Below are 57,671 nucleotides of genomic sequence, written 5' to 3' on the forward strand. Positions count from 1 at the left end.
ACCGCCAGGACATCATCCGGGATCGCCACAGCAGCTCATCTACCATGCCGATCCGTGGAGTTAACCCGAAACCAGCAGTAGTTTCCTTACGGGTCGCTATCTTGTTCCACTTCGATGTGCCAGGTGGGAAGTGGCAGACCGTGATCTCGAGCCCGCTCTCCTGCGCGAAGGCGTGCAGGTGCTTCTTCCAGGTCCAGCGGCGGGGATCGTTGGAACCGCCGGAATCGGCGGTGATCAGCAGCCGGGTGGCGTCCGGGTGGTCGGCTTGTCCGCGGTGCTGCCACCAGCGGCGGATGGACTCCACCGCGAACTCGGCGGTGTCATGGTCGGTTCCGACGTTGACCCAGCCGCTGTTGTGGGCAATGTCGTAGACCTGGTGCCGAGCCTGCACTCCGGCGACCTCAACCCGCACATCGACTTCGAGCGCGCCCCGGTCCGGGTGCAGCGGGAGCTGGCGCCGTGGCACCGCCCGACCCTGGAGATCGACGGGAAGCGGCGAACGTTCCCGCGGATCGCCGGCGTGTCCGCGTTCGGCGCCGGCGGCTCGAACGCCCACGTCGTCATCGCCGAGTTCCGGCCGGAGCGGTCCGACTCCCGCCCGACGCTGCCTGCCCCCGACGGCCGGCCGGCCCTGCTGGTGCTCTCCGCCCAGAGCGAGGCCCAACTCGTCCAGCAGGCAGAGCGGTTGGCCGCGCGGCTGGCGGATCTCACCGAGGCGGACCTCCCCGACGTCGCCTGGACCCTGCAGATCGGGCGGATGGCGTTGGAGGAGCGACTCGCCCTCGCCGTGACCTCACTGGACGACGCCAGGGCCCAGCTGGCGGCGTTCGTCTCCGACCCGCAGCGGCCGAGCAGTTGGCTGCGCGGCACCGCCCACCCCGGCCGGCGGGCGTCGGACGGGACGGCCGAACGGGCGCTGCGTGCTGCCGCGGCCGACTGGGCCGACCGCGGTGAATACGACGGCCTGCTGCGCCTGTGGGCCGGCGGCGCCTCGGTGAACTGGGAGACCCTCCACCCGACGGCCCTGCCCGCGCGGCGGATCTCCCTGCCCGGGTACCCCTTCGCCCCTGACCGCTGCTGGTACGACTTGGACCTCGGCGGCGGGCCGGAGAAGCCGTTGGCCGATGTCGCCGTGTCAGTGGCGAGCCCCGGTGAGCCGGCGGCGGAGGGGTCGCTCCCTCCCGTGGTAGACCTCGGTGTCGTCCGGGAGCAGCAGCCCGCCGACGTGACCGCACTCGTGCCGGTCCCGGAACCCGACAGGCCTGCCGCCGAGCCCGGTGAGGTGTTGCTGTTGCGGCCCGGTTGGGTCGCGCGGGGCGGTGAACCGGCGGGCGCCGCAAGGGTGTTCGCCGAGCGTCACGTCGTGGTGCTCGGCCGGCCGGAGGCCGGGGAGTACGACGGGTTGCGGGCCGCGCTGCCGGCGGGCACCGCCTGTCATCTCGTGGCCGTCGACGACGGGCCGCTGGACGGCCGGTACGACGAGGTCGTCGGACGGGTGTTCGCGCTGCTCCGGGACGTCCTGCGGGGCGGTGTGCGGCGCCCGGTGCTGGTGCAGGTGGTGCTGGTCGGGTCCGCCGGCACGGACACCGAACGGGAGCGGCTGGCCTGCTTCGGCGGGGTGGCCGGTCTGCTGAAGACCGCCCACCAGGAGAACCCGTTCCTGCACGCGCAGTACGTCGAGTGCCTCGACGGCGCGCCGGTCGCGGTCCTCGCCGGCCGGCTCGAGCACGAGGCGGCGCTGGAGACCGAGCCGGAGGTGCGCTACCGCGACGGCCGGCGCCTGGTGGCCCGGCCGACCCGGGAGGACCTGCCCGGCACCGCCGCCTCGCCGTGGCAGGACGGCGGTGTCTACCTGATCACCGGCGGCGCCGGGGGACTCGGGCGGATCGTGGCGCGGGAGATCGGCGCCTCGGTGAGCAACGCCACCGTGGTCCTGACCGGCCGGTCGCCGCTGGACGAGCAGCGGCGGCGCGAGCTGAACGCCCTGCGCGCCGGCGGCCTCACCGTCGACTACCAGCGCGCCGACGTGGCCGACCGGGACGCGGTGGCCCGGTTGTTCGACGACATCGCGGACAACCACGGGCCGTTGACCGGCATCGTGCACAGCGCGGGCCTGGTCGCCGACGACTACCTGATCCGCAAGGACCCCGAGCAGCTCGCCCGGGTGCTGGCACCGAAGGTGCGAGGCCTGGTCAACCTCGACGAACTGAGCCGCGACCTGCCGCTGCGGGCCTTCGTCTGCTTCTCCTCCGTCTCCGGCGCGTTCGGCAACGCCGGCCAGGGCGACTACGCCGCCGCCAACGCCTTCATGGACGCCTACGCCGCCTACCGCGACCGGCTCGTCCGCACCGGCGCGCGCAGCGGGACCACGGTCTCCGTCAACTGGCCGCTCTGGGAGGAGGGCGGCATCGGCGGCACCGCCGTCCGGGAGAACCTGCGCACCCTCGGCCTGCTCCCCCTGGACACCCCCCGCGCCGTGACCGCCCTCCGACACGCCATGGCCCCCGAGGACACCGGCCCCACCCGGAGCAGGCTCACCGTCCTGGTGGGCGGACGCGAGGAGTTGCGGGCCCGGTTCGCCGGTGACCAGCCGCAGGGCGGGTCCGCCACCCACCCGGCCCGGGACGCGTCCACCGCGGCTCCGGTCACCGAAATCGACCCGATCGTGCCGCCGGACGACGTCGCTGGCCAGGCCCTGGTGGAGGAGGCGACCGGTCACCTGCGGCGACTGGTGGCGTCGTCGCTCAAGCTCGCCCCCGAACGGCTGTCTCCGGACGCCGCGTTGGAACGGTACGGCATGGACTCCGTCATCGCGGTCGGCGTGATCGCGGAACTGGAGAAGGCCTTCGGACCGCTGCCCCGGACCCTCCTGCTGGAGGTCGAAACCGTCCGCGAGCTGGCCCGCTACTTCGCCACCGACCACCCGCAGGCGCTGCGCGCGCTGCTGATCTCAGCCTGACCGTGCGGAAACCGAGTCAGGTCCGCACCGCTGCCAGGAACCACCGGAAGGGGAGCACGGCATGCCCATGAACTATCCGACCGAGCGCGCGGTAGCCGTCGTCGGGATGTCTTGCCGGGTGCCGGGCGCCGACGGCCTCGACGCCTTCTGGCAGCTGCTGGTGGACGGCGTGGAGGCGATTACCGAGGTGCCCGCCGGACGATGGGACCTCGACGGGCTGCCGGACCCGGCCGACCCGGCGGCACCCCGCAGGGGCGGCTTCCTCGACGGGGTCGCCGACTTCGACCCCGGGTTCTTCGGCATCTCGCCGCGCGAGGCCGCGGCGATGGACCCGCAGCAGCGGCTGGCGCTCGAACTCGCCTGGGAGGCGCTGGAGCACGCCGGTGTCGTGCCGGACAGCCTGCGCGGAGAGTCGGCGGCGGTCCTGCTCGGGGTCACCGGTGACGACTACGCGGCGTTGGTCCACCAGCACGGCCCCGACGCGGTGTCCCACCACTCGCTGGCGGGGCTGAGCCGGGGGATCATCGCGAACCGGGTCTCCTACCACCTCGGTCTGCGCGGGCCCAGCCTCACCGTGGACGCGGCGCAGGCCTCCTCCCTGGTCGCCGTGCAGATGGCCTGTGAGAGCCTGCTGTCGGGCGCCGCTGCACTGGCGCTGGCCGGCGGCGTGCACCTGAACCTCGTACCGGACAGCACGCTCGCCTTCGCCCGGTCGGGTGCGCTCTCCCCGGACGGCCACTGCTACGCCTTCGACGCACGCGCCAACGGCACGGTGCGGGGCGAAGGCGGCGGCGTGGTGGTCCTGAAGCGGCTGAGCGACGCCATCGCCGACGGTGACCGGGTGCAGTGCGTGCTGCTCGGCGGCGCGGTGAACAACGACGGCGGCGGCCAGGCCCTCACCGTCCCCGACGGCGATGCGCAGCGGGAGCTGCTGCGCCAGGCCTACGACCGGGCCGGAGTGGACCCGGCCCGGGTGCGGTACGTCGAACTGCACGGTAGCGGAACGAGGGCGGGCGACCCGGTCGAGGCGCGGGCCCTCGGCGAGGTCGTCGGCCGGGAGCGGGCCGACGGGCAGCCGCTGCTCGTCGGCTCGGTGAAGACCAACATCGGGCACCTGGACGGCGCGGCCGGCGTGATCGGGCTGATCAAGGTCGCGCTGTCGTTGCGGCACGGCATGATCCCGGCGAGCCTGAACTACTCCGAGCCGAACCCGGCGATCCCGATGGAGCAGCTGAAGCTCCGGGTCAACGCCGCCACCGGGCCCTGGCCAGAGGGCCCGCGGCTGGCCGCCGTCAGCTCCTTCGGGCTGGGCGGCACCAACTGCCACCTGGTGGTCGCTCCGGGCCCCGACCAGGTCGCGGAGGAGACCGCCGCACCCACCGACCCGGTGCCCGTGCCGGTGACCGTGTCGGGCACGACCGAGCAGGCACTCCGGGCCCAGGCACGGCGCCTGATGGAGCGGGTGGAGGCCGACGCCGACCTGCGTCCGGCGGACCTCGGGTACTCGACGGCGACCACCCGGACCGCCCTGGGGCGGCGCGGGGTCGTCGTCGCCGCGGACCGCGGCGACCTCCTGGCCGGACTCGGGGCGCTGGCGGCGGGCCAGGCCGCCCCGAACGTGGTGGAGGGCACGGCCGTCCCCGCGCCCGGAGTGGTGTGGGTCTTTCCAGGCCAGGGACCGCAGTGGGCCGGGATGGGCCTCGAACTGTGGGAATCCTCACCGGTGTTCGCCGCGCGGATGGACGAGTGCGCGCGGCTGCTGAGCGGCCAGGTCGACTGGTCGCTGCGGGAGGTGCTCGCCGACGCGGCGGCGCTCGAACGCATGGACGTGATGCAGCCCGCGCTCTTCGCGGTGCAGGTGTCGCTGGCCGAAGTGTGGCGCTCGGTCGGGCTCGCACCCGCCGCCGTGGTGGGGCACTCCCAGGGCGAGATCACGGCGGCCTGCGCGGCGGGGATCCTCGCCCTGCCGGATGCACTGCGGCTGATGGTCGAACGCAGCAGGGCCATCGTCGCCCGGCTCTCCGGACGCGGGGCGATGGCCCTGCTGGCCATGCCGGTCGAGGAGGTCGACCGGGACCGGGTCGCGATCGGCGCCGTGAACGGGCCGAACGCCGTGGTCGTGTCCGGGCCGGTGGACACCGTGCACGCGATGGTGGCCGAGAGCAAGGCGCGCGGGGTGCGCGCCCGGATGGTGCCGATCGACTACGCCTCGCACTCGCCGCAGGTGGCGGAGATCCGCGACGAGGTGCTGCGCGCCGCCGAGGGCGTGACGGCGACCCCGAACGAGGTCGCGTTCTACTCCACAGTCACCGGCGGCCGGCTGCCCGCCGAGGCGCTGGACGCCGAGTACTGGTACCGGAACGTCCGAGAGACGGTCCGACTGGAGGACGCGGTACGGGCGTTGGCCGCCGACGGCCACCGGGTCTTCCTGGAGGCCAGCCCGCACCCGGTGCTGACCGTGCCGATCCAGGACACGGTGCGCGACACCTGCGAGGCGGTCGTGCACGGCACGCTGCGCCGTGCCGACGGCGGGCTCCGCCGGCTGCTGCTGTCCATGGCCGACGTGCACGCGCAGGGCGTCCCGGTGGACTGGCGGGCGATGTTCGAGGGCACCGGCGCCCGCAGCATCGAGCTGCCCGGCTACGCCTTCCAGCGGCAGCCCTACTGGCTGGGCGCGCGGGGCGCCGCCGTACCCGCGCCCCGGTCGGAACCTGCCGCACCGGATGCGCCCGCCGCACCGGATGCGCCCGCCGCCAGGCCGACCGTCCTGGGTGAGCGGGAGTTGGCGGACCTGGTGCGCGCCCAGGCGGCTGCCGTGCTCGGGCACGCCGCCCCCCACCTGGTCGAGGCCGACCGCTCGTTCAAGGAGATCGGGTTCGACTCGGTCACCTCGGTGGAGCTCAGCGACCGGCTGAGCCGGGCGACCGGTCTACGGCTGCCGAGCACGCTGCTCTTCGACCGTCCCACCCCCACCGACCTGGTACGGCACCTCCATGACGAACTGTCGGGGAACGACGCCGGGGCGAGCCGGGCCGAGCGGGGCGCCGACCGGTACCAGGACGCGATCGCGATCGTGGGGATGGGCTGCCGGCTGCCCGGCGGCGTTTCGTCCCCGGAGGAGCTGTGGCGGCTGGTGGCCGACGGGGTGGACGCGATCTCGGGGTTCCCCGAGGACCGAGGCTGGAACCTCGACCCGGCGAGCACCGGCAACGTCCGAACCGGCGGTTTCCTGCGGGACGCCCCCGAGTTCGACGCCGACTTCTTCCGGATCAGCCCGCGCGAGGCCCGGGCGATGGACCCCCAGCAGCGGCTGCTGCTGGAAGTGTCCTGGGAGGCGCTGGAACGGTCCGGAATCGACCCCGCCACCCTGCGCGGGAGCCGGACAGCCGTCTTCACGGGCGTGATGAACCAGGACTACGTACCCCCGCTGCACCAGACCTCCGAGAGCTTCGGCGGGCACGCCCTGACCGGCGGTGCTCCGAGCGTGGCGTCCGGTCGGGTCGCCTACACGTTCGGGTTCGAGGGGCCCGCGGTGACGGTGGACACGGCGTGTTCGTCCTCGCTGGTGTCGTTGCACTTGGCGGCGCAGTCGCTGCGTTCCGGGGAGTGCGAGCTGGCGCTGGCGGGCGGGGTGGCGGTGATGTCCACTCCCGGGATGTTCGTGGAGTTCTCCCGCCAGGGCGGGCTCTCGCCGGACGGTCGGTGCAAGGCGTTCGCGGATGCGGCGGACGGCACGGGGTGGTCCGAGGGGGTGGGGGTGCTGGTGCTGGAGCGTCTGTCGGACGCGCGGCGCAACGGGCACCGGGTGCTGGCGGTGGTGCGCGGTTCGGCGATCAACCAGGACGGCGCCTCCAACGGGCTGAGCGCCCCGAACGGGCCGTCGCAGGAGCGGGTGATCCGTGACGCGCTGGCGTCGGCGGGTCTGTCGGGTGCGGACGTGGACGCGGTGGAGGCGCACGGCACCGGGACGGCGTTGGGTGATCCGATCGAGGCGCGGGCGCTGTTGGCGACGTACGGTCGGGACCGGGTGGAGCCGCTCTGGCTGGGGTCGTTGAAGTCGAACATCGGTCATGCGCAGGCGGCGGCGGGTGTCGCGGGTGTGATCAAGATGGTGATGGCGATGCGGCAGGGGGTGCTGCCGCGGACGCTCCATGTGGATCGGCCGTCGCGTCATGTGGACTGGTCGGCGGGGGCGGTGGAGTTGCTGACCGAGCAGCGGGCGTGGCCGCGGTCCGACCGGCCGCGCCGGGTCGGCGTCTCCTCCTTCGGGATCAGCGGGACGAATGCGCACGTGATCCTGGAGCAGGCGGGCGAGGAGGAGCCGGTCGAGCCGGTGGCGGCGGTGGGTTCGCCGGTGGTGCCGGTGGTGCTGTCGGGCGCGTCCGAGGAGGCCCTGCGAGCCCAGGCGGCCCGGCTGCTGGAGTGGGCGGAGTCCGACACCGAGCCGCGTCCGGCGGACGTGGGCTGGTCGTCGGCCACCACGCGGTCCGAGTTCGAGCACCGCGCCGTGGTCCTGGCCGCGGACGTGGAGGAACTGCTGGCCGGGCTGGACGTGCTGGCCCAGGGGTCGCAGGACCCGGGGCCGGTTCAGGGGGCGGTCCGGTCAGGTGCCAGGAAGGTGGTCTTCGTCTTCCCCGGCCAGGGCTCGCAGTGGGCCGGCATGGCCGTCGAACTCCTGGACGCCTCACCGGTGTTCGCCGAGCGCATCGCCGAGTGTGCAGAGGCGCTGGCCGAGTTCGTGGACTGGGACCTGCTGGGGGTGCTGCGGCAGCTGCCGGGCGAGCCGACGCTGGAGCGGGTGGACGTGGTGCAGCCCGCCTCCTGGGCCGTGATGGTCTCGCTCGCCGCGGTGTGGCGCTCGTACGGGGTCGAGCCCGCGGCGGTCCTGGGCCATTCGCAGGGCGAGATCGCGGCGGCCTGCGTGGCCGGTGCGCTGTCGCTGCAGGACGGTGCCCGGGTGGTGACCCTGCGCTCGCAGGCGATCGCGAAGGAACTGGCCGGTCTCGGCGGGATGGTGTCGCTGGCACTGCCGGCGGCGGAGGTGGAATCCCGGCTGGAGCCGTGGCAGGGCCGGCTGGAGGTGGCGGCGCTCAACGGCCCGTCCGCCACGGTGGTCGCCGGTGATCCGCAGGCGCTGGAGGAACTCCTCGCTGCATGCGAGGCCGAGGGGGTCCGGGCACGCCGGATCCCGGTGGACTACGCCTCGCACACCTCGCACGTGGAGGGCATCGAGGAGCGGCTGGACTCGGTGCTGGCGGACCTCCGGCCGGTGCCCGCCCGGGTTCCGTTCTTCTCGACCGTGGAGCGGGACTGGCTGGGCGACGGGCTCGTCGATGCGTGCTACTGGTACCGGAACCTGCGGCAGACCGTCCACTTCCACGCCGCGGTGCGGGCGCTGGCCGAGCAGGGCCACGACACGTTCATCGAGGTCAGCTCCCATCCGGTGCTCACCATGGCGCTCCAGGAGATCCTGGACGGCGGTGCGCCGGCGGTATCCGCGACGGTCTCGGAGACGCTTCGGCGTCAGGAGGGTGGCGTGAACCGCCTGTTGACCTCGGTGGCCCAGGTCTGGGCCAGCGGGGTTGCGGTGGACTGGCGCCAGGCCTTCGCCGGCGGCGGCGCGCGCCGGATCGACCTGCCGACGTACGCCTTCCAGCACCGGCGCTACTGGGCGGACGCCGGACCGGACCGGCCCCTGCTGGTGCACGCCGTGGAACTCGCGGACGGCGACGGCACCGTCCTGGCGGAGCGGCTGTCGCTGCACGCACGGCCCTGGCTGGCCGACCACCTGGTGCTCGGCCAGGTCGTGGTGCCGGGGACCGCGCTGCTGGAGATGGCGCTGACCCTCGGCGGCACGGTGGACGAACTCACCCTGCAGACCCCGCTGGTGCTACCCGCACAGGGCGAGGTCGAGGTGCAGCTGAGGGCCGGGCCGGCGGACCGGGCCGGTCGGCGCGAGTTCCGTATCCACGGCCGGGAGCGCGACGGTGGCGACCCGGCGTGGCGGCTCTACGCCACCGGACGGGTGAGCGAGACCGGGCCCGAGGGGCCCGGGGTCGACCTGACCGATTGGCCACCGCCCGGCGCCACGCCGGTGGAGCTGACCGGCTGGTACGACCGGCTCGCCGAACTCGGCCTGGAGTACGGGCCGCAGTTCCAGAACCTGCGCCGGGTCTGGCAGCACGGCGACGACCTGCTCGCCGAGATGGCGCTGCCGGGCGAGGCGGGATCGTTCACCGTGCACCCGGCGCTGCTGGACGCGGCGCTCCATCCGCTGGTGCTGGAAGCCGGTCCCGGCCCGCTGGTGCCGTTCTCCTGGGCCGGTGTGCGGTCCGTGCGCGCGGCCGGGCCCCGGCTGCGGGTCCGGATCAGCCCGGCGGGCGAGCACCGGGCCTCGCTGGCCGTCGCCGACGACAGCGGTGCCGAGGTGCTGTCGGTCGAGTCACTGACCCTGCGCCCGTTGGACGCCCGGCGCTTTGACCCCAAGCTGTTCCGGGTCGAGTGGCGGGAGGCCGCCGCGCACGGCGGGCCGGCCGAGCAGGCTGCCGGGAGCGCCGTGCTCGCGGTCGAGCCCGCGCCGGGCGACGTGCCGGCGGCCGTGCACCGGACCGCGGAGACGGTGCTGCGCGACGTCCAGCGGTGGCTGACCGAGCACCAGGACGACGCGTCCCGGCTGGTGGTCACCACCCGGCGGGCGGTGGCCGTGACGGCGGACGCGGATCTCGACCTTGCCGCCGCCACCGTCTGGGGGCTGCTCCGGTCGGCCCAGACCGAACACCCCGACCGGATCGTGCTGGTGGACTTCGAGGGCACCGGTGAGCCGACAGCCGATCAGCTGGCCCGCGTCCTGGCGACCGGCGAGCCGCAGGTCGCCCTGCGCGCGGACCGGGTGCTGATCCCCCGTCTGGCCCGCGCCGGTGTCCCCGCCCCCGACCCGGGCCGACCCCTGGTCGGCCCCGACGGGACCGTGCTGATCACCGGCGGGACCGGCGGACTGGGCGCCACGGCCGCCCGGCACCTGGTGGCCGAGCACGGTGCCCGCCACCTGCTGCTGGTCAGCCGCAGCGGCCCGGTCGCCGCCGGTGCGCGCGAGCTGGTGGCGGAGCTGACCGCGGCGGGCGCCCAGGTCCAGGTGGTCGCCTGCGACGTCACCGACCGGGCCGGGCTGGCGGAGGTCCTCGCGGTCGTGCCCGAGTCGGCGCCGCTGCGGGCCGTGGTGCACGCGGCCGGGGTGCTGGACGACGGCGCGGTGCAGTCGCTCACGCCGCCGCGACTGCACGCGGTCCTGGCGGCGAAGGTGGACGCGGCCTGGCAACTGCACGAGGCCACCCGCGGACTCGACCTGTCGGCCTTCGTGCTGTTCTCCTCCGTATCGGCCACGGTCGGCCTGGCCGGGCAGGCCAACTACGCGGCAGCGAACGCGTTCCTCGACGCGCTGGCCCACCAGCGGCACCGGGCGGGGCTGCCCGCGGTCGCCCTGGGCTGGGGGCTCTGGGAGCAGAGCACCGGCCTGACCGGCGGGCTCGGCGAAGCCGACCGGCAGCGGATCGCCGCCCTGGGCCTGCGACCGCTCCCCACGGACGAGGGCCTAGCGCTGCTCGACCTCGGACTCGCGGCCGACCAGGCCCACCTGGTACCCACCGGGGTGGACCTGTCCGGAGCGGGCGACGCCGAGCCGCCCGCGATGCTGCGCGGGCTGGTCCGCGCCCCGGCCGCCCCGGGCGCGCCGGGCGGCCGACCCCGGCCGGGCGCCGAGCCGCTGCGCGAGCGGCTGCTCACCATGGCCGACCACGACCGGGAGCGGACGGTACGGCAGTTGGTCCGCACCGAGATCGCGACCGCGCTGGGTCGGTCCGGACCGGATGACGTGCCGCCCGAGCGGGGCTTCACGGAACTGGGCTTCGACTCGCTGACCGCCCTTCAGCTGCGCAACCGGCTGGGCACCCGCACCGGCCTCACCCTGGCCGCCACGGTGACCTTCGACCATCCGAGCCCGGCCGCGCTGGCCCGGCACCTGCTGGAGCGACTCGCCCCGGAGGAGCCCGAGCCCGCGAGCGAGCCCCCGGTCCTGGCGGAGCTGGACCGGTTGGAGGCGAGCGTGACCGCCGTCGGCGACGACCAGCGCCCGGCCGTCACCGCCCGGCTCTGGGCGCTGCTGGCCACCCTGACCGCCGAGCCGGACGCGACCGGGCCGGCACCCGACCAGGAGCTCGCCGAGGCGAGCGCCGACGAACTCTTTGCCTTGATCGACGATGAGCTTGGAAGGCCCTGACGATGAGCGACGAGAAGCTGCTCGACTACCTGAAGCGGGTCACCGGTGAACTGCGTCAGGTCCGCCGCAAGCTGACGGAAGCGGAGTCGGCGACCACGGAGCCGGTTGCGATCGTGGGCATGGCCTGCCGCTACCCCGGCGGTGCCGCCTCGCCCGAGGAGCTGTTCCGGCTGGCGATCGAGGGCGTGGACGCGGTGTCCGAGTTCCCGACCGACCGCGGGTGGGACCTCGAAGGACTGTACGACCCCGACCCGGACCGGTCCGGCACGAGCTACACCCGCCACGGCGGGTTCCTGTACGACGCGGCGGAGTTCGACGCGGGATTCTTCGGGATGTCGCCGCGCGAGGCGGCGGCGACCGATCCGCAGCAGCGGCTGCTGCTCCAGACGTCCTGGGAGGCGCTGGAGCGCGCGGGCATCGCCCCGTCCGCGCTGCGCGGCAGCCGCACCGGAGTCTTCGCCGGCGTGATGTACGGCGACTACGCGTCACGGCTGGGGCAGGACACCGGCGGCTACGAGGGCCAGCTGATGATCGGCAGCCTGCCCAGCGTGGCGTCCGGCCGGGTCGCCTACACGTTCGGGTTCGAGGGGCCCGCGGTGACGGTGGACACGGCGTGTTCGTCCTCGCTGGTGTCGTTGCACCTGGCGGCGCAGTCGCTGCGTTCCGGGGAGTGCGAGCTGGCGCTGGCGGGCGGCGTGGCGGTGATGTCCACGCCGACCACCTTCGTGGAGTTCTCCCGCCAGCGCGCGGTCTCGCCGGACGGTCGGTGCAAGGCGTTCGCGGATGCGGCGGACGGCACGGGGTGGTCCGAGGGGGTGGGGGTGCTGGTGCTGGAGCGTCTGTCGGACGCGCGGCGCAACGGGCACCGGGTGCTGGCGGTGGTGCGCGGTTCGGCGATCAACCAGGACGGCGCCTCCAGCGGACTGACGGCCCCGAACGGGCCGTCGCAGGAGCGGGTGATCCGTGACGCGCTGGCGTCGGCGGGTCTGTCGGGTGCGGACGTGGACGCGGTGGAGGCGCACGGCACCGGGACGGCGTTGGGTGATCCGATCGAGGCGCGGGCGCTGTTGGCGACGTACGGTCGGGACCGGGTGGAGCCGCTCTGGCTGGGGTCGTTGAAGTCGAACATCGGTCATGCGCAGGCGGCGGCGGGTGTCGCGGGTGTGATCAAGATGGTGATGGCGATGCGGCAGGGGGTGCTGCCGCGGACGCTCCATGTGGATCGGCCGTCGCGTCATGTGGACTGGTCGGCGGGGGCGGTGGAGTTGCTGACCGAGCAGCGGGCGTGGCCGCGGTCAGACCGGCCGCGCCGGGCCGGCGTCTCCGCCTTCGGTGCCAGCGGGACGAATGCGCACGTGATCCTGGAGCAGACGGACGAGGAGGAGGCGGCGGCCGAGCCGGTGGCGGCGGTGGGTTCGCCGGTGGTACCGGTGGTGCTGTCGGGTGCGTCCGAGGAGGCCCTGCGGGCCCAGGCGGCCCGGCTGCTCGAGTGGGTGGAGTCCCGGCCAGAGGAGGGCCTGGTGGACCTCGGCTTCGCCTCGGTGACCACCCGGTCGGCGCTGGAGCACCGCGGTGCGGTGGTCGTCGGCGACCGTGCCGAACTGCTGGAGGGGCTGGCCGCTCTGGCCGCGGGCGAGCCCTCGCCGCACCTGGTGGAGCCGGAGGGCGCCGTCGCCGGCGAATCCGGCGTGGTCTGGGTCTTCCCCGGCCAGGGCTCGCAGTGGGTCGGGATGGCCCGTGGCATGCGCGAGTCCTCCCCGGTCTTCGCCGCACGCATGGAGGAGTGCGAGCGGGCGCTGAGCGGCCTGGTCGACTGGTCGCTGCGGGAGGTGCTGGACGACGAGGAAGCGCTGAAGCGGGTGGACGTGGTCCAGCCCGCGCTCTGGGCGGTCATGGTGTCGCTGGCCGAGGTGTGGCGCTCGCTCGGCCTGGTTCCCTCCGCCGTGGTGGGCCACTCCCAGGGCGAGATCGCCGCCGCCTGCGCGGCCGGCGGGCTGTCGCTGGAGGACGGTGCCCGGGTGGTGGCCCTGCGCTCGCAGGCGCTGCTGGAGATCGCCGGCGACGGCGGCATGGTCTCGGTGGCCCTGCCCGTGGACCGGGCCTGCACCCTGTTGGAGACGTGGGACGGGCGGATCTCGGTCGCCGCCCTCAACGGACCCCAGTCGACTGTGGTCGCCGGCGAGAGCGCCGCGCTGGACGAGTTGCTGGCGTACTGCGAGGGTGCGGCGATCGGGGCCCGGCGCATTCCGGTGGACTACGCCTCGCACTCGGCGTCGGTGGAGCGGATCCGCGAGTGGATCCTGCGCGATCTGGCCGGCATCAGCCCGCGTTCCGGCTCGGTGCCCTTCCACTCGACGCTCACCGGCGAGGTTCTGGACACCGTCGGGCTCGACGGCGACTACTGGTACCGGAACCTGCGCAACACCGTCCGCTTCGAATCCGTGATCAATGACCTGCTGGCCGACGGACACCAGGTCTTCGTCGAGTGCAGCGCCCACCCCGTGCTGCGGGTCGGCATCGAGGAGGCCGCGGAGGCCGCCGACCGGCCCGTCGTGGTGGTCGGCTCGCTGCGCCGCAACAAGGACGCCCGGCGTGAATTCCTGACGTACGCAGCCGAGTTGTACGTCCGCGGGGTCCAGGTGGACTGGCCGCAGCTTTTCGCGGGCACCGGCGCCCGCGCGGTGGAGCTGCCCACGTACGCCTTCCGGACGAAGCCCTACTGGCTCCGCAGCCGGCAGCCGCTGCTGGGCGCCGCGGTCGAGCTGGCGGGCGACGGGCAGACGGTCCTGACCGGCCGGCTGTCGCTGCGGACCCATCCGTGGCTGGCCGACCACCGGGTGCGCGGCAGCGTCGTGGTGCCGGGGACCGCGCTGCTGGAGATGGCGCTGCAGGCCGGCGACGGGGTGGACGAACTCACCCTGCAGGCGCCCGTGGTGCTGCCCGAGCAGGGCGAGGTCGAGATCCAGCTGCTGGTGGACCCGGCCGACGACCGCGGGTACCGGGCGCTGCGGCTGCACGCCCGGGCCCCGGAGGCCGACTGGCGGCTGCACGCGACCGGGACGCTCGTCGACCTGGCCGGTCGCCCGGCCGCGGACGCGGCTGCGCCGGATCTGTCGGCGTGGCCGCCGCCGGGCGCCGAGGCAGTGGACCTGGCCTCCTGGTACGAGGACCGGACCGCGTGCGGCCTGGAGTACGGGCCGGGCTTCCAGGGCCTGCGGGCACTGTGGCGACACAGCGGCGAGCTGTTCGCCGAGGTCTCGTTGCCCGTGCCGGTCCGTCCCGCGCTGCTCGACGCGGCCCTGCACGCGCTGGACGTGACGAGCGAGCCGGCGCTGCCGTTCTCGTGGAGCGACGTGCACTGGCTGGATCCGGACGCGGCGGAGCAGGTGACCGGCCTGCGGGCGCGGATCAGCCCGCAGGCGGACGGCTCGGTCGCGGTGCGGATCGCGGACGGCACCGGCCACGCCCTGCTGTCGATCGGCTCGCTGGCGTTGCGTCCGCTCGGCACCGCGCTGCTCGGTGCTCCGGGCGACAGCGCGCTCTTCCAGCTGGACTGGGTGACCGCGCGGTCCGACTCCCCGGCGGCCGGGGCCGCGACCGCCACGGTGCTGCGTTGCCCACCGACCGAGGGCGAACTGCCCGCCGCCGTCGAGACGGTGACCGCCGCCGTGCTCGCGGACCTGCAGGACCGGCTCGCCGATGCGGAGACGGGTGACCGGCGCCTGGTGGTGGCCACCCGCCAGGCCGTGGTGACCGGCGCCCGGAACGAGGCGCCGGTGGATCCCGCCGCCGCCGCGGTCTGGGGCCTGGTGCGGTCGGCGCAGACCGAGAATCCGGACCGGATCGTCCTGGTCGACACCGACGACCCGGACGACCTCCCGCGGCTGCTGCCACGGGTGCTGGCCTGTGGTGAGCCGCAGGTCGTGGTGCGCGGCGGTGAACTGCGGGTGCCGCGGCTGGTGCACGCGGGCCTGCCCGCGGTGCCCGTGGCGCCCGTGTTCCCCACCGACGGCACGGTGCTCGTCACCGGCGCGTCGGGCACCCTGGGCGCGCTCGTGGCCCGCCACCTGGTGACCGAGCACGGTGTCCGCGACCTGCTGCTGCTCGGCCGCCGCGGAGCCCCGGCGCTCGCCGAGGAGCTGACCGCGCTCGGCGCGACGGCGACCTCGGTGGCCTGCGACGTCAGCGACCGCGCCGCGCTGGTCGAGGTGCTCGCGGCGATCCCGCAGGACCGCCCGCTGCGGGCGGTCCTGCATGCCGCCGGCGCGCTGGACGACGGGGTGATCGGCTCCCTGACCCCGCAGCGGCTGCGGACCGTGCTGGCGGCGAAGGCCGACGGCGCTTGGCACCTGCACGAGCTGACCCGCGACCTCGACCTGTCGGCCTTCGTGCTCTTCTCCTCGGTGGCCGCCACCCTGGGCACCGCCGGGCAGGGCAACTACGCCGCCGCCAACGCCTTCCTGGATGCCCTGGCGCAGTACCGCCACGGCCTCGGCCTTCCGGCGGTGGCACTCGGCTGGGGCCTGTGGGCCGAGCGCAGCGCCCTGACCGGCCGGCTCGACCAGGCCGACCTGGCCCGGCTGAGCGGTGCCGGGGTGGGCCCGCTGACCACCGAGGAGGGCTTGGCCCTGCTGGATGCCGCCGTCGCCACGGACCGGGCCCACCTGCTGCCCGTCCGGCTGGACCTCGCCGCGGTGGACCGCACGGCGGGTGCGCTGCCGCCGCTGTTCGACCGGCTGGCTCCGGCCCGGCGCCACCGGCCGCGAGCGGTCCCCGGCGGTCCGGCGGCCGTCGGCCCCGCCGCCGGCGGCGTCGGTGCCGAGCTGCGCGGGCTGTCGGCGGCCGAGCGTGAGCGGGTGCTCCGCGAGCTGGTGCTGCGGGAGGTCGTGGCGGCCCTCAAGCACGACTCGGTCGGCGACATCGACCCCGACGCCGACTTCCAGCGCTTGGGCTTCACCTCGCTGACGGCGCTCGAACTGCGGAACAAGCTCAGTGCGCGCACCAAGGTGCGGCTGCCCGCGACCCTGATCTTCGAACACCGCACCCCCGACGCGGTGGCGCGCTTCCTCGGCAGCCGGCTCTCCAGCGACGAACCGGTGCCGGCCGCGGCCGGCACCGGGAGCGCGGCCGAGGAGGGCGCGGACGACCGGATCGCCGTGATCGGCGTAGCGGGGCGCTACCCGCTGGCCCCCACGGTCGCCGAACTGTGGCAGAACCTGGCCGAGGGCCGGCACTGCATCCGGGAGGTGCCGGCCGAGCGCTGGGACGCGGACGCGCACTACGACCCGACCGGGATCCGCGGCTCGTACAGCAAGTGGGCCGGGTTCATCGACGACGTCGACAAGTTCGACCCGCTCTTCTTCCACATCTCGCCCGCCGAAGCCGAGGCGATGGACCCCCAGGAGCGCCTGTTCCTGGAGACCGCGGCGGCGACCTTGGACGACGCCGGATACCCGGCGGCCGTGCTCGCCGCCCAGGGCCCGGTCGGCGTGTTCGTCGGCGTGATGGGCAACGACTACGAGTGGATGGGCGGTGCGGCGAACGCGCTCGGCGTCCCGACCGAGGCCCACTCGCGGCACTGGTCGGTGGCCAACCGGGTGTCCTACTCCTTCGACTTCGCCGGGCCGAGCCTGGCGGTGGACACCGCGTGCTCGGCCTCGCTGACAGCGATCCACCTGGCCTGCCAGAGCATCAGGGCAGGGGAGTGCGCCGCCGCGATCGCGGGCGGGGTGAACCTGATCCTGCACCCCAAGCACCTGCGCGGGCTGGCCCAGGCCGGCATGCTGTCGCACGACGACCGGCTCAAGGCCTTCGGCGCCGACGCGGACGGCTTCGTCGACGGCGAGGGCGTCGGCGCCGTCCTGCTCAAGCCGCTGGCGGCGGCGGTCGCCGACGGCGACCGGATCCTCGGCGTGATCCGCGGCTCGGCAATCAACTCCGGTGGCAACACCGGCGGTTACACCGTGCCGAGCCCGATCGCGCAGAGCGGGGTGATCCGCGGGGCACTGGACCGCGCCGACGTCGCGGCGGAGACCATCGGCTACGTGGAGGCGCACGGCACCGGCACCCTGCTCGGGGACCCGATCGAGATCGCGGGGCTGGCCAGGGCCTTCGGCGAGCCGGGCGATCCGGCGCAGCGCGGCCGGCGGCCGCGCGTCGCGGTCGGCTCGGTCAAGACCAACATCGGCCATCTCGAATCGGCGGCCGGGATCGCGGGCCTGACCAAGGTGCTGCTGCAGCTACGGCACGGGGTGCTGGTCCCGTCGCTGCACTCGGCGCAGCGCAACCCGGAGATCGACTTCACCGGCACGCCCTTCGAGATCCAGCAGACGCTGCAGCCCTGGGCGAGGCTGTCGGGGTCCGAGGACGAACTGCCGCGGCGCGCGCTGGTCAGCTCGTTCGGCGCGGGCGGCGCCAACGCCTGCGTGGTGGTGGAGGAGTACCTGCCAGTCGGCGCTCCGGAGTCGGCAGAGCCCGTCGGGGAGCAACTGCTGGTGCTCTCCGCCAGGACCGAGGACCGGCTGGGCGCCTACGCGGCGGACCTCGCGGCCTTCCTGCGCCGGAGCGTCCCGCGGAGCACCGGGCCGACGGCGGACGCGCTGGCGGACGCCCGGGAGCGGTGCCTGCGGCTCGTCGCCGAGGTGGCCGGTGTGGCACCGCAGTCCCTGGAACTCGCGACCGACCTCGTCGACTGCGGCTTCGGCATCGCCGAACGCTCCCACTTCCACGCCCGGCTGGCCGGGGAACTGGGGGCGGAGCTGCCGCCGGCCGCGCTGGCCGCCGACACCATCGGTGCGGTGGCCGAGGCGGTGGCCTGCATTCGGCCGCGGGGCGCGGACCAGCCCGACCGGTCCTCGCTGCGCCTTGCCGATGTCGCCCACACGCTGCAGTCGGGGCGCACCGCGCACGAGTTCCGGCTCGCCCTGTCCGCGGCCTCGGTGTCCGAGGCCGCCCGACTGCTGGAGGCGCACGCGGTGGGCGGCGCCGACGACCGGGTCGGCACCGGCCACCACTCCCGGGCCGCGGTGCGGTCCGCCGGGGACACCGCCGCCCTGGAGCGGGCGCTGTCCCGACGCGACCTGGCGGAGGTGGCCCGGCACTGGCTGGCCGGGGCCGAGATCGACTGGTCCCGGATCACCTCGCCGGCCGCCCGCAGGATCGAGCTGCCGGGCTACCCCTTCGCCCGGAAGAGCCTGTGGATCGCCGAGCCGTCGGCCGCCGCCCGGGCAGCCGCGGTCACGACACCCCGGCCGCAGGACGGGCCGGGCGTCGACCCCGCCGTCGCCCGGGTGCTCGCCGGGTACCGGGCACTGGACGAGGCCTCGGTGACCGGACTGCTCGGCGTGTACCGGCGGATGGGCGTCTTCCGACGTCCGGGCGAGCAGCACCGCAGTGAGGAACTGCGCGGAACCCTGCGCATCCGGGACAAGTTCCAGCGGCTCCACGAGGCGATCCTCGACCTGCTGGCCGGAGCCGGGCACCTGACCCGCGACGGCGACCTGGTCACCGTCGGCGTGACCGCGGATCCGGCGGCGGACCGGTGGGAGGACGAGTTCGACCGGGCCGCGGCCGCCTATCCGGAGGTCGAGCCCACGGTCACCCTCAACCGGGAGTTCCTGCGGCTGTACCCGCAGTTGCTGCGCGGTGAGGTCATCGGCACCGAGGTCATGTTCCCCGACTCATCGATGCGGCTGGTGCGCGACCTCTACCGCGGGAACGCGCTCACCGACCACTTCAACCTGCTGGTGGCGGACACCGTCCGCCGCCACCTGGACACCCGGCTGCCCCGGCTGGCGCCGCACGAGACGATCCGGGTGGTGGAGGTGGGCGCCGGTACCGGCGCCACCACCGAGCGGGTCCTGCCGGTCGTGGCCGACCGGTCGGGCCGGGTCGGCTTCACCTTCACGGACGTGTCGCCGCGCTTCCTGGACCACGGCCGCGACAGGTTCGCCGAGCAGTATCCGTTCGTCGGCTTCCAACTGCTCAACCTGGAACGCGACCTGCCCGAGCAGGGCTTCGCGCCGGGCTCGGCGGACGTGGTGCTCGGCACCAACGTGGTGCACGCCACCAAGGACCTGCGGCGCACGCTGCGCGAGCTCAGGACGCTGCTCAAGCCGGGCGGACTGCTGGTGCTCAACGAGCTGACCGCCATCCGGCCGTACTTGACGCTGGGCGGCGGGGTGATGGAGGGCTGGTGGGCCTTCCAGGACGGTGAGGTGCGGATCCCGCGGTCGCCGCTGGCCACGCCGGCGAGCTGGACCGCGATGCTCCAGGAGGAGGGGTACGCGGAGGTCAGGACACTGGCCGGCGGGCCGACCGAGCTCGGGCAGCACGTGCTGGTCGCGGCGAACGGCGCCGTGGTGCGCGCCGCGGCGCCACCGGCGCACGTCGCCTCCGCTGCCGCTCCCGTCGTCGCCGCTGCTTCCGCCTCCGCTGCCCGGGTGGTGACCGCCGCCGTCCGGCCGGGATCGACCGACGCGGTGGGTGAGCGGTTGCGGGAGCTGGTGGAGCGGGTCCTGAAGCTGGACGAGCGGATCGATCCCGATCGGCCGTTGGCGGACTACGGGTTCGATTCGTTGAGCGGGATGAAGATCGTGTCGGTGGTGGGCGATGCCTTCGGTGTCGCCGTGCCGCTCGACGAGTTCTTCGCGCGCCCGACGCTGCGTGAACTGACGGCCCATCTGTCCGCCCGCTGGCTGGCCGAGGCCGTCGAGTCCGAGGCCGCGGCGGTCGAGGCCGTCACGCCGGCGCCCGTCGTGCCCGAGCTGCCCGCTCCCGAACGACTCGCCCCGGTCGCCGAGGCGCCCGTCACCGAGGCACCCGTCGCCGCGGCCCCCGCCGTCGTCGGTGCCGTCGTGTCCGGCGCGGTCCCGGTGCCCCCGGAGGCTGCCCTGGTCCTGCGCCCGCGCCAGGCCCTGGAGCAGAGCACCCGTCCGATGTCCCGGGGGCAGCACGCGCTGTGGGTGATCGAGCAGATCGCGCCCGGGAACCACGCCTACAACCTGCCGCTCGCCTTCTGGCTGGACCGGGACGTCGACGTGCTCATCCTGCGGGTCGTCCTGCAAGACCTGATCGACCGGCACGAGGAACTGCGCGCGACCGTCTCGACCGGCGAGCAGGGGCCGTTCATCCGGATCGCGGCCGAACCCGAACTCCCCTTCAAGCAGGTCTTCCTGACCTCCGTCGCGGAGAGCGACCTGCGCGACCGGATCCACGCGGAGCTCACGGAGCCGTTCGACCTCGCCGGCGGCCCGCTGCTGCGTGCGACGCTGTACACCCTCGGCGACGGCCGCCAGGCCCTGCACCTGAACGTGCACCACCTGGTGCTCGACGGCCTCTCCATCCCCCTGCTGCTGGCCGACGTGGACCGCGGCTACCGGGCTCTCCGGGAGGGCCGCCCGCTGCCCACTGACCGGCCCGCCCGCACCTTCGGCGACTTCGCGGCCTGGCAGCGGGACCTGCTCGCCGGGCCCCGGGCGGAACGGCTGCGCGAGTACTGGGTCTCACTCCTGCGCGACCGTCAGACCGTCACACCGCTGCCCCTGGACCGCCCGCGCCCGCCCGTGCCCACCTTCCGGGGCGCGAGCGTCGGCGGGCGCCTGCCGGCCGCGGTGACGGACCGGGCCCGGGCCCTGGCCGCCGCGGCGCGGACTTCGCTGTCGAGCGTCCTGCTGGCCGGCTACTTCGCGCTGCTGCACCGCTACAGCGACCAGGCGGAGATCGCCGTCGGAACGCCCACGGCGGGTCGCCCGGCCGAGGGCTACGACGACGTGCTCGGCTACTTCATGAACATGGTCGTGCTGGCCGAGCGGGTGGACGGCCAGGAGTCGTTCCGCGACCTCCTGGGGCGGATCCACCGGATGGTACTGGGAGCACTGGAGCACTCCGACTACCCGCTGATCGACCTCGCCGAGGAGCTGCGGCGGGAGACCCCCGGCACGGCCGGCGCGCTGTTCAACGTCGCCTTCTACTTCCACAACTGGGCGCGCGACCTGCGGGACGACGGCGTGGTCAAGGGCCGGGTCGAAGGCGTCCACCAGGAGGGCGAGTTCGACCTGACCCTCGACCTGGTCGACGAGCCCGACGGCTGCCGGTACACGCTGAAGTACAACCCCGACCTGTTCGACGCCGCCACCGTGGAACGCCTCGGGAAGCACTTCGTCACCCTGGTGGCCTCCGCCGTCGGCGCCCCCGACACCCCGGTCGGCGACCTGGGGCTGCTGACCGACGGCGAGCGCGCGCTGCTCACCCCGGCCGACCGCACCGACTACCCGAGCGACACCCTGGTCTGGGAGCTGGTGCGCGCCCAGGCCGAGGCCCGCCCCGCGGCGGTGGCGGTCAGGTACCAGGACACCGAACTGACCTACGGTCGACTGAAGGAGCGGGTGGAGGGCCTCGCCGCCCGGCTGACCGCCGCCGGCGTCGGCCGGGGCCGGACGGTGGGCGTCCTGCTGCCGCGCGGCGCCGACCTGCCGGTGGCACTGCTAGCCGTCCAGGCGGCCGGCGGCAGCTACGTCCCGCTCGACCCGACCTACCCGCCGCAGCGGCTCGCCTACATGGCCGAGGACGCCGGGCTGCACCTGATGCTCACGCACTCCGCCGTCGAGGCCGCCTGGAGCGGTGCGGTGGCCCGGCTGCTCGTGGACCGGGACGTGCAGCCGCCCGCGGCGCCCTCGCCCGGCCCGGCCGGGCCGTCGGACACCGCGTACGTGATCTACACCTCCGGGTCCACCGGGCAGCCCAAGGGAGTCCGGGTCCCGCACCGCGCCCTGACCAACTTCCTCTGGTCGATGGCTCGTCAGCCCGGGTTCGGACCCAGGGACACGCTCCTCGCGCTGACCACGGTCTGCTTCGACATCTCCGGTCTGGAGCTCTACCTGCCGCTGATCAGCGGCGGCACCGTGGAACTCCTGCCGACCGAGGTCGCCCAGGACGGGCTGCGGCTGCGGGAGACGGTGGAGCGCAGTGCGGCCACGGTGATGCAGGCCACCCCGGCGACCTGGAGCATGTTGCTCGCCGCCGGCTGGCAGGGGAACCCCGGGCTCACCGTGCTCTGCGGCGGTGAGGCCCTGGCCGACGACACCGCCCAGGCCCTCCTCGCGGGCAACCGCGAGGTCTGGAACCTCTACGGCCCCACCGAGACCACCATCTGGTCGGCGGCGGGTCGGCTGCGCCGCGGCGAGCGGGTGACCATCGGAAACCCGATCGCCAACACCGTGCTGCACGTCCTCGACAGCGGACGCCGGCCGGTCCCGACCGGCGTGGCCGGCGAGCTGTACATCGGCGGCCACGGTGTGGCCGACGGATACCTGGGCCGTCCCGAGCTGACGGCCGAGCGGTTCCTGACCGACCCGTTCGCCACCGATCCCGACGCGCGGATGTACCGGACGGGTGACCTGGTCCGCCGGCTGCCCGACGGCCGCATCGCCTACCTGGGCCGGATCGACTCCCAGGTGAAGGTGCGCGGCTTCCGGGTGGAGCTGGAGGAGATCGAGTCCACTCTGCGACGGCTGGACGGCGTCCGCGAGGCCGTCGTGGTGGCCCGCGGCCAGGGCGGCGGGGACCGCTCGCTGCTGGCCTGCTACCTGCTCGCCGAGGATGCCGCGGAGCCCACTCGGGAACAGCTGGCGGCCTGGCTGCCGGACCACATGATCCCGGACGTGCTGCTCCGGGTGACCGCCTTCCCGCACACGCTCAACGAGAAGGTCGACCGGACCACGCTGGCCGCCGTGCCGCTGGCCGAACTCCGCGCCCGCTTCGGTGCGTCCGGGGCGGCAGAGCTGGACGCACCGTCGGCGACCGCCGGTCGCGACGAGGCCCTGATCGCCGAACTGGCCAGGATGGTGGGCCGGTTGGCCGGGGTGGATCCCGAGGACATCGGTGCGCACACCCCGCTCGGTGAGGTGGGCATGAACTCGGTGAGCTTCACCGCGCTCAGCACCGAACTGCGCAAGTCCTACGACATCACCGTGTACCCGACGCTGTTCTACCGCCGGAGCACCCTGGCCGCGCTGGCCCGGCACCTGTGGGAGCACCACTCGGCCGAACTGGCTGCCCGGTTCGGCACCGCCGCTGTGGCGCCCGCCGCTGTGGCGCCCGCCGCCGAGACCCCGGGCGAGCCGGAGAGCGGTGGCGGTGTCGCCGTCATCGGCATGGCCGGCCGGCTGCCGGGCTCGGCCGACCTCAAGGAGTTCTGGAGCCATCTGGCCGCCGGGGACGACCTGGTGGGCGAAGTCCCCGCCGAGCGCTGGGACTGGCGGGACCGGCCGAGCTCCCGCTGGGGCGGCTTCATCCCCGACCTGGACCGCTTCGACGCCGCCTTCTTCGGGATCTCGCCGCGCGAGGCCGAACTGATGGACCCCCAGCAGCGGCTGCTGCTGGAGGTGGTGTGGTCGGCCATCGAGGACGCCGGCTACCGTCCGTCCGATCTGGCCGGCAAGCGCGTCGGGGTGTTCGTCGGAGTCGCCAACAGTGAGTACCTGGAGGTCCAGCGGACCGCCGGGCACGCCATCGGGGCCCACAGCGCCACCGGCGCGGCGCTCTCGATCATCCCGAACCGGGTCTCCTACCTGCTCGACCTGCGCGGCCCCAGCATGGCGGTGGACACGGCCTGCTCCGGCTCGCTCGTCGCCGTCCACCAGGCGTGCGCCGCACTGCGCGACGGCACCTGCGACCTGGCGATCGCCGGCGGGGTCAACCTGATCCTCTCGCCGAGCGTGCACGAGCTGCTCAGCCAGGGCGCGATGCTCAGCCCCGACGGGCGCTGCAAGGCTTTCGACAGCCGCGCCGACGGATACGTCCGGGGCGAGGGCGTCGGCGTGGTGCTGCTCAAGCCGGACGACCGGGCACGTCACGACGGCGACGCCGTGCACGCGGTGATCAGGGCGGCCGCGGTCAACCACGGCGGCCGGACCACCTCGCTCACCGCGCCCAGCCCCGACGCCCAGGCCGACCTGCTGGTCGAGGCCTATCGGGCCGCCGACGTGCCGCCGGAGAGCGTCGGCTACATCGAGGCGCACGGCACCGGCACGGCCCTGGGCGACCCGATCGAGACCATCGGCCTGAGCACCGCCTTCCGCCGACTGCGCGCCGATCGCGGCACGCAGGCCGCGCCCGGCTGCGCCATAGGGTCCGTCAAGACGAACATCGGCCACCTGGAGGCCGCCGCTGGCATCGCCGGGCTGCTCAAGACCGTGCTCGCGATGCGGCACGCCACCATCCCGGCCAGCCTGCACGTCCAGGACCTGAACCCCTATCTGGAACTCGACGGCGGCCCGTTCGAGGTCGCCACCACGACCCGGCCCTGGCCACGGGCACGCGATGCCGCCGGGAACGACCTGCCACGCCGGGCCGGAGTCAGCTCCTTCGGCTTCGGCGGAGCCAACGCACACGTCGTACTGGAGGAACCGACCATGCCGGACACCCGGGAGGAGGCCACGACGGAGCAGCTGTTCGTGCTCTCCGCACGTACCCCCGAGGCACTGCGGCAGGCCGCCGGACGGCTCGCCGACCACCTGGCGGAGCACGACATGCCGCCGGGCGACCTCGCGTACACCCTGCAGGTCGGGCGCGAGCCGATGAGCCACCGGCTCGCCGTGCGGGCGGACAGCACCGCCCGGCTGCGGACCGAGCTCGCCGAGCACCTCGCCGGCCGCCCGTCGGCCGTGCGCACCGGGCAGGCCGGGAAGGGCGGCACCGCGCAAGCGGCCGACGCGACCGGTGACCTGGCCGGGATCGAGCGGCAGTGGCTGGTCGGCGCCGAGGCCGACTGGGCGGCGCTGCACCGGGGCGCGCAGCGGCGCCGGGTGCACCTGCCCAGCTACCCGTTCGCCCGGACCAGGCACTGGGTCACGCCGGCTCCGGAAGAGCCCGCCCGGTTGCACCCGACCCTGCTGGACGCCGAGGTCTCCACCGCCGGGGCGCTGGCCTTCGCCAAGACCCTCACCGGGGCCGAGTTCTTCCTGCGGGACCACGTCGTCGGCGGCGAGCTGGTGCTGGCCGGGGTCGCCTACCTGGAGATGGCCCGGCTCGCCGGTGAACTGGCCTTCGGGGAACGCGTCCACGGCGTCGAGGGGCTGACCTGGGCGGCCCCGGTCCGGCTCCCCGTGACCGGGGGCGAGCACCGCCTGACGGTCGGGATCAGCGGCGACCGCACCGGGGCGTCCTTCGAGGCGCGGACCGCGGACGGCGGCGGGTCGCCGCACGTCCACGGCACCCTGCTGCTCGGCGCGGCGGACGGACGCCCCGCGCCGGTCGACCTGGCCGGCGTGCGCGCCCGCTGCCCGCAGGTGCACAGCGGCGCCGACTGCTACCGGGTCTTCTCCCGGCTCGGCTTCGACTACGGTCCGAGCTTCCAGGCGATCGAGGAACTCGTCGTCGGGGAGCACGAGGTACTGGCGGCCCTCCGGCTGCCCGCGGAGCGGGTCGCCGACGCGAGCGACTACGCCTTCCACCCGTCGCTGCTCGACGCGGCCCTGCAGACCGCGGCCCGGCTCGCTCCGGGCGCGCAGGACCCGAGCGACCCGGTGCCGTACCTGCCGTTCGCGCTCGGCTCGGTCCGGCGGTACGCCGAACTGCCGGAGCTGATGTACGCCTACGCCACCCCCTCGACGCGTCCGGCGGCTCCCGGCACGCTCTGCTTCGACGTGGCACTGCTGGACCGGAGCGGCGACGTCGTCGTCGCGATCGACGGCTTCACGCTCCGGGCAGTGCCCGCCCGGGCCGAGTCCGTCCAGGACGCGGTGTCCGCCTTCGAACCGACCTGGGAGCCGGCCGCCGCCGCCCCGCGCGCGCTGGACGGAACCGTGCTGATCCTGGACGCCGGTTCCCAGGGGGCCGCGGTGAGCGCCTCCCTGACGGCCGCGGGTGCGGCCACCCGGCGAATCGAGTTCGGTGCCGGGTTCGACCCGGCGGCCGCGGTCCGCGTCGACGGGCCGGGAGCGGTCCGCCACGTGGTGCACCTGGCCGGCGAGGACGGCGAGCCCGGCAGCGCGGTCGAGCACGGCTTCCACACGGCCGTGGCCTTCCTGCAGACCTGGCAGCGGGAGCGGCGCGGCGCCCTGCGCTACCTGTACGTGCACCGGGATCCGGCCGACTCGCCGGCCCACCCGGCGATGGCCGCCTTCGCCCGTTCGGTGCGCAGGGAGCACCCGGCGGTCGACTTCTCCGCGCTGGCCGTCGCGGGCGGCTCGCTCGCCGACGCGGTGGTCGCCGAGCTCGGTGTCCAGGGCGAGCCCGAGGCGCGGACCGACGACGGGGTGAGGAGCCGCCGGGCGTGGCGCCGGGTGAGCCTGCCGCCCGCCGGCGAGCCGGTGTTCAGCGGCCCGGGAGCCCACCTGATCACCGGTGGCACCGGCGCGCTGGGCCTGCTGTTCGCGGAGCACATCACCGCCGTCCGGCGCGCCGCCGGGGTCACCGGTGGCGGGATCGTGCTGACCTCCAGGACCGCTCCAAGCCCTGCGGCCCGGGCCCGGATCGAGGCCATCGGGGCCCGTGTGGTGCAGGCCGACGTGGCCGACCCGGACGCGGTGCGCGCGCTGCTCACCGAGGCCCGCCGGGTGCACGGCGGGGTGAGCGGGGTGCTGCACGCCGCGGGAGTGCTCAGGGACGGCCTGCTGCTCCGGAAGGACCGCACGGACGCGGCGGCGGTGCTCGCCGCCAAGGTGCACGGGACGGTGCTGCTGGACGACGCGACCCGGGACGACCCGCTGGACTACTTCGTGCTGCTGTCCTCCGCGGCGGCGGCCTTCGGGAACGTCGGCCAGACCGACTACGCCTTCGCCAACGCCTTCCTCGACCACTTCGCGGACCGGCGGGAGCAGCAGCGCCGCAAGGGGGCACGGCAGGGCCGCACCCTCGCCGCCGCCTGGCCGGTCTGGGCCGACGGCGCCATGCGCACGGACGCCGCCGGCACCGAGTACATGACCCGCGAGCTCGGCATCCGCCCGCTGCGGACCCGATCGGCGCTGGACGCGCTCGATCGCGCGCTGGCCGGTTCCGCGCCGCGGTTGCTGCTCGCCCCGGGCGACCCGGTCCGGATCCTCGCCGCGCTCAACGCGGCGGCGCCCGAACCGGAGCTCCCGGCCGCCGCCCGGCAGGCCGCCGTACCCCGGGTCCGACCGGACGCGCGTGCCCGGGCCGAGCAGCTGGTGCTCGGGCTGATGGCGGAGGAGCTGAAGCTCCCCGAGGAGGAGATCGCCCTCACGGAGTCGTTCGACAACTACGGCCTGGACTCGCTGATCACGCTGAGCGCGACCCGGCGGCTAGAGGAGCGCTTCGGCCCGCTGTCGAAGACGCTGTTGTTCGAGTACGTGACGGTCAGCGAGCTGGCGGAGCATCTGCTGGCCGAGTACCCGGACGCGTTCACCGAGTCCGAGTCCGAGTCCGAGGTCGGATCCGACGCGGGATCCGTGGTCGGCGCCCCGGCCCGCGCCGAGGACGAGCCCGTTGCCGCAGCAGTCGTCACCCCGGCCGCCGTCGAACCGGCGCGGCCCGCCGGTGGCAGCGGCGACATCGCGATCATCGGAGTCGCGGGCCGTTACCCGCAGGCCGACGACGTGGACGAGTTCTGGCGCAACCTGCGGGCCGGCCGGGACAGCATCGAGGAGGTGCCGGCCGACCGGTGGAACCACGACAGGTTCTACGACCCGGATAAGTCGGCGACCGGACGGACGTACGGCAAGTGGGGCGGTTTCGTCCGCGGCGCCGACCGCTTCGACCCGCTGTTCTTCCGGATGTCGCAGATCGAGGCCGAGCACACGGACCCCCAGGAACGGGTGTTCCTGGAGACCACCTGGCACCTCCTGGAGGACGCCGGGTACACCCGTGAGCAACTGCGCGGCTCCCGCACCGGAGTGTTCGTCGGCATGATGTACGGCCAGTACCAGCTGTACGGAGTCCAGGAGGCGCTGCGCGGCGAGGGCCTGCCCCCGCACTCGTCCTTCGCCTCGGTGGCCAACCGGGTGTCGTACTTCTTCGACTTCTCCGGGCCCAGCGTGGGCGTGGACACCATGTGCTCCTCCGCGCTGGTCACCATCCACCAGGCCTGCCTGGCCATCCGCAACGGCGACTGCGACGTGGCGGTTGCCGGCGGGGTCAACATCACCAGCCACCCGGCGAAGTACCTGCAACTGGCGTGGCGCGGGTTCCTCGCCGAGGACGGGCGGTGCCGCAGCTTCGGCGAGGGCGGCACCGGCTACGTGCCGGCCGAGGGGTCCGGCGCGGTCCTGCTCAAGCGCCTCGACGCCGCACTCGCCGACGGCGACCGGATCCTGGCGGTGGTCAAGGCCTCGGCGGTCAACCACGGCGGTACGGGGCGGGGGTTCAACGTGCCCAATCCCAGGGCGCAGGGCGACCTGGTGCGGGCCGCGCTCGACCGTGCCGGGATGCGCCCGGGCGACCTCGACTACATCGAGGCGCACGGCACCGGCACCGCACTCGGCGACCCGGTCGAGATCACCGGCATGCTGCGTGCCTTCCAGGACGACCTGCCGCAGCGGCTTCCGATCGGCTCGGTCAAGTCCAACATCGGACACGCCGAGTCGGCGGCCGGGATCGCGGCGGTCACCAAGGTGCTACTGCAGATGCGCCACGGTGAGCTGGCCCCCTCACTGCACGCGGACCGGCTGAACCCGAACATCGACTTCACGGCGACCCCGTTCCGCGTCCAGAGGGAGCTGGCGCCCTGGCCGCGCCGCCTGGGTGCGGACGGCACGCCGCAGCCCAGGACCGCGGGAGTCAGCTCCTTCGGCGCGGGCGGCACCAACGCCCACGTCATCCTCCAGGAGTACGTCGCCGAGCCGCGGCAGACGGCCGTCCCGGTCGGTCCGCAGCTGGCGGTGCTCTCCGCCCGGGACGGCGGCCGGCTCGCCACGCAGGCCCGCCGCCTCGCGGCGCACCTGCGCGCGGAAGGGGCGGGGGCGGCGCCGGAACAGGTCGCCTGGACCCTGCAGCGGGGGCGCGAGGCCATGGCGCACCGCTTCGCGGTGCTCTTCCACGACCTCACCGAGCTGGCCGCCCGGCTGGACGAGTTCGCCACCGGAGGCGCGCCGGCCGGCAGCTGGTCCGGGGTGGTCGACCCGCGCAAGCCGCTCCCGGGCGACCGGCTGCCGGCCGACCCGGCGGCGTACGCCGCCGCCTGGACCACGGGCCGGCAGGTCGACTGGTCGGCCCTGCACGACGGGGAACTGCCCGGCCGGGTGGCGCTGCCCGGCTACCCGTTCGACGGTGAGCGGGTCTGGCTGGCCGCCGCCGACGCCGAGCTGGCCGCCCTGGACGCGGACTGCGGTTCACGCGGGCTGCTGCTGACCAGGCAGTGGGCCCCCGCCGAGCCCGCCGGGCGCGCTGACCTGCCGGGCCGCACCGCCGTGCTGACGGTGCCCGGCACTGAGGCCCTGGCCGCGCGGCTCGCCGCCGTGCTGCCGGCCGTCGAGGTTCTCGACACCGCCCGACTCACCGCCGACCTCGCCGACCCCGGCACCCGCTGGGACCGGTTCGACGCCGTGGTCGACCTGGCCGGCTGCGCCGACCCGGCGACGCCCCCCGCGCACGACCTGCTGCCCGACTGGCTGAGCTGGCTGCAGCACCTGGTCGACCGGGGCCGGCGCGGGCTCTGCGCCCTGCTGGTCTCCCGCGGCGCGGCCTCCGACGCCGAGGGCTCGGCCGGTCTCCGCGGCGCGGCCCGGGTGGGCCTGTACCGGATGCTCCAGAGCGAGTACCGCCACCTGCGCTCGCGCCACGTGGGCATCGAGTGGAACACCTCGGACGAGCAGCTGTGCCGCTGGGTGGCTGACGAGCTCGGCAGCACCGACGAGCCGGCCGAGATCGCCTACCGCGACGGCGTCCGGCACCGGGCCGAGCTGCGGGAACTGCCGAACGGCCGGTCCGCCGCACCACGGTTCCCGGCCGACCACGTGCTCTGGGTGACCGGTGGCACCCGCGGCATCGGCCTGCTGACGGCGCGTCACTTCGTTGCCCGGCACGGCGTGCGCAAGGTCGTCCTCACCGGTCGCGAGGAGCTGCCGCCCCGGGAGGAGTGGACCGCGCACATTGCCGCGGACACCCCGCTCGGCCGCAAGCTGCGCCCGCTCGCCGAGTTGGCGGACCAGGGGATCGAACTGGAGGTCCTCGCCGTGGCGTTGGAGGAGAAGGAGGCGCTGGCCAAGACCCTGGCCGAGGTCAGGCGCAGGCTGGGCCCGGTCGGCGCGGTAGTCCACAGCGCCGGGTTCACCGACTTCGAGAATCCCGCGTTCGTGCGGAAGCCGCAGGCCGGCATGGACCGGGTGATCGGCCCGAAGGTCCTGGGCCTCGACGCTCTCGTGGAGTGCTTCCGGGACGAGCCGTTGAGCATGTTCGTGCTGTACTCGTCGGTGGCCGCGGCGATTCCGGCGCTCGCGGTCGGGCAGAGCGACTACGCGCTGGCCAACGCCTACCTGGACGCCGTGGCCGAGGCCCGGCCGCACGGGTTGCCGCTGGTCAGCGTGGAGTGGCCGAGCTGGAAGGACACCGGGATGGGGGAGGCGCGCACCGCCGCCTACCAGGCTTCCGGGCTGGCCGCGCTGACCGATGAGCAGGGCTTGGAGCTGCTGGAGCGGGCGCTGGCGAGCGGTGCCCGGGTCGTCCTGCCCGCGCTGCCCCGACCGGACGCCGACTGGCGGCCCGAGCGGTTGACGGACCGCCGACTGGATTCCGCCCCGCCGGCGCCCGCCGCGCCGACGCCTGCTGTACCGACGCCTGCTGTACCGACGCCCGCCGTGCCGGCACCCGCCGTTGCGGGCCCGGTCGTGGCGGCCGGGTCCGGCGCCCTCGGCAGCGCCGTCGACGCGGCGGCCTCGTGGCTGCTCGACCGGGTGGCGGAGGAACTCCATTTCGACCGCGCCAAGTTGACCGGCGACGTGCCGATCCACGACTACGGCATCGACTCGATCCTGGTCAGCCAACTGGTCCAGGACACGGGAAGGTTGCTCGACGTGTCGGTCGACCCGTCGGCGCTGCTGGAGCACCCGACCGCGGACGAGTTCGCGCGGTACCTCGCCGATGAGCACCAGGAGGAACTACTCAGGGCCTTCGGCCCCGCCACGCCCGGCGGCGCCGCGTCGGACACCCGGCCGACCCCGGCCGAGGCCACGCCGGTCCCCGTCGCACTGCCGGTGCCGCAGTCGGGCGGCACCACCGGCGACATCGCGGTGGTCGGCCTGTCCTGCAGGTTCCCCGGCGCCGGGTCCGCGAGCGAGTACTGGGAGCTGCTGCGGCATGGCCGTTCAGCGCTGCGGCCGATCCCCGAGCAGCGCTTCGGGCGACCGATCGGCTACCACGCCGGACTGCTGGACGAGGTGCTCCGCTTCGACGCCGAGTCGTTCCTGCTGTCCGAGGCGGACGTCGCGGCCATGGACCCGCAGGCGCTATTGCTGCTCGAGGAGGTCAACCGGGCAGTGCACCACGCCGGCTACCGGCCGGCCGAGCTCAAGGGCCGTCGGATCGGGGTGTACGTCGGCGGCCGGACGGCCCACGTGCCGGACCGGGCGCGGGTGGCCGGGGCGAAGAACCCGGTGGTGGCCACCGGCCAGAACTACCTGTCCGCCAACATCTCGCAGTTCTTCGACTTCCGGGGCCCGAGCCTGGTGGTCGACACCGCTTGCTCCTCCGCCCTGGTGGCGATGGAGATGGCCGTCCAGGCGCTGCGCGCGGGTGCCGTCGAGTCGGCCGTGGTCGCCGGGGTGAGCCTGCTCGGTACCGACCGGCCCTACGAGGTCTTCGGCCTGCGCGGCCTGCTCAACCCGGGTGCCGACTTCCACCTGTTCGACCAGCGGGCAGCCGGGCTGATCCTGGGCGAGGGCGTGGGTGCGGTCCTGCTGAAGCCGCTGGCCAGGGCCGAGGCCGACGGGGACCGGGTGCTCGCCGTGCTCAAGGCCGTCGCGACCAACAACGACGGCCGGACCGCCGGCCCGGCCACGCCCAATCCCCAGGCGCACCGGGAGGTCATGACCGAGGCCTTGGTGGCCAGTGGCCACCGCGCGCAGGAGGTCGGCTGGTTGGAGGCCAACGGCTCCGGATCGACCATCACCGACCTGCTGGAACTGCGGGCGGTGGAGGCGGTCTACCGAACCGGCTCCGCCCAGCCGCTCGCGCTGGGCTCGATCAAGCCGAACATCGGCCACCCGCTGGCCGCGGAGGGGATGGCCGCGTTCATCAAGGTGGTCCTGATGCTGGACCACCGGGAGCAGGTGCCGTTCCGCTCCGGGCAGGTTCCGCTGGAGCACTTCGACCTCGCCGCCTCGCCGCTGTACTTCCCGAGGGAGCCGCAGCCGTGGCCCGAGGACGCCGGGCTCGCCGCGATCAACTGTTTCGCCGACGGCGGCACCAACGCCCATCTGCTGCTTGCTCCCGCACCGGTCGGCCACGGTCCGGTCAGGGAGCCGCTGCCCGAACCCGAGCTGAACCGGAGGGTCGTCATCCGAGGAACCGTTGAACCCGCGGCTGCGGCCGGGGGCCTGTTCTGGGACACCTACCGATGACCGGGCCGGTGTCGTCCCCGGGCCCGGCCGCGGCCGGATCCCTGCCCGTCGTGTTCATGTTCTCCGGGCAGGGCTCGCAGTACTACGGGATGGGCAAGGAGCTGTACGAGGCCAACGAGGTGTTCCGCACAGCCCTGCGGCGCTACGACGCGGCGGTCGCCGAGGAACTCGGCGAGTCGGTGCTGGCGCGCATCTTCGACCCGGGCAAGCGGCGCAGCCACCCCCTGGTCGACACCCGGATCACCCATCCGGGGATCGTCATGATCGAGCTGGCCCTGGCGGAGGCCCTGCGGGCGGAGGGCGTCGAGCCCGACTACGTCCTCGGGTCCAGCCTCGGCGAGTACGCGGCGGCCGTCGTCGCGGGCAGCCTCGATCCGTTCGACTGCCTGCGGCTGCTGGCGCGGCAGGCCGACGCGCTGCGCGCCGGTCCACCGGGCGGGATGCTGGCCGTGCTGGCCGGGCCGGAGACGCTGGAGCTGGTCCCCGAGTTGCGCGAGTGCGAGCTCGCGGCCCGCAACTATCCGGGCAACTTCGTGGTCGCGGGCACCGAGGAGGCCCTGGCCCGGGCCGAGGCGGCCCTGCTCGCCGCCGACGTGGTGCACCTGCGCCTGCCGGTCGAGTACGGCTTCCACTCCCACCTGGTCGACCAGGTGCTGGAGGAGTGCCGCAGCGGGTTCGACCACGTGACGCTGGGGCCGCCGCGGATCCCCTGGGTGTCCTGCGTGGACGGCCGGCCGGTGACCCGGGTGACGGCCGAGCACTTCTACCGGGTCGCCCGTCAGCCGATCGACTTCGAGCGGGCCATGGCCGACCTGGGGGACCGCGGTGAATTCTGCTACCTCGACCTCGGTCCCTCGGGCAGCCTGCACAACTTCGTCCGCAACATCCTCCCGCGGGAGGGCGAGTGGGAGTCGATGCCGCTGCTCAGCCCGTTCGAACAGGATGTCAGGCTGTTCGAGAACGCCCGGCAACGTGCCGCCCGCGAGCGGCCGAGAAAGGTACCCGGTATGAAGGTCTACGGATTCCCCGGGCAGGGTTCGCAACGGCGCGGGATGGGCCGGGAGCTGTTCGAGCGGTTCCCGGAGCAGACCGCGACGGCGGACCGGGTGCTCGGCTACTCGATCGAGGAGTTGTGCGTCCGCGATCCGCAGCGCCGACTCGGCCGGACCGAGTTCACCCAGCCCGCCCTCTACGTGGTCGGCGCGCTGAGCTACCTGGACCGGGCCGCCCAGGACCCGGTGCCGCCGGACTACCTCGTCGGGCACAGCCTCGGCGAGTACGCGGCGCTGTTCGCGGCCGGCGTCTTCGACTTCGAGACCGGGCTGCGGCTGGTGCAGCAGCGCGGTCGGCTGATGGCTGGGGCCGGTGGTGGTGCGATGGCCGCGATCATCGGAACCGACGAGAAGACCGTCACGCGGGTGCTCGCAGGTCCCGACTTCGCCGGCCTGGACCTGGCCAACTACAACGCCATGGACCAGTTCGTCGTCTCCGGCCCGCCCGAGCAGATCGACGCGGCCTGTGCCGCATTCGAGGCCATCGGCGCGCGGGCGGTCCGGCTCCACGTCAGCGCGCCGCTGCACTCGCGCTACATGCGCGGCACGGCCCAGGAGTTCGCCGCCTACCTCGACGGATTCACGCTGCACCCGCCGCGGATCCCGGTGATCGCCAATGTCGACGCCGAGCCGTATCCGCCCGGGCTGGTCAAGGAACGGCTGGTGGCGCAGATCGCCGCACCGGTCCGCTGGACCGAGACCGTGCGCAAGCTGATGGCGCACGGCGACTTCGAGTTCGTCGAGCTCGGCCCCGGCCAGGTGCTCGGCAAGCTGGTGCAGCGCATCAAGGCGGGCTCCGGGCCGCTCGCGGCGAGCCCGGCCACCGCGCCAGTTGCCGTGCCGACCGCCGTGCCGTCGCCGTCGGCCGCACCGGCGGTTGCCGGGGCCGGTGCTCGGCTGATCAGTGCCGACTCGCTCGGCGCCGCGACCTTCCGTGAACGGTACGGCCTGCGCCGGTCCTACTTGGTCGGCTCGATGTACGGCGGGGTCAGCAGCGAGGCACTGCTGCGCTCCGCGGCGAAGGCCGGCCTGCTCGGATTCCTCGGGGTCGGCGGGCTCCGCCTGGACGAGGTGGACCGTCAACTGCGCGTCCTCTGCAACGACCTGGGGCTCGGCGGTGCCTTCGGCGTCAACCTGCTCCATCGGCACGGTGCCCCCGAGGAGGAGGCGGCCCTGGTCGACCTGCTGCTCAGGCACGGCGTCGCGCTGGTGGAGGCCTCCGGCTTCTCCCTGATCACCGAGAACCTGGTCCGGTTCCGACTCAAGGGCGGCCGGATCCTGGCGAAGGTCTCCAGGACCGACACCGCCGCCGAGTTCCTGGCGCCGCCGCCGCAGCGCCTGGTCGCGCGGTTGCTCGCGGCCGGCGCGGTGACGCCGCAGGAGGCCGCCGCGGCGGAGTCCCGCCCGATGGCGGACGACCTGTGCGTCGAGGGGAACGGCGGCTGGCTGCACGGCACGGCCGAGCCGCTGACGGTGCTTCCGCAGGTGCTCAGGCTGCGCGACGCGGCCGCCCTGCCCGGCCGGCCGCCGGTGCACGTCGGCTGCGCCGGCGGGATCGGCAGCCCGGAGGCGGCTGCCGCGGCCTTCGTGCTCGGCGCCGACTTCGTGCTCACCGGATCGGTCAACCAGTGCTCGGTGGAGGCGGCCACCAGCGACCGGGTGAAGGACCTCCTGCAGGAGGCGCGCGAGTACGACGTCGACCTCGCCCCGTGGGGTGAGCAGTTCGAACTCGGGTCACGGGCAAGCTATCTGAAGCTCGGCCAGTTCTTCCCGGCCCGCGCCGCCCGGCTGTACGATCTTTGGCAACGGCACACCTCGTTCGCCGAGATCGACCAGAGCACCCGGACCCGGGTGCTCGAGCGGTACCTCGGTGGCGAGCAGCCCCCGCCCGTGGCAGCAGGCCCGGACCCAAAGGCGGACATGGCCGCGCTGTTCCGCGAGTACTTCGCACGCGGACTCCGACTGGCCGTGACCGGAGACGGCGCGTCCACGGTGGACTACCTCGTCCACTGCGGGCCGGCCATGGGCGCGTTCAACCACGCGGTCGCCGGGACCGAGCTGCAGCCCTGGCGCAACCGCACGGTCGAGAGCATCTCCGACACCCTCATGGACGGCGCAGCCGCTCTCCTCGCCACTCGGCTGCGGACCTTCCAGCAGAACCCGAACCAGCACGGCAAGTGACCACAGGAACCACGGAACAGGACGACGCAGGACGATGACCGAAGAACCGCAGAACCCGCCAGTGATATTCAACCCGTTCACGCCGGACTTCATGGCGGACCCCTACCCGCACTACGCGGAGGTGCGCAGGCACGCGCCGGTTCACGAGCACCCGGGCGGCTTCTGGATGCTCTCCCGGTACGAGGACGTGCTCGCGCTGGTCCGGTCCGGGCTCTCCGTCGAGCAGCGTCACGTCGCGCCCGGACCGTTCCGCGACGCCTACACGAACGCCGGTGTCACGGACGACCCGAGGCTGAAGGGGCTCGCCCTGCTCGACCGGGACCCGCCGGACCACACCCGGCTGCGCAAGCTGGTCAGCGCGGCGTTCACCATGCGCGCGATCAACGCCATGGAGCCGCAGATCCGCTCCCTCGTCGACGACGCCCTCGACGGGATCGCCGAGGCCGGCGGCGGCGACCTGGTCGAGGCGCTCGCGTTCCCCCTGCCGTTCACGGTGATCGCGCGGATGCTCGGCATGCCTCCCACGGACAACAAGCGGCTGAAGGAGCTCACCAGCATGCTGATGCGCTCCGTCGAACCGACCACCGACCCCGAGGTGATGCGGGCCGTGGAGGCGGCCGACGCGGAGATCTTCGAGATGGTCGGCGAGGCCGTCTCCTGGAAGCGCGGCAATCTCGGCGACGACCTGCTCAGCGCGCTCATCACGGCCGAGGAAGACGGCGAGAGCCTCAGCCACGACGAGCTGATCGCCCAGGTCGCCATGCTCTACATCGCAGGTCACGAGACGACCGTCAACCTCCTCTCCGGCGGCGCCCTCGCCCTGCTGCGCAACCCGGACCAGCTGGAACTGCTGCGCGCCAAGCCCGAACTGGAGCAGAACGCGATCGAGGAGTTCCTGCGGTACGACTCGCCCGTGCACAACAGCAGGCGGATCACCCTTGAGCCCTACCAAGTCGGCGGGTACGAGATCCCCCCGGGCTCCTTCATCCTCGCCAGCCTGGCCGCGGCCAACCGCGACGAGGACTTCTTCGGGCCCGACGCGGCAGAACTGCGCATCGACCGCGAGAACGCCCGCCGCCACCTGTCCTTCGGCAGCGGCATGCACATGTGCATCGGTGCGGCGCTGGCCCGCATCGAAGGCTGGGTGGCCATCGGCGAACTGGTCCGCCGCTTCCCCGGCCTGAGCCTGGACGGCGAGGTCGAGTGGAACGGCCTGCTCAGCCTGCGCGGAGCAGCCCGCCTGCCGGTCCGCGTGTGACCTGCGGCCGCACCCGCTCCTGAACTGCCGGCGCGGGCCGCTCCGACGACCCCGCCCCCGAGCGCGGACCCCACGAAGTGCCGGTCGAGCTGGATCTCGATCGGCACTTCGTGTCCGCACCTCGCCAGTGCGGAGACAACCTCTGTACAGCCATGGGCTGGCCGGTCCGGGGTGGCGCACTTCTACCACGGCAACCGCCCCGTCGGTCTGGACGGGCGCCCGCTGCTCGGCGTCCCCGCCCGTCCCGGGCTCCGGCCGGCGACCGGCACCCAGCGCGACGGTCTGCACGCCTCCCCGCTCATCGCCGAGGAACTCACCGCCGCATCCTGCACGGCCCCGGTGCAGCGGACAGTTGACCGCTGTTCAGGAGCCGGGGGCGCGAGCGGTCCCCAAGCCGGCGCCTGGGATTGCGGACGGGCAGGCGCAGCAGTTCGTGGAGGGCGACGCCGTGTTCGGCCCACACGCGGAGGCGGTCGCGGCCGACCCAGTGCATGTGGTGCTTGTCGCCCCAGACCTTGGCGTCGCGGGTGAAGGAGCCGTTGGTGACCACCATCGCGATGTCGGCGCCGTGGACGGGGCCGGCGGTGCCTTTGACCTGGTACATCACCTGGGAGCCGACCTTCCTGCCGACCTTGGTGTGCTTCGCCGGCACCACGATCCGGCCCAGCCACGGGTGTTGACCGATCACGTCGGCGGCCTGGTCGCCCTGTCGGCCCACTTGCCGCGCCGTCCAGCCGTCACGGGCCAACAGGTCCCGCAGCGCGGACTCGAACTCCCGGTCATCCAGTCCGTCGATGCCGCCCAGGCTCGGCCGCAGGCCGGCCAGCCGCGCCACGCGCGCCCGGCCGGTGGTGAGGCGCTGCGCCCGCCACACTGCCACGCCGACGAGACCCGCGGCGGCAAGAGCCACGAGGACGGGCCAGTGCCGTACGGCGGCTCGGGCGGCGACGGTTGCGTCCTGAACGAGGAGGACGGCGACGGCCAGGGCGGTGACGACTGCCGCGGTGAGCTCGCCGGCCGGTTTCGCCGTGAGCTGTACGAGTGCTTGACGTTGCGGGCGGATGCCCTGTTCGAGCTCACGGACGCGGTGTTGTGCACCACCGGGCCGGTGACGTCCCCGTTGGACAGCTGGAGGTCCAGGTCGCAGCGCAGCCGCTCGCGCAGGGCCGTGAGGTCGGCCAGCGGAGCCTCGCGCAGCCACGGCTCGGGCACTGCGAGGCTGAGGTCGGCGAAGCTGGCGCGGACGGCGTCGGTGTTGACGGTGCTGGTTTCGACCAGGGTGCCGTCGAATCGAAGATGGCCGCCTCCGGCCCCAGGGCGCTGGAGTGTTGACAATGTTATCGGAACCGGCGATCGACTCACTTTGTAAAACGCTCCAGCGGGTAAGTCCGCTGGAGCTTGAGGTCGGTGTCGCGTCGGCCTGCAGATGAGAGGGAATTCTGGCACGGCTGGATTTATGGGCCTCCGGCTGCCTCTCAGCGCTGCTAATAACTATCGCTGATTGTCAGCCAGTTAGCCGAGATCGAACACGGCGGTGACGGGTGCGTGGTCGGACCAGCGGTCGGCGTGGGTGGCCGCCCGCTCGACGTAGGCTTCTACGGCCTTGTCGGCGAGATTCCTGGTGGACACGATGAGGTCAATCCTCCAGCGGATAGACGCCTTTTTGAAAAAGGTCCACCCGTTCGAGTGTGAAGTGTCCGAGGGTGTCTGCTGGCCTGGGCGGTAGGGGGCCTCCTGTGAGCATCATGACGGCTTCGGCGCCGGTTCGGGCGGTGGTGGGTTCGCGTGTCTCGGACACGCACGGGGATACGGGCAAGGTGTCGCACCTGGTGCAGGCGGAGTCGGCGACGCTGCGCTTGCCGAAAATGTCATCCGCCCTGTTCAGGCTGCATGTTGGTATTCGTGGAGGAGGCCGCCGAGTCGGTCGGTTCGGCGTATGTCGAGGCGGGCGATCTGCTCCGGGTTGTCGATCGGCCGGGGAAGGGCGCAGAGGGGTCGGTCGTTCGCGATGCCCTGGTGCGGCCTGTGAGAGTTGTAGAACTTCTCGAACTCCCGTAGGGCGTGGAGTAGGTGCCGTTCGTTCCAGATCAGGGTCCGGTCCAGCAGCTCTCGGCGGCAGGTCTGTACCCAGCGCTCCATGAGGGAGTTCATGCGGGGGATCCGGACGCCGCTGAGGACGACCTGGATCCCCGCGTCGGCGAGGACGGCGTTGAACAGTTCGGGGAACTTTCCGTCCCGGTCCCGGATTCATGTAGCGCGGCCGGGAGCTGGCGTCTTCGAGGTCCATGACGAGGTTCTTTGCGGCCTGCGTCACCCAGGATGCGGTCGGATGTGCGGTGGCGCCGAGGACCCGGATTCGTCGGTTGGCGTGCTCGATGACCGCGAGCACGTACAGGCGGGCTCCGGACAGGGTGACCGTTTCGAAGAAGTCGCAGGCGAGGAGTGCGTCCGCTTGGGAGCGCAGGAAGTCGGCCCAGGTGTTGGAGGTCCGCTCGGGTGCCGGTGGTATACCGGCCTCCTTCAGGATTTCCCACACCGTGGACGCGGCCACTTTCACCCCGAGGACGAGCAGCTCGCCGTGCAGGCGCCGGTATCCCCACTCCGGATTCTCTGCGGCCAGGCGCAGGACCAGGGCGCGGATGGAGCGCACGGTGCGCGGTCGGCCTGGGCGCTTCGGCCGGGACCGGGCAGCGTGACGGCGGGCGACCAGGTCACGGTGCCAGCGCAGTACGGTGTCGGGCCGCACCAGCAACCGCATCCGACGCAGCACCTGCGTCGGCAGTCCCTGCAGCAGCGCGGCCAGGACTGCCCGCTCGCTTGCTACGAAGCGGACCCGCTGGCCGCTCAGCTGCCGCTCCAGAACGCTGATCTGATGGCGCAGAGCCAGGATCTCCACGTCCTTCTCACGGTCGCTCATCGGCAGCAGCCGCAGCAACGCGAACGCGTTCGTCACACCCAGGTACGCCAGTCGTAGCAGCACGGTCGATCATCATGTCGCGGAGCTCGTCGGCTCTGCCAGAGCGCCTATCCGACTGACGAGGTCGGCGCTTGTGTACCCTGCCTCCCACCAGGCCGGATGAGGTTCTCGGTAAGGGCAGGGCTGCTGGGACTCGTCCTTGATCCACAGTCCGGGCACGCCGATGGCCTCGCCCAGCCGAGGCGCCGGGCGGCAGGGCGTCCGCACGGTGATCCCGGAGTCGAGGAAGCCGCGGGAGACGAGCGGCAGGAAGTCGAAGTACGCCTGCTCCGGGTCCGCGTGGTCGTGGCGGGTGGCGGTTGCCAGGGCGGCGTACCGGGGTTCGAGCGCGCCCGAACACGAGGGACATCGGTAGACGGGAGCGGGCGCGAACTCGGCTCGGCAGAGCACGCAGACCAGCGTGAACTTGCCGGCAGCGCCGGTCGGCTGCGCGGTGGGCGAGGCCATGGCGAGGGTCCTTTCACTGCGGTGCGGGGCTGGCGGTTCGGGGCGGAACGGCAGGAACGCCCCCCGTGGACACGGGAGGCGTTCCTGGTGGCGTGCGGTGGCGGGGGAGTCAGCCCTCCCCGTTCCATGATCGCCACAGTGCCGCGTAGGACCCGCCGGCGGCGACCAGGTCGTCGTGGGTGCCCAGCTCGACGATGCGGCCCGACTCCATGACGGCGACGCGGTCCGCGTCGTGGGCGGTCTGCAGCCGGTGGGCGATGGAGATGACCGTCCGGTCCGAGCGCACGGCGGCCATGGCCCGCTCGGCCTGCCGCGCCGTGGTCGGGTCCAGCAGGGAGGTCGCCTCGTCGAGGATCAGCGTGTGGGGGTTGGCAAGGTGGACCCGGGCGAGGGTGAGCTGCTGGGCCTGGGCCGCGTCGAGTTCGAGGCCGCCGACCCCGAGTGCGCAGTCCAGCCGGCCCGGGAGGTCGCGCACCCAGTCGGCCTCGACCAGGGCGAGCGCGGCGAGGATCTCGTCGTCGTCGGACCGGCGGCCGGTCCGAGGCCAGGGCCCGCGCCACAGTGCCCCGGGAGATCCCCAGATGCCGGGCCACAGCCCGCGCCGACAACCCCTCCGCGCGATGCAGCCGCCGGATCTCAGCCCAGTCCTCCACCCCGATCACCTCTTCCCTCCTGACTCCAGAACCTGTGAAGTCAGGATGATCAAGAGATCACGCAGTGACCCGCTTTTGATCCGCCGTCCGTGGCCCTCGTTTCACCCGTTGCCGACAGTGCTCCCCGCCGACGCGGGGGTGATCCGGTGATCAACTTCGCGAGGGCGGGCCAGGAGAAGTGCTCCCCGCCGACGCGGGGGTGATCCGCATCACGCTGGGGCCACTCTGCTGTTGTAGAGGTGCTCCCCGCCGACGCGGGGGTGATCCGCCTGGGTCCCACGACCGCTCTCGCTCTCGGCGGGTGCTCCCCGCCGACGCCGGGGTGATCCGACGGTCTTCTTGACGATGATGAAGGTCCCGGTGTGCGCCCCGCCGCCGCAGGGTGATCCGCCCGGCACGGCGAGGACGGCGACGCCGGCCCGGTCTGGGTGCGGCCGGGCGGTGCGCTTCACGCGATCGGAAAGTCAGGAGCTCTGGGCGGCGAGCGGTTGCTCTCCCCGCCCAGGGCTCCTACGGCGCACGGGCGGCCTCGCCAGCCCGGTGGGCGGTCAGAAGTCGTGGTTGTACACCACGGTGACGGGGGCGTGGTCGGACCAGCGCTCGGCATGGGTGGCGGCTCGCTCGACGTAGGCCTCGACCGCCCTGGCGGCGATGCCGGGCGTTGTACAATGCAGGTCGATCCGCCAGCCGGAGTCGTTGTCGAAGGCGCGGCCGCGGTAGGACCACCAGGAGTAGGGGCCGGTGCGGTCGGGGTGGAGAGCGCGGACGACGTCGACGTAGCCGGCCTCGTCGTAGACGCGGGAGAGCCAGGCGCGTTCCTCGGGGAGGAAGCCGGCGGACTTCTGGTTGGCCTTCCAGTTCTTGAGGTCCTCGGGGCGGTGGGCGATGTTCCAGTCGCCGCAGACCACGACCTCGCGGCCGTCGGCGGCGGCGCGGGCGCGCAGGGCGGTGAGGTGGTCGAGGAATTCCGCCATGAAGCGTTCCTTCTCGTCCTGGCGCTCGGTGCCGACTTCGCCGGAGGGAAGGTAGAGGCTGGCGATGGTCAGGCCAGGCAGGTCGATTTCGACGTACCTGCCCGAATTGTCGAATTCCTCCGACCCGAATCCGATGACGGTGCGCTGCGGCTCCTGGCGGGAGAGGACGGCGACGCCGGCCCGGCCCTTGGTGACGGAGGGGGCCCAGACCGCGTGCCAGCCGTCCAGGTCGCGCAGTTCGACGGGCAGCTGCCCGGGCTCGGAGCGCACCTCCTGGAGGCAGATCACGTCCGCCTCGGTTCCGGCCAGCCATTCGACGAAGCCCTTCTTGGCCGCCGCCCGGATTCCGTTCACATTCACACTCGTCACCACGATCACCCGGGCAGCCTACCGACTGGCCTCGCCCGCGCCGAAGCGTGACGCGCTGCCGCAGGCGGTGTCGGGCCGCCGGAAAACAGCTGTCGTGAACGCGGCATGAACCTCCGCGACGGCCGCATCGAGCTGCGCCATTGGTCTTGACCATCTCCGGACGCAACACCTAGGGTCGCTTACTGCAAGGACCTTTAATAAAGAAGGACGGATAAAGGCCCGCTCTCCCACCTGCCGCAACAGCGGGCAGCGGGCCGGGGATCCGCCCTCCTCGTCAGGGCGGACAGAAGCAGGGTGGAGGACACGGTGGGAACGACAGGACAGCTTTCGTCGGTGCCGGAACCGAAGTACTGGCACCTGCGCACGGTGCTGCTGCGGGCCATCGACTCGGAGTTCTCCACCGGCCAGATCCTGCCGAACGAGCGCGAGCTCGCCGCCCGCTTCGGGGTGGCCCGGGCCACGCTTCGACAGGCGCTCGACCAGCTGGAGCTGGAGGGCCGCCTGGTCCGCCGCCGGGGGATCGGCACCCTGATCGCCGCCCCGCGGGTCGGCGTCCCGGTGAACCGGCAGGAGGAGGGCTGGCCCGGCGCCGGCCGTAGCCAGGCCTGGCGCACGGTCGACTGCGCCACCGCCCCCGCCTCCGCGCAGCTGGCCAAGAACCTGGGCATCGCCGAGGGCGCCACCGTGCACACCGTCCGTCGGGTCCGACTGGTCGAGGGCCGTGCGATGGCCTGCGAGTCGCTGCACGTCCCGGCCTCCGCGCTGCCGCACCTGCCGGGCTTCCGGGCCGAGAGCGACCGCGCCCGTTCGGTGCTGCGCCAGCTGGAGCGACTGGAGGTGGACGGCGAGTCCCGCGCCGTCGAGCTCGGTGTCGCCGAGGCCGAGGAGGCCCTGCTGCTGGAGCGCCCCCCGGGCACCCCGGTGCTGGTCATGACCACCCAGTACGCCTCGGCGGGCCGGCTGGTGGCGCTCGCCGTCGCCACCTACCGGGCGGACACCTGCAAGCTGACCTTCGGCGAGGCCGGCCTGGTCGAGGTCACCCCGGTCGGCGCGGCGGCCGAGGTCCGCACCGCCTCCTGAACCATTTCCCGACACCCTCGGGCAACGGCCCGGGCGCCCAAGTGGCGTCCGGGCCGTTGCCGTTGCCGTTGCCGTTGCCGTTGAGGGGGTAGGGGGTCCGGGCCCGGAGCCGGTCAGAGACGGGGCGGGTCGACGGCGAAGAGCTGGTCCTCGACGTGGTCCAGGGCGACCCGCAGGGCACCCATCGCGACGACCTCCGAACCCAGCGCCGCCAGCGCCACCTCGGGGGCGCGCAGGGTGAACTGGGCCAGCCGCTCGCGCAGCGGCTCCAGCACGCCGTCCAGTCCGGCGGCCCAGCCGCCGATCACCACCAGCTGCGGGTCGATGGCCAGCACCAGCGCCGCGACGCCCTGCACCAGGCGGGTCAGGAAGCGGTCCATGGCGACCTTGGCCACCTCGTCGCCCTCCCGGGCCAGCCGCAGCACCCGGGCGACCGCCGCCTCGTCCAGCGGGTTGAGCGGCTTGCCGGTGGTGGAGAGCAGCCTCTCCGGGGTGACCTCCTGGCCGAGCAGGTGCAGCGCGCCGATCTCGCCGGCCGCGCCGCCGTAGCCGCGGTGCAGCTTGCCGTTGATCAGCGAGCCGGCGCCGGGGCTCAGGCCCGCCATCACGAAGACCACGTCGTCGGCGCCGAGTGCCGCGCCCTGCCAGTGCTCGGCGATGGCGGCGAGGTTGGCGTCGTTCTCGATCAGGACCGGGCAGCGGAACGAGCGCCGCAGCCGGGCGCCGAGGTCCAGGCCGGTCCAGCCGGGCATCGCGGTGCCGAGCTGGACGGTGCCCTCGCGGTCCACGATGCCAGGGGTGCCGATGCCGACGGCCCACAGGTTGTCCCGGGAGATCCCGGCCTTGCGCAGCACCTCGGCGACGGCGGTGCGGACGGCGGAGAGCCGGTCCTCGGCGTCCAGGGTCTCGTCCACCGGCTTGAAGTGACTGCCCACCACCTCGCCGGTGAGGTCGGCGAGGATGACCCGGATGTCGTGCACACCGATCTCGATGCCGAGGATGTGCCCGGCCTCGGCGCGGAAGCGGAACCAGCGGGCCGGGCGGCCGCGGCGGCCGGTGCCCGACTGGCCGTCCTCGCGGGGCTGTTCGACCTCGGCCACCAGTCCGGTCTCGACCAGACCCTCGATCACGCCCTCGACGGTCGGCCGGGAGAGCCCGGTCTCGCCGACGAGCTGAGTGAGGGTCACGGAGTGGCCGGCCCGCAGCGCCCGAAGGGTGACCGCGGCGTTGATCCGCCGCAGCAGCGAGGAGTCTCCTCCGGTGAGCCGATCCGCCAATGCGATGCCCTTCGCCGTTCGCGCGACTGCCCTGGCGCGCGGTGTCGAGTGCGCGGAGCCCACCGAATGGCCCGCGGGGAGGTGCCCCCGGAACGCGGCACGGGCGGCGCGAGGGCCGCCCGCGCGAGGGCCCGGAGGACATGCCGGAGCCTACCCGGGGACCGCCCTGCGGGGCGAGGATTCCCGCAGCTCATCCGGGCTTCGGTATCGAAATGGTACGGATCGGGTGGTGGCGTGTGATCCGGGCTTCACGAGTCGCTCACGGGTCGCCCGCATCCGGGTGCCGGACCGTCACCGCCCGCTCCCGGACGGCCCGCGACCCGGGCGCGGCCCCCTGCCCACCAGCTGACCGCACGGCCCGGCCGGGCGCAGCGCCCGGAAGGAGCGCACCGCCCGGAGTCCCCGTACCGACCAGCGCGAGCGCACCGACAGCAGCGAGCCGACGCTCAGCCAGGAGCACGCCGACAGCGCGCTGAAGACCGAGCCGGCCGAGCCGATCGACAGCACGCTGCCGACCGACCCGACGGAGAGCACCGAGCCGACCGAGCCGATCGACAGCAGCGAGCCGATGGAACCGACGGAGGCGATCGAGCCCAGTGAGGCCCGGGAGCGGATCGAGCGCACGGAAGCGACCATGGGCCTGATGGTAGCCGCGGCTCGGCAGCCGTGGCTCGGCGTCAGTCCACTCGGGCGGCGAACAGCCGCTGTCCCAGCAGCCCCATCGGGTGCCCGTCCTCCGGCAGCGTGAGCACGGTCGGGCAGCCGGCCGCGGTGAGCGCGGTCCGCCAGCGTTCGGCCGGGTGGGCGGTCAGGCCGCGCGCGTCGCCGGTGATCAGCACGTCGAGTTGTTCGACGGTGGGCGCGAGCAGCAGCAGCCGTCCGCCGGGGGAGAGCAGGTCGACCAGGGCCGGGACCTCCTCCTCGGGCCGTCCGGTCGCGGTGGCGACCACGACGTCGTAGCGGCCGCCGTCGGGGGCGAGGTGGTGCTCGGCGTTCTGCCGGGGGCGGGCGGCCAGGGCGCGGGTGATCGCGGTCTCGGCGCCGTCGCGGTCGAGTTCGAGCACCCGCAGCGGCTCCGTCCCGTCGTGGGCCTCGGCGGTGCCGCGCACCAGGGCGCCGACGGCGGCGCCGAGGTAGCCGCGGGAGGCGGCCCAGCGGACCGGGGCGGCGGCCGGACGGGGCGCCTCCTCGCCGGTGATCAGCCGGGGCAGCCGCAGCGCGCCGCGCCGTGCCCGGTCGAGGGCGGCGGCCGGGCCGAGCCCGTCGGCCCAGGCCTCGACGGCGGGGCGCCAGGCGTCGCGGACCTCGGCGGCGGTGAGTTCGGGCGCGCCGTGGAAGGTCGGGCCCTGGGCGCCGCCGTCCTGGCAGGCGATCAGGCCGTGCCGGGCGAGGGCGTCCAGCCAGCGGCCGACCCGGGGGCGCTGGGCGGGGGTGACCAGGGCGGTGGCGAGGAGCTCGGGCTCGGAGCAGCCGTGCGCGGGGTCGGTGAGGACGCCGGCCTGCTGGAGGGCGTGCAGCAGCGAGGTGAGGACGGCCCGGTCGAGGTGGGCGCCGAACTCGGTGACCTGCTCGGCGGTGACGCCGATGCTGTGCTTCCAGGCGGCGGCGGTGGCGGCCTGCGCGTCGGCGCGCAGCCGGCGGTCGGCGGCCTCGGCCTGGCTGTGCGGGGCGCGGACGTGGGCGAGGACGGCGCCGAGCGCGTCGACGGCGGCGTACACGTCGTCCTGGCGGGGCTCGGGTCCGACGTGCAGGACCAGCCGCAGCGCGCTGAGGTCGTGCTTGGTGAGGCCGGGCTGCCGGCTGAGCCGCCAGAGCAGGGCGGAGGGCAGGCTGAGGTGGGTGGTGCCGTTGGCGGCGAGGGCGGCGAGCTGCTCGTCGGCCCGCTGTTCGGGGTCGGCGCAGTGCACGGTGCCGCCGGCCAGCAGGGTGGCCAGGGCGAGTTCGACGGCGAGGTCGGTGGCGGGGTGCAGCACGGTGTGCCGGATCGGCGGCGGGCCGAGGACGCCCGCCCAGTGCCGGAGCCGCTGTTCGGCGGTGCGGGCGGCGGAGGGCGGCAGCGCGGCGTGCTCGGCGACGCGTTCGGCGAGGGCCCGGGGCAGGCCGCCCGGCGGGGAGACGCCGAGCAGCAGGCCGATGCCGCTGATCGCGCGCCCGTCGGCGACGACGGCGGGCCGGTCGCCGAGCTCGCGCAGCGCGCTGACCAGCGCAGGAGTCGAGGCCAAGGTGATCACTCCGGGGTGCAGGGGAGAAGCCGCACTACTGAACCATGCGTCCGGGCCGGAAGCGGCCGCCTACGGGTCAAAATTCCGTAATGATTTTCATATTGGCCAGCCAAGCGGGTGGAGCGATCCCGGTACGAAGGTGCCGGAACTTCACATTCCGGGACCCTTGCGCGATCCCTTGACAGGTGGTTCGGGTGCTGGATTACTTGGCCTGGGCTTGCCCTGACCGAACGATCGGTTGGGCCTCCCGGATCGGCCGACCTGCGAAGGAGCGACGATGACCGCCAGCGCACCCGACCCGCGTCGACGTCTGGGGGAGCCGATTCCACCCGCACTCCTGGACGCCGGGGAGCGGATGAGCGTCGACGAACTGCGCGCCAACCAGCTCGACCGGCTCCGGGCCACCCTGCGGCACGCGTACGACAACGTCGAGCTCTACCGCCGCAAGTTCGACGCGGCCGGCGTGCGCCCTGAGGACTGCCGCACCCTGGACGACCTCGCCCGCTTCCCCTTCACCACCAAGGCCGACCTGCGCGAGGGCTACCCCTTCGGCATGTTCGCCGTCCCGATGGAGCGGGTCCGCCGGATCCACGCCTCCAGCGGCACCACCGGGCGCCCGACCGTGGTCGGCTACACCGAGAACGACCTGTCCATGTGGGCCGACGTGGTCGCCCGCTCGATCCGAGCGGCCGGCGGCCGGCCCGGCGACAAGGTGCACATCGCCTACGGCTACGGGCTGTTCACCGGGGGGCTGGGTGCGCACTACGGCGCCGAGCGGGCCGGCTGCACCGTCATCCCGGCCTCCGGCGGCATGACCGCCCGCCAGGTCCAGCTGATCCAGGACTTCCGGCCCGAGATCATCATGGTCACCCCGTCCTACCTGCTGACCCTGCTGGACGAGTTCGAGAAGCAGGGCGTCGACCCGCGAGCCAGCTCGCTGAAGGTCGGCATCTTCGGCGCCGAGCCCTGGACCGAGGAGATGCGGCGCGAGATCGAGGACCGGCTCGACCTGCACGCCGTCGACATCTACGGCCTCTCCGAGGTGGTCGGCCCCGGCATCGCCCAGGAGTGCGTGGAGACCAAGGACGGACTGCACATCTGGGAGGACCACTTCTACCCGGAGGTCGTCGACCCCTTCACCGACCAGGTGCTGCCGGAGGGCGAGGGCGGCGAGCTGGTCTTCACCTCGCTCACCAAGGAGGCCCTGCCGGTCATCCGCTACCGCACCCGCGACCTCAGCCGGCTGCTGCCCGGCACCGCGCGGCCGTCCTTCCGGCGGATGGAGAAGGTCACCGGGCGCAGCGACGACATGATCATCCTGCGCGGGGTGAACGTCTTCCCGACCCAGATCGAGGAGATCCTGCTGCGCACCCCGGGCGTCGCCCCGCACTTCCAGCTGCGGCTGACCCGGCAGGGGCGGCTGGACCACATGACGGTGCGGGTGGAGGCCCGCCCGGAGGCGCCGGCCGAGCAGCGGGAGGCGGCGCGGGCGGCCATCGTCCGCGCGGTGAAGGACGGCGTGGGCGTGACGGTCGCGGCCGAGGTGGTGGAGCCGTACACGCTGGAGCGCTCGGTCGGGAAGATCAAGCGGGTGGTCGACGAGCGCGGTTGAGCCGGTGGGACGCCGACGAGCGCCGCGGTAGCCGACAGGAGGTCGGAGGCGCACGGCTGTCCGGGGGGTGATGCCGTGCGCCTCCGACGTCTACAGAAATGTAGACGGCCATCCCGTGGGACGTCCAGCCGCGACCCCGTTCGGCGTATCCGGATCGTGATGCGGCCCGGAGCTTCCCGGACTGTGATGCGGCCCGGAGCTTCCCGGACCCTGAGGAGAGGGGCCAACCTGAAGGCCGCCGGTCGGGCATCGGTCCGCCGCCGTGGCCCTATGCTGCGGGCATGCCGACTGAGCTGCGAACTCTTCAGGTGGACGCCGACCTCGCCTTCATCCGGCGGGAGACCGCGCTGTCGCCCGTCCCCTTCGTGCCCGAGATCCGCCTCCACATGGCGCAGGAGGCGATCGCCCTGTGGGAGACCACCGAGCGCGAGCGCGGCGAGGTCGGACTGCCGCCGCCGTTCTGGGCGTTCGCCTGGGCCGGCGGGGTGGCGGTCGCGCGCTACGTCCTGGACCACCCCGAACTGGTCGACGGGCGCGCGGTGCTGGACATCGCGGCCGGGTCCGGACTGGTCGGGGTGGCGGCCGCGCTGCGCGGCGCCACGTCCGTTCGGGCGGCCGAGATCGACGCCTACGCGGTGGCCGCGATCGGCCTGAACGCCGAGGCCAACGGCGTGCGGGTGGACGGCGCGCTGGTGGACCTGGTGGACGGGGACGGCGCGCCGGCCGAGGTGGTGCTGGCCGGGGACGTGTTCTACGAACGGGCCATGGCCGCGCGGTTCCTGCCGTTCCTGGAACGGGCCGCGGCGCGCGGGGCCACCGTGATCGTCGGGGACCCGGGGCGGGCCTACCTGCCGCGGGAGCGGTTCACGGCGGTGGCGGCCTACCAGGTGCCGGTGGTGGCGGACCTGGAGGACACGGCGGTGAAGACCACCACGGTGTGGCGCCTGGGCTGACCGTCCAGGAGCCGGAATTCCCGGCAGCGCGACGAATCAGACTGCTAGACAGGCCGTCATGACCGAACAGACCGCTCTGCCCGCACGGATAGCGCTGCGCACCGCCACCCCCGACGAGATCCCCGCCCTGCTCGCCCTCTGGGCGAGGGCCGCCAAGGGCGCCAGCATCACCGACGACGAGGCGGGCGTGGCGGCGCTGCTCGCCCGGGACCCGGACTGCCTGATCGTCGCCACCCCGGCCGACGACCCGAAGACCCCGCTCGGCACCGTGATCGCCGGCTGGGACGGCTGGCGCTGCCACCTCTACCGCCTCGCCGTCGACCCCGAGCACCGCCGCCGGGGCATCGGCGCCGCGCTGCTGGCCGCCGCCGAGGAGCGCTTCGCCGCGCTCGGCGGCCGCCGGGCCGACGCCATGGTGCTGGACGACAACGCCCTCGGCCACCGCACCTGGCAGGCCGCGGGCTACCGGCCCGAACCGCAGTGGAGCCGCTGGGTCAAGCCGTTGCCCGCCTGAGCGTTCCCATTCGGACGGCCGCCGCGCGCTGGCGGCCGTCCTCGGGGCGTGGTCCGCTGAGGACGACGCGTGTGCGTACGACTACGTTCCGTCACGTGATCGAACCCGCCCACCCGACAGGGGACCACCATGACCATGACCGAGAACGACCTCAAGCTCGCGGCGCCCGATGCGGCCGCCGACGTCCTCGCCGGCCTGACCGACTTCGAGCAGGCCCTCGCCTTCTACCACCAGCACCTGGCGCCGGACACCGCGATCAACCTGTCCGTCGCGGAGAACGTCCTGCTGTACCAGCAGTCGATGGACGCGGACGTCTTCAAGAAGATACGGCTGATCCCCGAGCGGAACATCCAGTACATGGCCCCGGCCGGCATCCCGCAGCTGCGCCGGCAGGTCGCGGACCTGCTCGGCCAGGCGTTCGGCCGCGCCGTCGCGGAGAACGACGTCTTCGGCTGCGCCGGGGTCTCCTCCGCGCTGGAGTGCATCGCCTTCGGGCTGATGCGCAAGGGCACGGGCACGCCGGCGCTCAAGCCGAAGGACGAGGTGCTGATCCCGGCGCCGTACTGGCAGGGCTTCAACTGGTCCTTCGAGGAGCGGCCCAAGCTGAAGTGCGTCCCGGTGAACCTGCCAACCGAGGGCAAGGACCGGTACCGGCTCACCCTGGACCGGCTCGTCGAGACCTACGAGGCGCGGCAGAAGGCCGGCCACCGTCCGCGGCTGCTCGTCCTCACCAACCCGCACAACCCGCTGGGCGTCAACTACGACAAGAAGCTGCTCGAAGAGATCTACGCCTGGGTGATGGCCTACACCGACATGCACATCATCTCGGACGAGATCTACTGCCACTCCCAACTCGACACCGCCAAGACGCCGTTCACCAGCGCGGTGACCCTGCGGGCGTACTCGGGCTTCGCCGACCGGATCCACGTGGTGTGGGGCTTCGCCAAGGACTTCGGGCTGTCCGGCTTCCGCACCGGCTTCGTCGTCTCCAAGAACCCGGCGGTGCACCGGATCATGCTGGGCAGCAACGATCCGGCCGAGCGCACCCGCCAGTTTCCGTGGTTCACCCCGTTCGACTCGCTGAAGACCTACGTCATCGGGGAGTTGCTCAGCGCCCACCACAACGGCGAGCGGTACACGACGTACGCGATGAAGAAGTACCCCGGGCTGCTCAGCGACAGCTTCCGCGCCGTCAAGGACGCACTGGACAAGGCGGGGATCAAGTACGTCCACCGGGACGGGGACAACTCCGCGATGTTCTTCTGGCTCGACCTGACCGAGTACCTCGGCAGGCGCGCGGACCATGACCACATCGAACTGCCGGTCATCGGGCCGGACGGGCTCGACCCGGACGAGGAGTGGCTGTTCCGCTACCTCGCCGCCAGGCCCACTGAGGTGAGCCTGCTGCCCGGCGGCGTGATGTACAACCCGGTCCCGGGCTTCTACCGGCTCTGCTTCACCGCCCGCCCGGCCGAGGAGGTCGTGGGCGCCGTTCAGCGGATGGTCAAGGCGCTGGGCAAGCTGAAGTAGCCCCGTGGGTGCGGCACCCGGGACGGTGCGTCCCGGGTGCCGCACGCGTGCCGTACTGCTGTCGGCGTCAGCCGCGCAGCCCGGCCAGCCAGGCCTCGACCTCGTCCGAGCGGCGGGGGAGGGCGGCGGAGAGGTTCTCGTTGCCGTCCTCGGTGACCAGGATGTCGTCCTCGATCCGCACCCCGATGCCCCGGTACTCCTCCGGCACCGTCAGGTCGTTGGGCTGGAAGTAGATGCCCGGCTCGACGGTGAGCACCATGCCCGGCAGCAGCTGCCCGTCGACGTGCTCCTCGGTGCGCGAGTGGGCGCAGTCGTGGACGTCGATGCCCAGCATGTGGCCGGTGCCGGCCAGGGTGAAGCGGCGGTGCAGGCCCAGCTCGTACACCTTGTCGGCGGTCAGGTCGCCGAACAGGCCCCAGGAGGTGAGGTGTTCGGCGAGCTCGCGCTGCGCGGCGTGGTGGAAGTCGCGGAAGTCCGCGCCGGGCCGGACCGCGGCGATGCCGGCCTCCTGGGCGGAGAACACCGCGTCGTAGACCTTGCGCTGGAGGTCCGTGAAGCGGCCGGAGACCGGCAGGGTGCGGGTCACGTCGGCGGTGTAGAGGTTGTTGGTCTCCACGCCCGCGTCGAGCAGCAACAGGTCGCCGGGGCGGGCCTGGCCGGTGTTGCGCACCCAGTGCAGGGTGGTGGCGTGCGGACCGGCCGCGGCGATGGTGCTGTAGCCGACGTCGTTGCCCTCGATCCGGGCCCGGAGGAAGAAGGTGCCCTCGATCAGCCGCTCCGGCGTCTCGGTGTCGGTGCCGAGGACGCGCACCACGTCCTCGAAGCCGCGCGCGGTCGCGTCGCAGGCGAAGCGCAGCTCGGCGATCTCGAACTCGTCCTTGACCAGGCGCAGTCCGGAGAGGAAGACCTCGAACTCGGCGTCCTGCTCGGCATCCGTCCGGTCGCGGAGCGCCGCCTCCACCCCCGCGTCGTGCCCGCGCAGCACCCGCACCGGGCCGGCGGCCGCCGCCAGGTCGGCGCGCACGGTGCGCACGTCCCGGCAGGGCAGGCCGAGCAGCTGCTCGCTCTCGATCAGGCTGTCGCGGCGGCCGTCCCACAGCTCGCCGTGGCCGTCCAGCCAGAACTCGCCGTTGTCGGTCCGGGAGCGGCCGCGCAGGTAGACCACGGCCCGGTGGCCGCTCGCCCCGGTGGGCTCCAGCACCAGCACGCCGTCCTGGGACTGGTCGCCGGTCAGGTAGACGTAGTCGGAGGACGGGCGGAACGGGTAGTCGGTGTCATTGGCCCGCACCTTGGGGTTGCCGGACGGGACGACCAGCAGCTCGCCGGGGAAGGCGGCGGACAGCGCGGCCCGGCGGCGCCCGGTGTGCGGGGCCTGCGGGATCGGCTCCAGACCGTGGCGCTCGGTGTCGGCCCAGCCCTGCTTCATGTTCTCGGCGAGTTCCTCGGTCACCCCGCGGGTGAGACCGTTCTTCCGGTACTTGATGGGCTCGGTGGGCTCGGTCACTGCGGACTCTCCAGATGAGGGCGGGGGTGCGGTGCGCTTGGCTACGCTGACCTGCCTGGTACGTAACAAGCGTTTTGTACGGTATATCGAACAGGGTCCGAAGAGAAGAGGTCGAGCGTGAACAACTCCGAGGGGTCGGTACGGGGCCTCCTCGCCGCCAACCTGAAGCGGGTCCGGGCACAGCGGGGGCTGTCGCTGTCCGAGCTGTCCCGGCGCGCGGGCATCGGCAAGGCGACCCTCTCCCAGCTGGAGTCCGGCGCCGGGAACCCGACCCTGGAGACCGTGCTCGGGCTCTCCCGGGTGCTCGGCGTGCCGATCTCCGACCTGGTCGAGCGACAGCCCTCCGGCGAGGTGACCGTGGTGCGGGCCGCCGACGCCGAGGTGCTGAGCGGACGCGGCGTCGATCTGCGCCCGCTGCGCCGAATCGAGGCCGGGGACACGGTGTTCGAGGTCTATGACCAGCAGGTGCGCACCGACGGCACCCAGATCTCCGGCGGTCACACCGGCACTGAGCACACCATCGTCCAGGCCGGCCTGCTGCGCGTCCGGGCGGGCCGCTGCGAGGTCGAGCTCGGCCCGGGCGACTACGTCGGCTTCGACGCCTCGCTGCCGCACTCCTACACCGCCCTGGACGGCGGATCGGTGCGCTCGGTGCTCCTGCTGGAGCACCGGGCCGAGCAGCGGCTGCATCTGGCCGAGGAGGCCGAACAGCCGGCGCCGGGCCACGGACAGTGACCGGCTGGGCCACGGGCACTGACCGGCCCCGGTTCGGCGCCCGAGCTCCTTCGTTCGGTTTACGGAACGAATTGTCCCGGGGCCCCCACTCCCCTCGTGGTGGGGGCCCCGGAGCGCCGACCCCGGGAAGGATGCCAACCGCGGCGGGCGGGCGGCCATGCATTAGCCTCTGGGCCTAAAGGTCAAGAAAGCGCCAGGTCAGGGCGTTGCGGGGAATCGGGGAGAGTTCGTGCTCGCACTCAGGTTCGGTGTCGCGGACCTCGCCAACACCCGCTTCGCCGTCTCACCGCTCGACCACCTGCTGACCGGCACCGCCCGGCAAGGTGTGCACGAGTGCCTCGGACTGCGGCGCGACCGCTGGTGGCGGGAGATCCGGCGGCACGTCCCGCACCGTGCCGCCCCCTTCCTCGACCTGGTCAACGCCAGCACCGCCGGCGTCCCCAACTTCATGGGCGCGGACCTCGAGGCCGCCCGCCGCCAGCTCACCGACGAACTCGACGCCGTCCTCGCCGTCACCCAGCAGACCTTCGAGCAGGACCTCGCCATGTACGGCAGCGAGGCCGAACTGCCCGCCACACTCGCCCGGTTGCGCGACGACGGCACCCGCGGCCTGCGCCGGATCACCGACGGCGCCTGGGCCCTGTTCCGCACCTGCCTGGCCGCCGACTGGCCGGAGATCCGCCGCCAGCTGGAGGCCGACATCGCCGAGCGCGCCCGCACCACGGCCCGCGCCGGCATCGGCGCGATGCTCGACTCGCTGCACCCGAACGCGCGCTGGCGCGACGAAGGAGTGCTGGAGTGCTCCCTCGGCGACTGGTCGGGCGACTTCACGCTGGGCGGGCGCGGGCTGGAGCTGCGCCCCAACTACTTCGTGCAGAACGGCATCGGCCTGCTGGTGGCCGAAGGCCGCCAGAGCCTGCTGGTCCACCCGCTCGGTTCCCGGGGCGCCGCCACGGCGAAGCCGACGCCCCCGACCGCCGACGGCCTCACCGCCGTCCTGGGCCCCGCCCGCGCCCGCGCCCTGCGCGCCATCGAGGGCGGCCCCTGCTCCACCACCGAACTCGCCCGGCTGCTCGGCATCACCCCGCCCTCCGCCTCCGCGCACGCCGCCGCCCTGCGCGCCGCCGGGCTGATCACCACCCAGCGGGAGGGCAAGCGGGTCCGGCACGCGCTCAGCGAGGTCGGGCGCGACCTGCTGCTCGACAACCCGGAGGTCGCGCGGGCGGGCTAGCCGCGCCGGCGGTCCAGGGCCCGTCGTCCGAGCGGCCCGCCAGGAGTGGCAGAGGTCGATGGGGTGCGGAAGAGTCGTCGGCGCGACGAGGGCGCCTGCCCTCGCGCGTTCTGCGCAACCATCCTCCGCACATCCTCTGCAAGGAGAGTCCCCATGAGCACTCCGCAGCCCGGCAAGAGCGGCATCGACGTCCGACTGGACGAGCAAGGCCGCATCGTCGTCCTGTCACCAGAGCTGGCCCAGTTCGCGCCCTCGGACGGCAACATTCCCATCGACCCCCCGACGCACGGCGGCTGGGTCACCAACAACTGCCCCAACCTCGTCAAGGGCTGCGGCAGCCCCCTCGCGGTCTAGCCGGACGGCCTCGTCCAAGGAGGACCGACACCCATGACGCAGACCCCCACCGCGCCCGGCACGCGGCGGAGCACCTCCCCGGCGTTCCAGGAGCAGCTCGCGGCGTCCCTGACGAACGAGATCCTGCACCTGATCGTCCTCCCCACCGAGCAGTGCAACTTCCGCTGCACCTACTGCTACGAGGACTTCAGCGTCGGGCGGATGGGCGAGGCCACGGTCACTGCCCTCAAGCGGCTGATCGACCGGCGCGCGGCCGGTCTGCGGCGCCTGGACCTCTCCTGGTTCGGCGGGGAGCCGATGCTGGCACGCGGCATCGTCGAGGAAGTCTCGGCCCACGCCGCGGAGTCGGCCGCAGGGCCGACGGGCTTCGACTACCGCGCCAACATGACCACCAACGGCTATCTGCTCGACGCCGAGGCCGTCCGTGACCTCGCGGCCCTCGGTGTCGGGCAGTACCAGATCTCCCTGGACGGCCCGGCTGCCGCGCACGACACCACCAGGCTCCGCGCGGACGGCCACGGCTCGTTCGACCGGATCTGGCGCAACCTGCTGGCGATCAGGGACGGCGGCCTGCCGGTCGACGTGCTGCTGAGGGTCCACCTGACCCCCGCCAACCTGCCGCTGATGCCCGACTTCCTGGCGCGGTTGCGCGACACCTTCCTTCGGGACGAGCGCTTCACGCTGCACCTCAAGCCGGTGGAGCGGCTGGGCGGGGCGAACGACGGCACGATGGAGATCCTCTCGTCGCAAGCCCGTCGCGACACCCTCGACCGGCTCACGGCCATCGCGTACCAGGGCCTTCCGGCGCCGCGCGCCGACGGCTTTGAGGTCTGCTACGCCGCGCGCCCCAACTCCCTGGTGATCCGGGCCGACGGCACCGTCGCCAAGTGCACGGTGGCACTGTCCGACCCCGCCAACACCGTCGGCCGACTGCTGCCGGACGGCACCCTGCGGATCGACGACGGCTCGCTGGCGCCGTGGGTGCGGGGCTGGGCGGCCGGAGACGAGGACGCGGTGCACTGCCCGTACCGGGGCATGCCGCGCCGCCGGACGCCGACCCTGCTGCAGATCGGGGCCACCCGCCCGGCGTAGCGGGCAGCGTCCGTACGGCATGATGACCGCCATGACGGACACCCTCACCTGGCTCGCCGAGGTTCACCGCGCCTGCCTGGAGGTGCTCGGCCGCCGCTTCGGGCCGGCCCTGCCGCGCACTGCGGTGTTCGTCCGCGCGCTGCCGGCCTGGTACCAGCGGACCAATCACGGTGTCGTCCGCGCGCTCTCCGAGGGTTCGTCGCGACGATCCTGGCCCTCGCCGAGCGTGCGGGTGTCGTCGGGCACGAGGAACTGACAGACCCGCAGTTGGCTGCGAACGCACGGGATGTCTCCCGGTCCATGGCACGATGACCGCCGCGCAGGAAGTCGGGCCCGCCGACTTCCTGCGCGGGAGCCACGACTCGGGGTCGCGGAACGGGGGAGTGGACGAGATGGACGAGCCGGGCACGGGGTTCGGCTGCGCGGCCTGCTACGGCGAGGACGCGCAAAAGGTGTGGGGGCGTCAGCGCGAGGGCTTCGCGCACGAGACGGCGGTCGTCCAGGACTCGCACTTCACGGTCTCGGTCCGGCGCTGCCTGGCCTGCGGGCAGCGCTCTGCCTGGATCCGGACCGAGTTCACCGACTGGGCGGGCGGCGATGACGCCTCCTACGTCACCATCCTTCCGCTCACCGACGCCGAGGCCGCCGCCGTGACGGACGGCGCCCCGGTCCACGTGATCCTGGACAACCTCTCCGCCCACAACGGCAAGAAGATCCTCCGCTGGGCGAAGAACAACAACGTCCACCTGTGCTTCACCCCGACCAACGCGTCCTGGGCGAACCCGATAGAGGCGCACTTCGGACCGCTGCGGCAGTTCACCCTCGCCAACTCGAATCATCCGAACCACACGGTCCAGACCCGCGAACTGCACCGCTGCCTGCGCTGGCGCAACACCAACGCCCGCCACCCCGA

The 57,671-nt window shown here is 73.5% G+C and carries 22 protein-coding genes, 6 pseudogenes and 1 CRISPR repeat array (1 of these 29 running past the window's edge); of the genes and pseudogenes, 16 read left to right on the plus strand and 12 right to left on the minus strand.

Translation table 11 applies throughout. From position 1 onward, the window contains the following. Positions 1-88: 88 nt before the first annotated feature. Positions 89-394 (minus strand): annotated as a pseudogene (locus tag ACGF12_RS14690) (ISAzo13 family transposase); the annotation flags it as partial. Between ACGF12_RS14690 and ACGF12_RS14695 the strand changes: the two are divergent. From ACGF12_RS14695 to ACGF12_RS14715, 5 genes are all read left to right on the plus strand, one after another. After that, positions 323-2,959 (plus strand): SDR family NAD(P)-dependent oxidoreductase, encoded by a 2,637-nt coding sequence (locus ACGF12_RS14695; protein WP_393028754.1) that lies wholly within the window; start codon positions 323-325, stop codon positions 2,957-2,959. The pseudogene ACGF12_RS14690 and the gene ACGF12_RS14695 overlap by 72 nt on opposite strands. Before the next feature lie 61 nt (positions 2,960-3,020). Further along, positions 3,021-11,231, plus strand: a complete 8,211-nt coding sequence (locus ACGF12_RS14700; RefSeq protein ID WP_393028756.1) for a type I polyketide synthase — start codon at positions 3,021-3,023, stop codon at positions 11,229-11,231. Continuing rightward, positions 11,228-32,743 carry an amino acid adenylation domain-containing protein gene (locus ACGF12_RS14705; RefSeq protein WP_393028881.1) on the plus strand — a complete coding sequence of 7,172 codons (21,516 nt, stop codon included), beginning with the start codon at positions 11,228-11,230 and terminating at the stop codon, positions 32,741-32,743. The genes ACGF12_RS14700 and ACGF12_RS14705 overlap by 4 nt, the downstream gene beginning before the upstream one ends. Beyond that, positions 32,740-35,976, plus strand: a complete 3,237-nt coding sequence (gene fabD, locus ACGF12_RS14710; RefSeq protein ID WP_393028758.1) for an ACP S-malonyltransferase — start codon at positions 32,740-32,742, stop codon at positions 35,974-35,976. The genes ACGF12_RS14705 and fabD overlap by 4 nt, the downstream gene beginning before the upstream one ends. Before the next feature lie 34 nt (positions 35,977-36,010). Continuing rightward, positions 36,011-37,234 (plus strand): cytochrome P450, encoded by a 1,224-nt coding sequence (locus ACGF12_RS14715; protein ID WP_393028760.1) that lies wholly within the window; start codon positions 36,011-36,013, stop codon positions 37,232-37,234. A 313-nt stretch (positions 37,235-37,547) separates the two neighbouring features. Here ACGF12_RS14715 and ACGF12_RS14720 read toward each other — a convergent pair whose 3' ends face one another. From ACGF12_RS14720 to ACGF12_RS14750, 7 genes and pseudogenes are all read right to left on the minus strand, one after another. After that, positions 37,548-38,144: a restriction endonuclease gene (locus ACGF12_RS14720; protein ID WP_393028762.1), complete on the minus strand. Its 597-nt coding sequence runs from the start codon at positions 38,142-38,144 to the stop codon at positions 37,548-37,550. Positions 38,145-38,746: 602 nt separating this feature from the next. Beyond that, positions 38,747-38,881: pseudogene (locus ACGF12_RS14725) on the minus strand (exodeoxyribonuclease III); the annotation flags it as partial. A gap of 234 nt (positions 38,882-39,115) precedes the next feature. Further along, positions 39,116-40,214: pseudogene (locus ACGF12_RS14730) on the minus strand (integrase core domain-containing protein). Positions 40,215-40,223: 9 nt separating this feature from the next. Then, entirely contained in the window at positions 40,224-40,658 is a 435-nt protein-coding gene (locus tag ACGF12_RS14735) for a hypothetical protein (protein WP_393028766.1), read from the minus strand. 109 nt (positions 40,659-40,767) lie between these two features. Then, positions 40,768-41,184, minus strand: a pseudogene (locus ACGF12_RS14740) (ABC transporter ATP-binding protein); the annotation flags it as partial. After that, positions 41,174-41,320: pseudogene (locus ACGF12_RS14745) on the minus strand (helix-turn-helix domain-containing protein); the annotation flags it as partial. The pseudogenes ACGF12_RS14740 and ACGF12_RS14745, both read right to left, overlap by 11 nt. Positions 41,321-41,428: 108 nt before the next feature. Beyond that, a CRISPR array of direct repeats spans positions 41,429-41,702; the repeat unit is 29 nt; unit sequence GTGCTCCCCGCCGACGCGGGGGTGATCCG. Positions 41,703-41,859: 157 nt separating this feature from the next. Further along, entirely contained in the window at positions 41,860-42,663 is an 804-nt protein-coding gene (locus ACGF12_RS14750; RefSeq protein WP_393028768.1) for an exodeoxyribonuclease III, read from the minus strand. A gap of 297 nt (positions 42,664-42,960) precedes the next feature. Between ACGF12_RS14750 and ACGF12_RS14755 the strand changes: the two genes are divergently transcribed. Then, on the plus strand, positions 42,961-43,734 hold the full coding sequence (locus ACGF12_RS14755) for a GntR family transcriptional regulator (RefSeq protein ID WP_393028770.1): 774 nt from the start codon (positions 42,961-42,963) through the stop codon (positions 43,732-43,734). Between the two features lie 113 nt (positions 43,735-43,847). On the opposite strand, the gene ACGF12_RS14760 is transcribed toward ACGF12_RS14755, so the two are convergent. From ACGF12_RS14760 to ACGF12_RS14770, 3 genes are all read right to left on the minus strand, one after another. Next, a complete protein-coding gene (locus ACGF12_RS14760; RefSeq protein ID WP_393028772.1) occupies positions 43,848-45,011 on the minus strand; it encodes an ROK family protein in 1,164 nt (387 codons plus the stop codon). Positions 45,012-45,302: 291 nt separating this feature from the next. Next, complete coding sequence (locus tag ACGF12_RS14765; RefSeq protein WP_393028774.1) at positions 45,303-45,647, minus strand: hypothetical protein; 345 nt, start codon at positions 45,645-45,647, stop codon at positions 45,303-45,305. A gap of 41 nt (positions 45,648-45,688) precedes the next feature. After that, positions 45,689-47,233: a hypothetical protein gene (locus ACGF12_RS14770; protein ID WP_393028776.1), complete on the minus strand. Its 1,545-nt coding sequence runs from the start codon at positions 47,231-47,233 to the stop codon at positions 45,689-45,691. 277 nt (positions 47,234-47,510) lie between these two features. Here ACGF12_RS14770 and paaK point away from each other — a divergent pair, with 277 nt between their 5' ends. The 4 genes from paaK (at position 47,511) to ACGF12_RS14790 (ending at position 51,842) form a co-directional block, all read left to right on the plus strand. Next, positions 47,511-48,845, plus strand: coding sequence for a phenylacetate--CoA ligase PaaK (gene paaK / locus ACGF12_RS14775; RefSeq protein WP_393028778.1), 1,335 nt, complete (start codon positions 47,511-47,513; stop codon positions 48,843-48,845). 281 nt (positions 48,846-49,126) lie between these two features. Continuing rightward, positions 49,127-49,798 (plus strand): class I SAM-dependent methyltransferase, encoded by a 672-nt coding sequence (locus ACGF12_RS14780; RefSeq protein WP_393028780.1) that lies wholly within the window; start codon positions 49,127-49,129, stop codon positions 49,796-49,798. Between the two features lie 58 nt (positions 49,799-49,856). Beyond that, complete coding sequence (locus ACGF12_RS14785; RefSeq protein WP_393028782.1) at positions 49,857-50,312, plus strand: GNAT family N-acetyltransferase; 456 nt, start codon at positions 49,857-49,859, stop codon at positions 50,310-50,312. A gap of 129 nt (positions 50,313-50,441) precedes the next feature. Beyond that, positions 50,442-51,842, plus strand: coding sequence for a pyridoxal phosphate-dependent aminotransferase (locus ACGF12_RS14790; RefSeq protein WP_393028784.1), 1,401 nt, complete (start codon positions 50,442-50,444; stop codon positions 51,840-51,842). A 67-nt stretch (positions 51,843-51,909) separates the two neighbouring features. Here the strand turns inward: ACGF12_RS14790 and ACGF12_RS14795 are convergent, their stop codons facing one another. Next, entirely contained in the window at positions 51,910-53,346 is a 1,437-nt protein-coding gene (locus tag ACGF12_RS14795) for an aminopeptidase P family protein (RefSeq protein ID WP_393028786.1), read from the minus strand. 117 nt (positions 53,347-53,463) lie between these two features. On the opposite strand from ACGF12_RS14795, the gene ACGF12_RS14800 reads away from it, so the two are divergent. The 6 genes and pseudogenes from ACGF12_RS14800 to ACGF12_RS14825 all read left to right on the plus strand — a co-directional run. Further along, the gene (locus ACGF12_RS14800) at positions 53,464-54,081 is read left to right on the plus strand and encodes a helix-turn-helix domain-containing protein (protein WP_393028788.1); all 618 of its coding nucleotides are present in this window, start codon (positions 53,464-53,466) and stop codon (positions 54,079-54,081) included. A gap of 229 nt (positions 54,082-54,310) precedes the next feature. Continuing rightward, positions 54,311-55,312: a winged helix-turn-helix domain-containing protein gene (locus ACGF12_RS14805; RefSeq protein ID WP_393028790.1), complete on the plus strand. Its 1,002-nt coding sequence runs from the start codon at positions 54,311-54,313 to the stop codon at positions 55,310-55,312. A 153-nt stretch (positions 55,313-55,465) separates the two neighbouring features. Further along, complete coding sequence (locus ACGF12_RS14810) at positions 55,466-55,666, plus strand: hypothetical protein (protein ID WP_393028792.1); 201 nt, start codon at positions 55,466-55,468, stop codon at positions 55,664-55,666. A gap of 33 nt (positions 55,667-55,699) precedes the next feature. After that, entirely contained in the window at positions 55,700-56,758 is a 1,059-nt protein-coding gene (locus ACGF12_RS14815) for a radical SAM protein (protein WP_393028794.1), read from the plus strand. 31 nt (positions 56,759-56,789) lie between these two features. Continuing rightward, complete coding sequence (locus ACGF12_RS14820) at positions 56,790-57,014, plus strand: hypothetical protein (RefSeq protein ID WP_393028796.1); 225 nt, start codon at positions 56,790-56,792, stop codon at positions 57,012-57,014. 388 nt (positions 57,015-57,402) lie between these two features. After that, a pseudogene (locus tag ACGF12_RS14825) lies at positions 57,403-57,671 on the plus strand (transposase); its annotated part runs 91 nt beyond the window's last position; the annotation flags it as partial.

Source organism: Kitasatospora sp. NPDC048296, assembly GCF_043201815.1.
GTDB lineage: Bacteria > Actinomycetota > Actinomycetes > Streptomycetales > Streptomycetaceae > Kitasatospora.

What these genes read in the sequence shown, in the direction of transcription:
- ACGF12_RS14810 (WP_393028792.1), top strand. Translation starts at nt 55,466, where the DNA reads ATGAGCACTCCGCAGCCCGGCAAGAGCGGCATCGACGTCCGACTGGAC.
- ACGF12_RS14700 (WP_393028756.1), top strand. Translation starts at nt 3,021, where the DNA reads ATGCCCATGAACTATCCGACCGAGCGCGCGGTAGCCGTCGTCGGGATG.
- paaK (WP_393028778.1), top strand. Translation starts at nt 47,511, where the DNA reads ATGACCGCCAGCGCACCCGACCCGCGTCGACGTCTGGGGGAGCCGATT.
- ACGF12_RS14695 (WP_393028754.1), top strand. Translation starts at nt 323, where the DNA reads ATGGTCGGTTCCGACGTTGACCCAGCCGCTGTTGTGGGCAATGTCGTA.
- ACGF12_RS14820 (WP_393028796.1), top strand. Translation starts at nt 56,790, where the DNA reads ATGACGGACACCCTCACCTGGCTCGCCGAGGTTCACCGCGCCTGCCTG.
- ACGF12_RS14735 (WP_393028766.1), bottom strand. Translation starts at nt 40,658, where the DNA reads ATGGCCTCGCCCACCGCGCAGCCGACCGGCGCTGCCGGCAAGTTCACG.
- ACGF12_RS14785 (WP_393028782.1), top strand. Translation starts at nt 49,857, where the DNA reads ATGACCGAACAGACCGCTCTGCCCGCACGGATAGCGCTGCGCACCGCC.
- fabD (WP_393028758.1), top strand. Translation starts at nt 32,740, where the DNA reads ATGACCGGGCCGGTGTCGTCCCCGGGCCCGGCCGCGGCCGGATCCCTG.
- ACGF12_RS14715 (WP_393028760.1), top strand. Translation starts at nt 36,011, where the DNA reads ATGACCGAAGAACCGCAGAACCCGCCAGTGATATTCAACCCGTTCACG.
- ACGF12_RS14780 (WP_393028780.1), top strand. Translation starts at nt 49,127, where the DNA reads ATGCCGACTGAGCTGCGAACTCTTCAGGTGGACGCCGACCTCGCCTTC.
- ACGF12_RS14765 (WP_393028774.1), bottom strand. Translation starts at nt 45,647, where the DNA reads ATGGTCGCTTCCGTGCGCTCGATCCGCTCCCGGGCCTCACTGGGCTCG.
- ACGF12_RS14815 (WP_393028794.1), top strand. Translation starts at nt 55,700, where the DNA reads ATGACGCAGACCCCCACCGCGCCCGGCACGCGGCGGAGCACCTCCCCG.
- ACGF12_RS14790 (WP_393028784.1), top strand. Translation starts at nt 50,442, where the DNA reads ATGACCATGACCGAGAACGACCTCAAGCTCGCGGCGCCCGATGCGGCC.